Raw genomic sequence first — 56,524 nt, forward strand, 5'->3', positions numbered from 1 at the left:
CGCCGTGCTCGGCTTCCTCGGCCTGGTGCTCGCCCTGCGGCTGGTGATCAGGCTGTTCATCCCGGACCGTCGCGACTCCTGAACCGGCCGCCAGGCCTTTCACCCGGCCCGGTACGCTGCCGTCCATGTCTTGCCCGGTCATCATCGACACCGACACTGCCCAGGACGACTGCGTCACCATTCTGTGGGGCCTGCTCGATCCGGCAGCCGACCTGCGGGCCATCACCATGGTGGCCGGCAATGTCAGCTTCGAGCAGCAGGTCGCCAACGCCCATCTCACCCTCAACGTTGCCGGACGGCTCGGCGAGGTGCCGATCCACGCCGGCTGCCGGCAGCCCATGCTGCGGGAGTGGGCCTCGGCCGAGGACGTCCACGGGGACGGCTCCGGCGGACTGCGGATGGACCTCTCGCAGACCGCGCTCGACCCCGAGCACGGCGTCGACGCCCTGCTGCGGATCACCGCCGAGGCTCCCGGACAGGTGCACATCGTCGCGATCGGCCCGCTGACCAACATCGCCACCGCCTGCGTGCTCGACCGCGGCTTTGCCAAGCGGGTGAGAAGCCTGTCGATCATGGGCGGCTCGATCAACGGCCACGGGAACATCACCGCCGCCGCCGAGTACAACATCTACGTCGATCCGGAGGCCGCCCAGATCGTGCTGACGGCGGGGTTCGAGGATCTGCGGCTGCTCACCTGGGATCCGGTCACCCTGCGCGACGCCACCATCAACCGTGCCGGGTACGACCGGCTGGCAGCGATCGGCACCCCGCTGGCGAGGTTCTTCAAGGCGGTCTGCGACACCACCTTGGACTTCAACGAGGAGGTGGGGGTGGATGGCTCCACCCATCCCGACTCGATGACCCTGGCCACCCTGCTGCATCCCGAACTGGTGCAGCGCCAGGCGGCGTACCGGGTGGACGTGGAGACCGCCTCCCCCCTTACCCGCGGGGCGACGGTGATGGCCTGGCCCAAGTTCGGACTGGAGCCCAACGCGACCGTCTACCAGGCGGTCGACGGGCCGGGCTTCTTCGCCCTGCTGGAGGACTTCCTGCGGGTGGAGACCGCGCCGAACCTGCCGATTGCCGGTCTGTAGGTCAGGACGCGAGGTCTGCCTGCCAGGCCTCAGCGTGCCAGCTGCGCAGTGTCTCCAGGGCGTGCTCGCAGATCCGGCGGGCCGAACTGATCGAGGTGTCGAGCTCGGCGGCAAGGTCGCGATAGCTGTGGCACCTGCCGTCCGCGAACCCGAACCTCAGCCGCAGTGCCTCACGCTCCTGCCCGGGCAGCCGGGCCAGATCAGCGGCAATCCGGTCGGCGTCGACCCCGGTGTCGAAGTCCTGGCTGCTCCCCTCGTCCGCCCACCGGGCCACGGCTGCCTGGTCGAGCGAGGCCTGGACACGGTGGCCGAGCAGCCGGCGGGTCCGTTCCACCGAGGTTCCCAGAGCATCGGCGACCTCGGCGAGGGACACCTCCCGTCCCCGCTCCTGGCCGAGGGTGTCGGCCAGCAACTGCGCCCGGCGCAGTTCGACCGCGCGACGGGACGGGATGCCCAGCCGGCCGTCCCGGGAGCTGGTGACCTCCACCAGGTGTTGCCACACCACCGATGTGGCGTAGGTGCTGAACCGGCCACGGGTGTGGTCGTAGCCCTGCACGGCGCGAGCCAGCGCGAGGAAGCCCTCCTGGAAGAGTTCGTCGGCCTCCACCCCGCCGTGCCCTTCCGCCCGGCGGACCAGGTTCCCGACCAGCCGCAGGTTGACGAGCAGGAAATGTTGCCAGGCCTGCTGGCCCTCGGCGACCAGCGCCTGCAGCTCGGCCAGGCTCGCCCCGACCGGACCGGTGTTGTCGGCGAGCGCGGCGCCGGCCAGGACGCCGGCCTCGATGGTGCGGGCGAGCCGGGACTCCTCCTGCGCGGTGAACAACGGTGGCAGATCGGGAAAGCGGTGCATCGCCACAGACTGGTCGGGAGTGTTGCCACCAGGCCAGAGGTCACCGGTCGATTGACAACACTTCGACAGCACCCGGCTCCGACAGCGCCCGGTTACAGCGCCGGCCCGGTTGCCAGGCCCAGCAACTGCTTGCGCCGGGACTCGAGCTCGATCAGGGTCTGGAACATTTTCTGGTGGGCGGCCGGGTCGTCCACCGGGTTGGTGCGCTGCAGCCGCGACTTCAAGGCGGCGATCCGTCGTGCGGTGGCCTGCAGCCGCACTCCGGCGGCGTACTCGGCGGCATAACCGGCAGTCGGTTCCCGCAGCACCGGCTCGACCGCCAGGGTGACGACCAGCTGGGCCAGGACGGGATCGAGTTCGCCGGCCAGCTGCTGGGCCCAGTCGCCGGTGCGGTCGGTGACCGCCCCGATCCGTTCGAACAACGCCCGGTAGGCGGGGTGCGCGAAATCGTCGGCGACCAGGTCGTTGAGCGTGGCGGTGAAGATCTCCGGCGCGCGGAGCAGCAACCGCAGCGTGCCGCGCTCGGCCTCAAGCCCCCGGTCGCGCGGGTCGGGGATCGGCAGCGCGGTCGGTGCCACCGGCTCCGGTCTGGGCTCGACCGGACGGGACGGCCGGGCTCCGGCATGCACCCGCTTCACCTCGGCACGCACCTCGTCCGGGTTCATCCCCAGCATCCCGGCCAGTTCGCGGACGTAGCCAGAGACCAGGGAGGCGTCCCGGATGCTGCTGACCAGCGGAGCGGCGGCACGCAGCGCGGCGACCCGTCCTTCCACGCGGTCGAGGTCGAAGCCGGCAATGGTGTTGCGCATCACGAACTGGTACAGCGGCACCCGGCGGGCCACCAGTTCGCGCACCGCCGCGTCGCCGTGCTGGATCCGCAGGTCGCAGGGGTCGAGCCCGGTCGGTTCGACGGCAACATAGGTCTGGGAGCTGAAATGCTGGTCGCCCTTGAACACCTTCAGCGCGGCGGCCTGTCCGGCCGCGTCGCCGTCGAAGGTGAAGATCACCTCGCCGGACTGCACTCCCTGGGTGTCGATCAACCGGGCGAGCATCCGGGCGTGGTCGTCGCCGAAGGCGGTACCGCAGGAAGCCACCGCGGTGTCCACCCCGGCCAGGTGGGCGGCCATCACATCGGTGTAGCCCTCCACCACCACCGCCTGGCCCTTCTTGGCGATCGAGCCGCGCGCCAGATCCAGCCCGTACAGCACCGAGGACTTCTTGTAGACCGGCGTCTCGGGGGTGTTGAGATATTTGGCCGGCATCCGGTCGTCGTCGAACAACCGCCGAGCGCCGAACCCCAGCACAGAGCGGCCGGCGTCCCGGATCGGCCACAGCACCCGGCCCTGGAAGAAGTCCCAGCCGCTGTCGCGGACCAGCCCGGCCCGTACCAGTTCGGCGTCGGAGAAGCCCTTCGCCTTCAGATGGCTGCCCAGGGATTTGCCACCGCGGGGTGCGAAGCCGATGCCGAAGTGAGTGGCCGCGTCCTCGTCGAACCCCCGTCCGGCCAGGAACTGCCGACCCGGGAGACCCTCGGGTGCCCGCAGTTGTTCGGCGAAGAACTCCGCGGCGATCCGGTTCGCCTCCAGGATGCGCAGTCGCAGCCCCGGTTCGGGACGGTTCGGACCGCCCTCGGCGTAGCGCAACTGCACGCCGGCCCGGTCGGCGAGCCACTCCACCGCCTCGACGAAGGTGACGTTCTGGATCTTCTGGACGAAGCTGATCACGTCCCCGCCCTCCCCACAGCCGAAGCAGTGGAAGAAGCCCCTGGCCGGGGTGACCCGAAAACTCGGGGTCTTCTCCTCGTGGAAGGGGCACAACCCGGTCAGCGAACCGCCACCGGCCGGACGCAGGGTCACGTAGGCGCCGACGACCTCGTCGATCCGGGAACGCTCCCGGACGGTCGTCAGGTCCTCCTCGTTGATCAGCCCGGCCACGGCCATGAGTCTATGCGCCCGCGCCCCCCGTTCCGGGGCGGTGGCCGGATGCCGGGGTGGCAGCCAGCCGATTCGCGCTCAGGCGTCCCGGCCGATCCCCTTCGGCAGCTTGTCCGGATCCCAGTCGAGCAGGGTGATCGCCTGTTCGAAGGCAAACCGGTCGGTCATCCCCCCGACGTAGGTCACGGCGGCGTGCACCCGGCCCTGGTCGTCCAGGTCGGGCGCGCCGAGATCGGACGGCAGCCCGTCCGGATGGCTGATGTAGTGGTCGACCAGCGCATGCAGCACCGCAATCACCGCCCGGGACTGCGCGACCGCGTCCGGCCGGGTGTAGATCCGTTCGTAGTTGAAGGCCCGCAGTGCGGCCAGCGCCCCGGCCTGGACGGGCGGCATGCCCACCCGTCCGGTGGCGGCGGTGGCCCGGATCACCGAACGGACGAAGCAGCTGAGCTGTTCGCGGCGGCTGCGCCCGGCCACCTCGACCACCTCGGACGGCAGGTCGTCGGGGTCGATGATCTGGGCACTGGCGGCGTCCTCGACGTCGTGGGCGCAGTAGGCGATCCGGTCGGCCCAGCTCACGATCTCGCCCTCGACGGTGGCGGGGGCAGGCCTGGACCAGGAATGGTTGCGCACCCCGTCCAGGGTCTCGGCGCACAGGTTCAGCGAGGTGAGCACCACGTCCGCACCCCAGGGGCCGTGGTCATAGCCACCCGGCAGGAAGGCGTCGAAGGCGTCCTCGCTGGCGTGGCCACCGGGGCCGTGGCCGCAGTCATGGCCCAGCGCAATCGCCTCGGCCAGGGTGACGTTCGCGCCGATCCCGCGGGCGATCGAGGTGGCAACCTGGGCCACCTCAAGGGCGTGGGTGAGCCGGGTGCGCTGGTGGTCGGACGGGAACACCACCACCTGAGTCTTGCCGGCAAGCCGGCGGAAGGCCGTGGAATGGACGATCCGGTCGCGGTCGCGCTCGAAACAGGTGCGTTCGGCGTCCGGCTCCTCGGGGATCGCCCGGTTGCCGGCACCGCGTGCCCGGGCAGCACCGGGACGCAGCCGCTCGGCCTCGATCGCCTCCCGCTGCTCGCGTCCGATCGGTGGCGCGGGCTCGATCGCCGTGGTGGAGTCGGCGTGTGCGCGCACCAGTCCGGCATCGGCGTGCCCGGCCATGGTTCCGGCCCAGGCGGCGGCCCTCGGGGTCAATTCGGCCATGACCCCCATCTTGGCATCCGCCGCGAGTGGTGCACGCCGTCCCAACGCCACGGGCGACGATAGGCTGGGGTGCATGTCGAACGACTATCCGGGTAAGTACACCCCGCCCACCAGCCCGACGCCTCAGCAGCCCTCGGACGGTGGGACCGGGCAGTACCCGACCACGCCGTCCTACCCGCAGTCGAGTCCCTACCCCCAGGGCCAGCAGAACCCGCAGGGCGCGCAGTACCCGCAAGGCCAGCAGAACCCGCAGTACCCCCAAGGCGCGCAGTACCCCCAGAGCCAGCAGTACCTCCAGGGCGCGCAGTACCCGCCGGCCAATCCCTACCAGCAACCCGGTCAGTACCGGCAGCAGCAGCCGCAGGGTCACCAGCCCTGGGGCGCGGCGCCCACGCCGTACCCGACCACGCCGTACTCCCAGTCCTCGGTGTACGCCCCCGCCCCGGCCACGCCGAGGCCACCCATGCTCGGCATCGTCGGCCTCGGCCTGGTTGCCCTCGGGCTGATCGCCGGTATTGCCCTGTCGATCGCGATGGGGCCGACCTTCGGATCGATCATGACCTTCGTGCCGCCGGGCGCCAGCCAGGCCGAGATCGAGCAGATCCTCCAGACGCTCCCCGAGGAACAACTCCAGGCCATCGGGATGGCGGTCTCCGGTCCGCTGACCGGGATCGTGCTGGCCAGCCTTGCCGGCACCGTCGGCTGGATCATCTCCATCGTCGCCGCCGCCACCAAGCGCGGACGCGGCTGGGGCATCGCCGGCATCGTGCTGGGCGTGCTGGCGCCAGTGGTGATCATCCTCGCGATCGGCTTCGCCGCCGCAGCAGCGATCTCCTGAAAGAGCCGGGTACAGCTAGCCGCCGGAGGCGTCCGACTCCGCCGAGCTGAGGTCCTCGTCGCCCAGTTCGACCGAATCCAGCCAGCCGTAGGGCAACACCACCTTGTCGCGTGGGGTTCCCTGGCGTCCCCGCGGGCTGGCCAGCTCGGTGACCGGGAAGGGCTGGGCCGGGTCGAGACGATCCAGCAGCTCGGACAGGTCAGCCAGGGACGAGACCATCGCCAGGCTGCGTCGCAGGTCGCCGCCGACGCCGAAGCCCTTGAAGTACCAGGCCATGTGCTTGCGCAGGTCGGTCAGGCCGTGCCGCTCACCGTACAGCTCGGCCAGCAGTTCGGCGTGCCGGCGAACCATGGCCGTCACCTCGCCGAGGGTGGGCAGCGTCTGCGTGTCACGTCCGGCGAAGGCGTCGGCCAGGTCGCGGAACAGCCAGGGACGCCCCAGGCAGCCTCGTCCGATCACCACCCCGGCGCACCCGGTCTGCCGCACCATGGCCAGCGCGTCCGAGGCCTCCCAGATGTCGCCGTTGCCGAGGACGGGTATGTCGACCGCGTCGACCAGGGCGGCGATCGTCTCCCAGGCGGCCTGGCCGGAGTAGGCCTGCTTGACGGTGCGGGCGTGCAGGGAGATCGCGGCACAGCCGGCGTCGGAGGCGATCCGTCCGGCGTCCAGATAGGTCAGGTGATCGTCGTCGATGCCCAGCCGGGTCTTGATCGTGACCGGGACACCGTAGGGTTCCGCAGCCCGCACCGTCGCCGTGAGGATCGCCGCCAGCCGGTCGCGTTTCCAGGGCAGTGCTCCCCCACCACCCCGGCGGGTGACCTTGGGCACCGGGCAGCCGAAGTTGAGGTCGATGTGGTTGACCCCGAACTCCTCGCACAGGACGGTCGCCGCCTTCGCCATCACCTGCGGGTCGACCCCATACAACTGGACGGAACGCACCGTCTCTCCAGGGTCGAACCGCAGCATGGCGAAGGTCTTCGGGTTCCGCTCCACGATCCCGCGAGAGGTGATCATCTCGCAGACGAAGAGGCCGGGAGAGCCGTGACTCTCGCCGAGCAGGCCTGCGCGCGGGGAGGACGCCGACCCGCGCGTGGCCTGCTCACGGCAGAGTTGCCGGTAGGCAGCGTTGGTGATGCCGGCCATCGGGGCCAGCACCACCGCAGTGGCGATGTCCAGAGTCCCCAGCCGCAGCGGCGTTGGCACCGCTGTCGTCGCGGCGGGCGTTCCGGTCTTCACAGTGCTCCTTGGAGATTGGGCTGACCCAGCGAGGATAGTTGCTCGACCCAGCAGCCTCTCGCGCCTCCCCGACACACCCTGTGACTGAACCCCCGACCACGGCAGCACCGTCACAGCCTGTCGCCGAGACAACACCCCGAAGCCCCTCCACCGAAGCAAGCTGTGGCTGAACCCCCAAGTACGGACGTTCAGCCACAGCTTGTGGGGACGTGGGCGCGGGCGCCAGCGGCGCGTTCTTGACGCAGGGCGCCAGCGGGAGCGTCCTCAGACGCCGATCAGGCGCTGGGCGAGGTAGTCCTTCACCTGGTCAAGGGCCACTCGTTCCTGGCTCATGGAGTCACGGTCACGGATCGTGACGGCCTGGTCGTCCAGGGTGTCGAAGTCGACGGTGATGCAGTACGGGGTGCCGATCTCGTCCTGGCGGCGGTAGCGGCGGCCGATCGCCTGAGCGTCGTCGAACTCGATATTCCAGTACTGCCGCAGTTCGGCGGCCAGATCACGGGCCTTGGGCGAGAGCTGCTCATTGCGCGACAGCGGCAGCACAGCGGCCTTCACCGGGGCCAGCCGCGGATCGAGTCTGAGCACCGTTCGGGTATCCATGCCGCCCTTGGTGTTCGGCGCGGAGTCCTCGGTGTAGGCCTCCACCAGGAAGGCCATCAGCGACCGGGTGAGACCCGCCGCCGGCTCGATCACGTAGGGCAGGTAGCGCTCACCGGTGGCCTGCTCGAAGTAGGACAGGTCCTGTCCGGAGTGCTTGGAGTGGGTCCCGAGATCGAAGTCGGTGCGGTTGGCGATCCCCTCCAGCTCACCCCAGCCGTCACCGCCGGTGAAGCCGAAGTTGTACTCGATGTCGACGGTCCGTTTGGAGTAGTGGGACAGCTTCTCCTTGGGGTGCTCGTAGTGCCGCAGGTTCTCCGGCTTGATGCCCAGCCCGACGTACCAGTCGGTGCGGGTGTCGATCCAGTGCTGGTGCCATTCCTCGTCCGTCCCGGGCTTGACGAAGAACTCCATCTCCATCTGCTCGAACTCCCGGGTCCGGAAGATGAAGTTGCCCGGGGTGATCTCGTTGCGGAAGCTCTTGCCGGTCTGGCCGATCCCGAACGGCACCTTCATCCGCGAGGTGTTCTCGACGTTCTTGAAGTTGATGAAGATACCCTGGGCGGTCTCCGGGCGCAGGTAGTGCAGACCGGACTCGTCCTCGATCACGCCGAGGTAGGTCTTCAGCATCATGTTGAAGTCGCGCGGGGCGGTGAACTGGCCAAGGTTGCCGCACTCGGGACAGTTGATCTCCTCCAGCCCGGTGGGCTTGCGTCCCTTCTTGTACTCGAAGTTCTCCTCGAGTTGGTCGGCGCGGAAGCGCTTGTGACAGTTGAGGCACTCGGTCAGCGGGTCGGAGAAGACACCCACGTGACCGGAGGCCACCCAGGTCTGCCGCGGCAGAATGATGGACGAATCCAGCCCCACCACGTCGTCGCGGCCCTGCACCACCTGACGCCACCACTGGCGCTTGATGTTCTCCTTCAGTTCCACACCGTAGGGGCCGTAGTCCCAGGCGGCACGGGTGCCGCCGTAGATCTCGCCGCACGGATAGACGAACCCGCGGCGTTTGGTGAGGGTGATGACATTGTCCAGGCGGCTGGCCACGTGTGCTCCTTGTCGCACGGCGTTGCCCGGCTGGCAACGCACAAACTCGGCCTAGCGTAGCCGGGATCGCACGACTTCCGCCCGTCGCGCCCGATCAGTCGCGGAACCTCGGCAGGTTCTCCCCCACCTCGTCGGCGGTGGCGTACGCGCTGGGCTCGTCGATCGCCTCGCTGAGCAGCGGGACGAGCACCAGCTTGGCCTCATAGCCGTTGAAGCTGCGCCGGTAGGAGCCGACATCGACCCAGCGGGAGGTGATGGTCCACAGCTCCGGATCGTCCAGGTTCCGCAGCAGGTCGACCTGTTCACATCCCGGACAGGACGCGAAGTACGCTACCGCTGTCCGGGCGCGCTCAGCGAACCCGGCGGTGGCTTCCTCCTGGACCCGGAATCTACTGATGGCGAGCACGCGTTTACCCTACCGGGACGGGTCGGCCCACAGGGGCACCGCATCGGACGCCCGGTACCCACATCGCACCCGGGGAGGAGCCGGATGACCGATTCGACCACCACCTCCACGACGCAGGGCCCGCCACGCCGCGACCTGGCCGACCTGTTGTCGTCTTCACCGGTGATGAGGTTCATGCGGACGGAGTCCGGCAGCGCCGGGCTGTTGGTCGCAGCCACCCTGATCGCCCTGATCTGGGCGAACTCGCCGTGGTCGGGGATCTACCACGACCTGCTGGAGACCCCGGTCAGCCTGCTGGCCGGCGACATCGGCGTGAGTATGAGCCTGCACCACTGGATCAACGACGGGCTGATGGTGGTCTTCTTCTTCGTCATCGGCATGGAGGTGCGGCACGAGTTCTCCGTCGGTGAACTCACCGAGCGCCGCCAGATCGTGGTGCCGCTGATCGCCGGTGTCGGCGGCATGATCGTCCCGGCGGCCATCTACCTCGCCCTGAACCACACCGGCGAAGCCGCGCATGGCTGGGGTGCGGTGATCGGCACCGACACCGCCTTCCTGCTCGGCGTCCTGGCGCTGGTCGGGCCGACCGTCTCCACACAGCTGCGGGTGTTCCTGCTCACCCTCACGGTGATCGACGACATCGTCGCCGTGAGCGTGATCGGCATCGCCTACACCGACCACCTCAACCTGGCACCCCTGATCGTGGCGGCGGTCGCCCTCGCCGGACTGGTCGTCCTCGACCGGCTGGATGTCTGGCGGGCCTCGCCCTACCTGGCGCTGGTGGCGTTGGCGTGGTTGTCCACCCTCGACTCGGGCGTGCACGCCTCCATCGCCGGGATGCTCGCCGGGCTGCTGATCCCCGCCTCCGAGCCCAGCCGCGCCCGGGTGGAGGCCGCAGCAACCGGGTTCCGGGCCTTCCGGCAGTCCCCGCTGCCCAGCGTCCAACGGGCCACCCGTGACCTGCTGAACCGCACGATCAGCGTGAACGAGCGGCTGCAGGAGGCCCTCCACGGCTGCACGAGCTACGTCGTGGTGCCAGTCTTCGCCCTCGCCAACGCGGGGGTCGATCTGCGTGGCGGCGTGCTGGGGGAGGCCTTGGGGTCACCGGTCACCTGGGGTGTCGCCGGCGGCCTGGTCCTCGGCAAGCTGATCGGCATCGGGACGGGGGCGCTGAGCGCGGTGCGCCTCGGGCTGGGCAAGCTCCCGCAAGGGGTCGGCAGCGGGCATGTGCTGGCCGGTGGAGCCTTGTCGGGGATCGGCTTCACCGTGGCACTGCTGATCATCGAACTCGCCTTCGATGACCCGGCCCTGCGCGACCAGGCGACCGTCGGTGTTCTGCTCTCGGTGGTGCTGGCCACCGGTCTGGGCTGGGCGCTGTTCGCCATCGCGGCGAGGTTCTTCGGGCAACGGGACGCCGAACGCCCGCGGTTCCTCAGCGAACCCGTGGACCCGGGCCGGGACCACATCTACGGCCACTCCTCCGCCGAGTTCACTCTCGTGGAGTACCTCGACTTCGAGTGCCCCTTCTGTGCCCAAACCACCGGTGTGACCAGGGATGTCTGCGACCACTTCGGGGACCGTATCCGCTATGTCCCGCGGCACTTCCCACTGACCGACATCCATCCCCACGCCGACCTCGCCGCGATCGCCGCCGAGGCAGCCGCAAAGCAGGGCACGTACTGGGAGATGCACAACCTGCTGTTCGCCCACCAGGACGAACTCGAACTCGAAGACCTGGTCGGCTACGCCGGGCAACTCGGCCTGGACACCGAGCGCTTCCTCCGCGACCTGCAGGACGATCGGGTCGCCCGCCGGGTGCGCCGGGATGTCGCCAGCGGCATCGCCAGCGGGGTTCGCAGCACTCCGACCTTCTTCATCGGCAACCAGCGCCATGTCGGCCCCTATGACGCCCAGAGCCTGATCGCCGCGCTCGAATACAACGCCAGCCACCCCGACGCCGTGAACACCTACGAGGACGAGGACTGATCCCGGCTACCGCTCGACATGGCTCAGCGAGCGCAGCCCGCGGTCCAGGTGCCAGGCGACGAAGGCCGCCACCAGCCCGCTGCCCTGCCGCACCGTGGACTCGTCGGCAGCCCGGGTGGCCGGCCAGTCGCCGGTGAGCAGGGCACTGAGATAGCCGACGGTGCCCGGCGCCGGGCGGGTCGAACCCGGCGGACGGCAGGCCCGGCAGACCATCCCGCCCATCGCCGGGCTGAACGCCCCGTGCGGTCCGGGCGCCCCGCAGCGCGCGCAGGCGTCCAGGCTGGGCGCGTAGCCGGCCAGCGCCACCGACCGCAGCAGGTAGGAGTCCATCACCATCACGCCCGGACGGGGGCCGTCCGCTGTGCCGCTGGTCAGCGCGTGCAGCGCCCCGACCAGCAGTTGGTACTGCTGCAGTGCCGGCTCGCCCTCCTCGGTGACCAGCCGGTCAGCGGTCTCGATCATCACCTGCCCGGTGGTGTAACGCTCGTAGTCGTGCGACAGCGGCTCGGAGTAGGGATGCAGGGTGACCGCCTGGGTGATCACGTCCAGCGACCGGCCGGTGGCGAACTGCAGGTCGACATGGCTGAACGGTTCGAGCCGGGCCCCGAACTTGGACGAGGTGCGCCGCACCCCGCGCGCCACCGCCCGCACCTTGCCGTGCTGCCGTGAGAGCATGGTGATGATCCGGTCGGCCTCGCCCAGTTTGTGGGTGCGCAGCACGACCGCCTCGTCACGATAGGTAGGCACGCCGCCATTGTCTCCCAGGAGCACTAGGATTCCTCGCAGGCTGCCACCAAGGAAGGATCAACGATGACCACCGGCCCCTCGGACACCACCATCCGCGACGCCATTGAGAGCGGAAACACCGCGCTGGGGATCGAACTGGGCTCGACCCGGATCAAGGCGGTGCTGATCGGACCGGATGCCTCGCCGATCGCCACCGGCAGCCACGACTGGGACAACCAATTCGTCGACCGGGTCTGGACCTACTCCCTGGATGCTGTCTGGGACGGGCTGCGCGCCTGCTACGCCGCGCTGGCCGCCGACGTCCAGGCTCGCCACGGCCTCACCCTGCAGACCGTCGGAGCACTCGGTATCTCGGCGATGATGCACGGCTACCTCGCCTTCGACGCCGACGATCAGTTACTGGTCCCCTTCCGCACCTGGCGCAACACCATCACCGGCCCGGCCGCTGCCGAACTCTCCACGCTGTTCGGGCACAACATCCCGCAACGCTGGAGCGTCGCCCACCTCTACCAGGCGATCCTGAACGGTGAGCCGCATGTGCCGTCCCTGGCACACATCAACACCCTCGCGGGCTACGTCCACTGGCAACTCACCGGCGAGAAGGTGCTGGGGGTCGGCGACGCCTCGGGCATGTTCCCGATCGACATCGCCACCGGCAGCTGGAACGCGACCATGCTCGACCAGTTCGGAGACCTGGTCGCCGACCGCAGCCTGCCCTGGACGCTGGCCGGCCTGCTGCCCACCGTCCGGGCTGCCGGCCAGGAGGCTGGCCGGTTGACCGAGGCCGGGGCGAGGCTGCTCGATCCGACCGGCACGCTGCAGCCCGGCATCGCGTTGTGCCCACCCGAGGGCGACGCCGGCACCGGCATGGTGGCGACCAACTCGGTCTCCCCGCGCACCGGCAACGTCTCGGCCGGCACCTCGATCTTCGCGATGGTGGTGCTGGAGGGCGAGCTGAAGAAACAGCACGCCGAGTTGGATCTGGTGACCACCCCGGCCGGAGACCTGGTCGCGATGGTGCACTGCAACAACGGCGCCAGCGAACTCAACGCCTGGGCAGGGCTGTTCGGCGAGTTCGCCACTGCCCTGGGAGCCTCGGCCGATTCCCAGACGGTGTTCGAGACCCTGTTCCGCGCCTCCCTGGCCGGTGACCCGGACGCGGGCGGACTGCTGGCGTACAACTACCTGTCCGGGGAGCACATCACCGGGTTCGAGGAGGGCCGGCCGCTGTTCGTCCGCACCCCGGATTCCCGACTGTCGTTGGCGAACTTCATGCGGGCCCAGCTGTTCGCCTCGCTGGCCACCCTGCGGATCGGGATGGACGTGCTGCTGCAGCAGGAGAAGGTGCAACTCGACACCATGTTCGCCCACGGCGGGCTGTTCAAGACCAAGGGCGTGGCCCAGCGCTACCTGGCCGCAGCGATCGACGCCCCGGTCTCGGTCGGCGATATTGCCGGCGAGGGCGGCGCCTGGGGCATTGCCCTGCTGGCTGGCTTCGCCAAGGACGGACAACCCGGCCAGCGGTTGGGCGACTACCTGGCCAGCGAGGTCTTCGCCACCGCCGGGCTGGAGTCGATCTCCCCCGATCCGGCCGACGTGGCCGGCTTCGAGGCGTTCATGCAGCGCTACACCGCCGGCTCGGCGGTCGAGCGGGCCGCGGTCGACAGCCTCTGACCAGACTGCTCCCAACGAGTCTGCGCCTGACCCGTCTGCGCCCGACGAGACTGGTCAGCGTCCGGTGCCGGCCAGTTCGCGCAGCGCCTCGACCACCAGAGCGTGGTCCTCGGTGCCGGCCAGCCCGGAGACGGCGGCCGTCCCCACCAGGCCAACCCCGCGCACCCGGACCGGCACAGCACCGCCGTGGGCGGCATACTCCTGGAAGGGCAGCTGGGTCTGGGCATTGAAGTCCTGACCCTTGGCGATGAACCGGTAGCCGACCAGCAGGGACGCAGCGTCGTAGCGGCGGACCACCGCCGCCTTGCGCCGCAGCCAGGAGTCGTTGTCGGCCGAACTCCCATCCAGCGCGGCGTGGAAGAGTTGCTGCTCGCCCCGCCAGATGTCAATCGCCACACCCAGCCCGCGTTCGAGGGCGAGATCGCGAATCCGGCTGCCGAGCCGCCAGGCGTCGGCATTGGTGAACGAGTCGAGCAGCAGATTGCGGTTCTCCGCCTCCAGGGCGGCGATCCGGTCACCCAGATCGGGGATGTCAGTGGTCATGGGCGCATCGTGGCACGGACCGGTGCGGTTTGTCGCGGGGCGCGGGTCCGGACGGTCCGCCACCGCACCCCCTATGCTCCTGGGATGGGAACTCTGCGCATCAGCATCGACGACTCCGTGCGGGTCACCGCCGACTCGGCCCGGCTGCACGTCCGGGTGAAGGGCACGTCCGCGGTCTTCGGCAATGCCGCCACCAAACAGGCCCGTGAGGTCCGCGACCTGGTCGAGGCACTGGCCGGCACCGGGCTCAGCGAGGACGCGATCGAGGTCACCGGGGTCAGCCTGACCTCCCGCAGCGGGGCGCTGGGGAAGAACCAGTCCGCGGAATACCTGCTGGCGATCACCACCGCCCCGGAACAGCTCGGGTCGGTGATCGGGGTACTCGCCGACCGCCCCTCACTCGTTCTCAGCGAACTGGAATGGGTGTACTCCTCCTTCGAGGCCAGCATTCCGGCCACCTCCCAGGCGATGGCCAAGGCCCGCCGCAAGGCCGACGCGGTCGCTGCCGCGGCCGGGCTGAGGGTCATCGGCATCGCCGCGATCAGCGACTCCTGGAACCTGCCGAGCCCGCGGTTCTCCTTCGAGGCGGCCGACGGCATGATGATGAGCGCCCGCTCGGCGAAGGCCGCCCCGGTCGAACTGGGGGTGGATTTCTCCGCCACGCAGGAGCTCTTTGTTCATCTGACGGTGGATTTCGAGATCGACACCTAGGCTGGTCGCCATGCAGCGCATCTCAACGTTGAGGGTGTCTCCACTGTGTCTGGGTGGCAACGTCTTCGGATGGACCGCCGACACCGCCATGTCCGAACGCATTCTGGACGCGTTCTGTGACGGCGGTGGCAACTTCGTCGACACCGCCGATTCCTACTCCGCCTGGGTGCCGGGCCATCCTGGTGGTGAGTCGGAGAGCGCCATTGGAGTGTGGCTGCGGCAGGGCGGCAACCGCGACCGGGTGGTGATCGCCACCAAGGCCGGCAAGCATCCCGTCCATCGTGGCCTGCGGCCGGCAAACCTGCGGATCTGCCTGGACGGCTCCCGCCGCCGGCTGGGCGTGGAGACGATCGACCTCTACTACGCCCACAAGGACGACCCTGGCGTACCGGTCGCCGAATGGGTGGGCGCCTTCGACACCATGATCAAGGCCGGGGCGATCCGCCACTACGGACTCTCCAACTTCACCGCCGAACGGGTCGCCGAGGTGATCGAGGTGGCCACCGGAGAAGGGCTGGCGCTGCCGGTAGCCCTGCAACCGCACTACAACCTGGTGCATCGCGCCGAGGTGGAGACCAGCGGCCTGGCCGAGTTGGCCCAGCAGCACCACCTGGCGGTGGTGCCCTACTACGGCCTGGCGGCCGGATTCCTCACCGGGAAGTACGCCCGCGACGAACTCATGCACGGCCCCCGCGCCGGGCAGGCGAAGACCTACGCCACCGAGCAGGGCTTCGCCACGCTGGACGCCTTGTTCGCGGTCGCCGAGGAATCGGGTGCAGACCCGGCCACCGTGGCGCTCGCCTGGCTGCGGCAGCAGCCCGGGGTGGTGGCACCGATCGCCAGCGTCAGCGACGTCGACCAACTGCCTGCGCTGCTGGCGTCGACCACATTCAAGCTGACCAGGGGCCAGGTCAACCGGCTCAGCCGCGCCTCTGCCGGCCTGTAGCGATCCGGACACCGCACAGGCCCGCTCCCCTCGACGGGGAGCGGGCCTGCATGCCGACGTCAGGCCTGGGCCTCGACGGTGCTCTCGATCTCGGTGGGCATACCGGTGTGCGCCACCGTGATCTTGCGTGGTTTGGCTTCCTCGGCGACCGGGATGATCAGGCTGAGGACGCCGTCGGAGTAGTCCGCGGCGATCCGGTCCAGGGCCACCCCGTGCCCCAGGGTCAACTGCCGGGCGAAGGTGCCTGCCGGACGCTCGTGGACCAGCCACTTCTGCTCGCCCTCGCCGGTCGGGGTCTTGCGCTCGGCCCGGATGGTGAGGGTGCGGTCCTCGACGTCGATGTCGATCGAGGACGGGTCCACACCGGGCAGGTCGATCCGGGCGATGAACGCCTCGCCCTCGCGATAGAGGTCCATCGGCATCGCAGCGGATGCGGGCGTCCGGACAACATCACCGAGCCAGCGGTCCATCTCACGGAAGGGATCGAAGGTACGTGCCATCTTTGTCACTCCTCTGGGTAGTTCTCTTAGCACTCTGCCTACATGAGTGCTAACACCTTCCAGTGTGCGTCGATTCCCGACGTTGTTCAAGAAGTTGAGTGGATCAGGCTCAGGTTGAATTCTCGGCCTCTGCTGTCGGCGGGGAAGGCGCTGGTGGGTAGGCTGCGTGGCCGTGAAGAAGGTTCCCCGCCCGCCGATCCCGCACCCGTCCGGAGCCCGGCCGCCCGTCCTCGATCCCCGGCTGCTACCCCGCCATGTCGCACTGGTGATGGACGGGAACGGCCGCTGGGCGAAAGCCCGCGGGCTGGCCCGCACCGAGGGACACGCCCGGGGCGAGGACTCCCTCTTCGATGTGATCGAGGGAGCCATCGAACTGGGCATCCCCTATCTGTCGGCCTACGCCTTCTCCACCGAGAACTGGCGGCGCTCCCCCGACGAGGTGCGCTGGCTGATGGGCTTCAACCGCGACGTCATCCACCGCCGCCGTGACCAGTTGGACGCGATGGGCGTCCGGATCCGCTGGGCGGGCCGCGTCCCCCGGCTGTGGAGGTCGGTGATCCGCGAACTGCAGGAGGCCGAGCAGCAGAGCCGGGACAACACCGTCCTCACCCTGCAGTTCTGCGTGAACTACGGTGGCCGGGCCGAGATCACCGACGCCGCCCGGGCGGTCGCCGAGGCAGCCGTGCGGGGTGAACTCGACCCGTCCCGGCTCACCGAGGCGAAGTTCCGCACCTTCCTCGACGAGCCCGAGATCCCCGATGTCGACCTGTTCGTCCGGTCATCGGGCGAACAGCGGACGTCGAACTTCCTGCTGTGGCAGTCGGCCTACGCCGAACTGGTCTTCCTCGACACGCTGTGGCCCGACTTCGACCGCCGCGACCTGTGGCGCGCGGTCGAACTCTACGTCCACCGTGACCGCCGCTACGGCGGCGCGGAACCCAACCCAGTCTGACTCAGGCGCCGGTGGAGTGCAGGCCACCGTCCACGTGGAGCATCTCACCGGTGGTGGCCGGGAACCAGTCGCTCAGCAGCGCCACCACCGCCTTGGCGGTGGGAGTGGTGTCGCGCGGATCCCAGCCGAGCGGGGCGCGCTCGGACCAGATGTCATTGAACGACTCCGCCCCCGGAATGGCCTTCTTGGCGATGGTCTCCAGCGGGCCGGCAGCCACCAGATTGCTCCGGACGCCCTCGGGACCCAGGTAACGGGCCAGGTAGCGCGAGGCGCTCTCCAGCGCGGCCTTGGAGACCCCCATCCAGTCATAGGCGGGCCAGGAGTAGCGGGCATCGAAGGTCAGACCGACCACGGACGCGGTGTCGCCGAACAGCGGCTTGCAGGCCATGGTCAGGCTGACCAGCGAATAGGCCGAGACCTGCAGCGAGGTGCCGACGTCGCCGAAACCGGTGGTGAGGAAGGCGCCGCCCAGGGCGGTCTCCGGGTTGGCGAAGGCGATCGAGTGCACCACCCCGTCAAGGTGGTCGACGTGCTCGCGAAGCCGATCGGCCAGCGTCGCCAGATGCTCGTCGTTGCTGACGTCGAGTTCGATCAGCGGGGGCATCGGGTCGAGCCGTTTGAGCACCCGCGCGGTGAGGCTCATCGCCCGTCCGAAGTTCGACACGATCACCGTCGCGCCCTCGGCCTGGGCCAACTCGGCCACCCGGTAGCCGATCGAGGTGTTCATCGTCACCCCGGCAACCAGGATGTTCTTGCCTTCCAGAATGCCCATCGTCTCTCCTTCGTTCTTCCTGTCCCTGCCCTGACCGCCGCGTGACGCCGGGCCGGGCTCCGATCGCCACCTGCTGGTCGAGCCCGCGCGGCCCCGCCCAGCCGGTGGCGGACCCTAGTGGCCCATTCCCAGCCCGCCGTCCACCGGCAGCACGGCGCCGGTGATGAACCCGGCCGCGTCCGAGGCCAGGAAGGCGACAGCAGCAGCCACCTCGTCCGGCCTGCCCAGCCGTCCGGCCGGGGTGGAGGCGGTGTACCGGGCGACCAGGTCGTCGCCGAGCACCGCTGTCATGTCGGTCTCGATGAAGCCGGGCGCCACCACGTTGGCCGTCACCCCGCGGCTACCAAGTTCCCGGCTCAGCGAGCGCGCCATGCCCACCAACCCGGCCTTGGACGCGGCGTAGTTCACCTGCCCGGGCGAGCCGTACAGCCCGACCACCGAGCCGGTGAAGATGATCCGTCCCCACCGGGCGCGAATCATCGACTTCGCCGCCCGCTTGGCGATCCGGAAGGAGCCGGTCAGGTTGACGTCGAGGACGCCGGCGAAATCCTGCTCGCTCATCCGCAGCACCAGGGTGTCCTTGGTGACGCCGGCGTTGGCGACCACCACCTCGGCCGGGCCGTTCGCCTCCTCGGCGGCCTTGAAGCCGGCCTCCACCTGCTCGGTGTCGGTGACATCGACGGCGATCCCGAGGGCACCACCGGGCGCCTCGCCGGCCCGGGAGAAGGCGGCCACCCGGTGGCCGTCGGCGACGAATCGTTCGACGATCGCACGTCCGATGCCGCGGTTGCCGCCGGTGACGATGACACTGCGTGGTTGACTCACGGGCGCCACGCTAGCGGGTGGCGGCCGGGTTGGTCGTGACCGCTCAACCCTCGACGCCGCGCCAAATCCGGTTGCAGACCGCAGCTGGAGGGAAGATCCCCCTCGATCGGCAGTCTCGAACCGGATTCGGCATCTGCCTGCGCCGGGGCTGAGCGGATCCCGGCAATGGCCAGGTGCCTAGACTGGCACTGTGAGGAGCACTGACAGGCACCACGACGCACCGGTGATCACCACCGCGCGGGTCAGCAGGTCGCTCGACACCAATGCCCGCCGCACCCGCTACCTGTGGACGATGGCCGCCCGGGTCGCCTGCTTCCTCGCGGCCTGTTTCACCCCACTGCCGTGGAACCTGCTACTGCTGGTCGCCGCAGCCGTCCTGCCGGCCATTGCCGTGATGCTGGCCAACGCGATCGACCTGCGCGCGAACCCGCCGCAGCCGCCCGCCGCGACCGGCGACCGGCCGGCACTGACCAGTCCCGGCACCCTGCCGGGTTCGGTGGTGGACGACGAGTGAGGAACCCGCTGTCCCAACCGATCGGGAGCCGGCCGACCGGCAGGGTCTGGCTGCGCTGGTTGGTCCTCGCCCTGGCCGTCGCGGGGTTGATCACGGCGTTCGTCAACCTCGGGTTCTGGCAACTCGACCGGCTCGACCAGCGCCGGGGACGCAACCAGACCGTGCTGTCCCACGAGGATGCCCCCGTCCGTGACTACACCGAGGTCTTCGGGCCGGTGATCACCGAGGCCGACCAGTGGCAGCGGGTACGAGTCAGCGGCACGTTCGACGCCGCCTTCTCCTGGATCGTGCGCTACCGGTCCAACGCAGGTCAGCAGGGCTACGAGGTCGTCACCCCGCTGCACACCACCGACGGCCAGCAGGTGCTGGTCGACCGCGGGTTCGTCGCCCGTCCTGCCGGGGAGGACTTCCCGGACGCGGCTCCGCAGCCTCCGCTAGGCGAGGTGACCGTCGTGGGCTACGTCCGGCGGAACGACGACGGCCCGCAGAACGCCATCGTGCCCAGCGAGGGCACCGTCCGGCTGGTGAGTTCGGTGGGGATCGGCCAGGTGGTGCCCTACCCGCTGCTCGACGGTTACGTCACTGTGCTCGAACTGGCCCCGGCCGCCGAGACCGGGCTGGAACCGATCCAGCCCCCGGAGCTGACCGAGGGCAACCACTTCTCCTACGCCATCCAGTGGTTCACCTTCAGCGGGATTGCCGCGATCGGCCTGGTGATCCTGATCCGCTCGGACCTGAAGGGCAAACGGCCGAAGAAGCAGGCGGCATGACGCTCCAGGCGGCCGACGGCCTGCTCGCCTGCCCGCACTGCGGCGGCAGGCTGACGGTCGGCGACCGCGTGGCCTGTCCGCGCGGGCACAATTTCGACATCGCCCGGCAGGGCTATCTCAACCTGCTCGGCGGGCCGCAGCCGAAGCATGCCGATACTCCAGCGATGGTCGCTGCCCGTCGCCGGGTGCTGTCCTCGGGAGCTTTCGACCGGATCCTGAACCTGGTCGCCGAACACAGCCGGCGGGCGCCTCGCGTCCTCGAGGTGGGATCGGGTACGGCGCAGTACCTGCGTGGTGCGCTCGGCGAGGACCCGTCCCGCTGCGGGGTGGCGTTGGACATCTCGACGGCAGCCGCGAAGGTTGCGGCCAAGGCTGATCAGCGGATTGCCGCAGTGGTCGCCGATGTCTGGGGACGGCTGCCGCTGCTCGACCACTGCGTGGACGAGGTGCTGTGCGTGTTCGCGCCGCGGAATCTGGCCGAGTTCGCCCGCATCCTCGCCCCCGGCGGACGGCTGGTGGTGCTGGCGCCGAACCCCGGCCACCTGGCGGGGCTGCGGGCCCGCTACGGCCTGCTGGGAATCGAGGCCGACAAGCAGGAACGGTTGCTCGCCTCGACCTCCGAGTTCTTCGAGCGGACGGTGACCTCCCGGCTGCTGCACTCCGTCGAACTGCCGGCCGAGCTGGCCGGCGATGTGGTGGCGATGGGACCCAACGCCTTCCATCATCCGCCCGTGCCCGAGGGTGTCATCGCCGACCAACTCGACGTCACGCTCTACGTCTTCGAACCGCTGCCACCGGCCGGCGACCTGCGCTGACCGGGCGGACGCATCCCGGCCCGGCGGCGGGGTTGGGTGAAGAATGGGCCGCATGACCTGGCCAAGCCCTGAGGCCGCGGTGTTGCTGGCGAAGCTCACCGCAGGCATCGACGAGGTGCTGCCGCAGGCGCTTCTGCTGCGCCGCGCGTTGCATCAGCATCCTGATCTCGGCGGGGCCGAGCAGCCCACCGCCGACCGGCTCCGGCGGGCGATGCCCGAGCTGGAGCCCACCCGGATCGCCGGTACCGGCTTCCTGGTCAGGACGGGGCCGGACGGGGGCCCGTCCGTGGGGCTGCGGGCCGAACTCGACGCCCTGCCGGTGGTCGAGCAGACCGGGGTGGACTGGGCTGCCAGCAATGGCGCCATGCATGCCTGCGGCCACGATGTCCACCTGGCGGCGGCCTGGGCGCTGCAGCGCGCAGCGAGTCGGCTCGACCTCCCGGCCGGCCTGGTGTCGATCTTCCAGCCCCGGGAGGAGATCCAGCCCTCCGGCGGCGAGGACGTGGTGGCCTCCGGCGTCCTGGCCGACCACGACGTCCGCGCAATGATCGGCGTGCATGTCCAGCCGCGGGTGCCCGCCGGGGTGGTCAGCACCGGCACCGGCGGGGTGAACGCGGCCGCCGACGAGTTCGACATCACCGTCCACGGCCAGCCCGGGCACGGCGCCTACCCCCACATCACCATCGACCCGATCCCGGTGCTGGCGGCGATCATCCTCGGCCTGCAGGAACTGATCGGGCGGACCATCGACCCGATCCGGCCCGCCCTGATCACCGTGGGCGAGGTGCAGGCCGGCGCCACCCACAACATCATCCCGGCCAGCGGCTCGCTGCACGGCATCATTCGCACCATGCATGACGACGACCAGCAGCACCTGCACGCGGCGATCAAGCGGCTCGCCGACCACACCGCCCGGGCCCGCGGCGCCCGCGCGGAGGTCCGGATCATCACCGGCGACCCGGTGCTCGCCAACGACGCCCGGCTCGTGCAACTCGTCGATCCGCTGCTGGCCGGCAGCGGCATGCTGCTGGCCCACGAACCCTTCCGGTCGCTCGGCGCGGACGACTTCTCGCACTACGCGAAGGTGGCGCCCAGCCTGATGACCTTCGTCGGCACCGGGCCGGGCACCACTCCCGACAGCCGCTACGAGGTGGGTCTGCACCATCCCCGCTACCTGCCCGGCGAGGACGCCGTGCGGCGCTCGGCGCTGGCCTTCGCGGCAGGTTATGTCGGCGGGGCACAACTTGCGGGTGCGCTGTAGCGCGCAGCATCACGTCGCCCATGGTCAGGCGAGGGAATATTCCCCTCCGCGGGGATTCCGGAACCGGTTTCGGCGGCCGACACGAGACGGGATCAGGCCCGCGACGACGGTGACCACTCAGGCCAGCGACACCAGATCGGCGTAGTCGGGGTTCCAGAGGTCCTCCACCCCGTCCGGCAGCAGCAGCACCCGGTCGGGGGTGAGGGCTTCGACAGCCCCCTCGTCGTGGGTGACCAGGATGACCGCGCCGGCGTAGTCGTGGATTGCCTGCAGCACCTCGCGCCGGGAGGCCGGGTCAAGGTTGTTGGTCGGCTCGTCCAGCAACAGGACATTGGCCGCCGACACCACCAGCATGGCCAGCGCCAGCCGGGTCTTCTCCCCGCCGGAGAGCACCCGGGCGGGCTTGTCGACGTCGTCGCCGGTGAACAGGAAGGAGCCCAGGATCTTGCGCACCTCGGTCTCGTTGAGCTCCGGCGAAGCGGTCACCATGTTCTCCAGCACCGTCCGCGACACGTCCAGGGTCTCGTGTTCCTGGGCGTAGTAGCCGAGCTTGAGCCCGTGGCCCGGGGCGACCTTGCCGGTGTCGGGCGGCTCCAGGCCGGCGAGGATCCGCAACAGGGTGGTCTTGCCGGCGCCGTTCAGCCCCAGCACGACCACCTTCGAGCCGCGGTCGATCGCCAGGTCGACGTCGGTGAAGACCTCCAGCGAGCCGTAGGTCTTCGACAACTCGGACGCGGTCAGCGGGGTCTTGCCGCTGGGCGCCGGCTTGGGTAGCCGGATCTTCGCCACCTTGTCGGCCACCCGCTGCTCCTCCAGCCCGGCGAGCAGCTTCTCCGCCCGCTTGGCCATGTTCTGGGCGGCGACCGCTTTGGTGGCCTTGGCGCGCATCTTGTCGGCCTGGGCGAGCAGCGCCTCAGCCTTGCGCTCGGCGTTGGCGCGCTCCCGCTTGCGGCGCTTCTCGTCGGTCTCGCGCTGCAACAGGTAGCGCTTCCAGTCCATCGCGTAGATGTCGAGTTCGGCGCGGTTGGCGTCCAGGTGGAAGACCTTGGTGACCGTCGCCTCCAGCAGCCCGACATCGTGGGAGATCACGATCAGCCCGCCGGAGTAGGTGGACAGGAAGCCCCGCAGCCAGACGATCGAATCGGCGTCCAAGTGGTTGGTGGGCTCGTCCAACAGCATGGTGTCGGCCCCGGAGAACAGGATGCGGGCCAACTCGACCCGGCGGCGCTGGCCGCCGGACAGCGTCCGCAACTGCTGGCCGAGCACCCGGTCGGGCAGACCCAGGTTCGCGGCGATCCGGGCAGCCTCCGACTCGGCAGCGTAGCCACCGGCAGCGGCGAGTTCGGCCTCGGCGCGGGCATAGGACGCCATCGCGGCCTCCTGCTCCTCACCGGCGGTCTCCGCCATCGCGATCGTGTAGCGCTGCAGCCGCCGCAGGATCTGGTCCAGCCCCCGGGCGGACAGGATTCGGTCCTTCGCCAACTGGTCGAGGTCACCGGTGCGCGGGTCCTGCGGCAGGTAGCCGAGCTGTCCCGAGCGGGTGACCTGACCGGCGGCAGGCAGCGACTCGCCCGCCAGAATGCGGGTCAGCGTGGTCTTTCCGGCACCATTGCGTCCGACCAGACCGATCTTGTCCCCTGCCGCCACCTGGAAGCTCACTGGGGACAGCAACAGCCGGGCCCCTGCCCGTACCTCGACCTCTCGCGCGACCAGCACGATCAACCATCTTCCCAGCCGGGCGGGCACCGACCAAACCGGGAGCGGGCAACGCGGGTTACTCGCCGGGTCCTGCGGCTTCCCCGGTCACCACTGCGACGTCGTCGGCCTCAGTCCCGGCACCGGGTTCGTCGCTCCCCTCCGCTTTCCGGGTCCAGTCGAAGCCGCTGTCCCGGGGAGCTTCCGTTCTCGCGTTCTGCTGCGGGATCACGAACCGCTGCAGCACCAGCAGGACGGCGGCTGCCACCGGCACTGCCACCAGGGCGCCCAGCAGGCCCAGCAGGGCAGCACCGACCATGGCGGCGATGATCGAGAGCGAACCGGGCACCGACACCTGCCGGTTCATCAGCCGGGGACTCATGATGTAGGCCTCGATCTGCATGTAGCCGAAGTAGGCAACCACGAAGATCAGGCCGGTCACCGGTGAGCCGAGCAGCGCCACCACGCCGGCGATGATCAGGAACAGCACCGAGCCGATCATCGGGATCATCGTGATGAACAGCGCCAGCACGGCCAACAGGACGGCGAAGTCGACACCGAGGACGGTCAGCAGGATGAAGGCGAACACGGCATTGCAGGCCGCCAGGATCAGCATGCCCATCACATAGCTGCCGACCGAGACGACGATCTGGTCGGCGACCTCGCCGAGCACCGGACGGGAGTAGGCCGGCAGCAGCCGTCCCAGACCGGAGCGGATCGAGCGCAGCGTGGCCAGGAAGTACAGCGTGAGGATGAACGTCATTCCCACGCCAGTCAGGCCGGACGCCACCCCGCTGCCGACCGCCAGTGCCCCACCGCCCAAGGCCAGCAGGTTGTCCGGGTTGGAGATATAGGAGCGCACCTCGTCGATCACCCGGCTGACCGCGTCCTCGGTCCCCATCAACGCCAACAGGTTGTTGAACCAGTCGGACTGCTGGATGCCCTCGATCCAGCCCGGCACCGCCTGGGCGAACCCCACCACCTGGTCGATCGCCGTCGGCAGGACGATGGCGATCAGCCCGCCGAAGACCACCGCGAACCCGGCGAAGACGATGCCGATCGCCAGCCCACGCGACAGCCCCCGGCGTTCCAGCCAGCGCACCAGCGGATCGAGCGCAAGCGCCAGGAACACTGCCACGCCGAGCGAGACCAGGACGGTGGTGAGCGACCCCAGCACCATCGCGAGGGCGTAGGCGACCAGCGCCCCGGCAGCGGCCATGAAACCCCATCGGAACGGGTGGCCCAGGTTAACCAGGAGGCGGTGCCGAGGCGCTCGCTGCGGGGTTGCCGAAAGGTTGTTCACGGCACGAGCGTAGCGGTGCGGGACAGCCCCGCCACGACCGATCCGACTGACGGCGCGGGACGTGTGCGGGGCTGTGGGCCGCCACCGCTGATCGCGGCTCGGGGCGGGTTAGGCCTTGGCCAGCGCCGCGGCCTTCAGCGCCGCGAACTCCTCGGCGGTGATCGCGCCCCCGTCCAGCAGCTGCTTGGCCTGGGCGATCTCGGACGCAGGGCCGGTCCCGGCGACCGAGCGGACGTAGTCGTCGGTCGCCGCCTTGGTCGCGGCCGCCTGCGCAGACTGCCGCTCCCCCATCCCCTTGCCGCGGACGATCAGGTAGACCAGCGCTGTCAGGAAGGGCAGGAAGATCAGGAAGAGCAGCCAGACAGCTTTCGCAATGCCGTTCAGCTCGCGGTCACGGACGAGGTCGCCGATGATCGAGAACAGTGCCATCAGGTAGGCGATGAACACGAACGCGGTCAGGAACCACCACAGGATGTTCCAGATGTTGGAGAGGAAATCGAGCATGATTGCTCCTTTCCGCGCCCGCACGGGCGCAGTCGGGCCGGCGCTGCCGGCTTGATGGTTGTCAGGCGGACCGTGCTGTGTCTCTCGCCAGGTACTTCAGAAGCAGCCATCCGGCGAGCGCGGTGATCAACCACACGATGAGGGTCGCGAGCACCCAGCTGCCGATTCCGCCGGAAATGGCGATGCCGCCGGGGAGCAGGGTAGCGACCAGCAGCGCGAGGAAGGTCGAGACCAGACCGACCAGGCTGATCCAGGACGGCGCCCACTTCTTGGCAACCGCTGCGACGATCGCCCCGAACAGCAGTTGCAGCAGGGCGAACACAACGATCCCGACAATGAAGCCCGAAGCCGAGATCACGAACCCGGGCAGGACGAGCCAGGCGGCGAGGACGCCGATAGCCGCTGTCGCAAGGAAGACGGCAGCCCGGGTGAGGAGCTTGATCATGGTGACCGCCTTTCGACGGCTGAAGAGAGAGCCAATACGGCTCAGCTGAGCCTAGGGGTGAGGCCGCGCCAGCGCAATGTAAATCTCACGCCGATCGACAGCAGAAACGGCACCGGTGCGCGGCGAGCATCCCGGCAGGCCGCCGCAGCCCCACCCCCGGTCACTCTGCGGCGGTCGGCCCTTTCGCCGGGCGGCCCCGCTTTGGTGACGGACCGGCGTCGGTGGGGTTGCGGCCGGCGGCCTTGAGTGCCTGGCGCAGCAGCATGTCGATGTGCGCGTTCAACGAGCGCAGGTCGTCGGCCGCCCAGCGTGCCAGGGCGGCGTGGACGGCCGGGTCGAGTCGAAGCAGCACCGGCTTGCGTCCAACCCGGTCGGCTGCCACCTCGTCCGCGTTCTCCGCCATGGCCTCAGGCGTACAGCGTCCCGGTGTTCACCACAGGTGTCGCCTGGGACGAACCGCACAGCACGACCAACAGGTTTGACACCATAGCGGCCTTGCGCTCCTCGTCCAGAGCGACCACATCGTCCGCCTCAAGTTGGCGCAGCGCCCCCTCGACCATGCTCACCGCACCTTCGACGATCTTCTCGCGAGCCGCGATGACTGCCGACGCCTGCTGCCGCTGCAGCATGGCGTGGGCGATCTCCGGCGCGTAGGCGAGACTCGAGATCCGGGTCTCGACGACTTCCAGGCCGGCGATCGTGATCCGTTCGGCAACTTCCTTTGCCAACTCGGCAGCAACCACGTCGGTCGAGCCGCGCAGCGACTCCTCACCCGGGCCGGCATTGTCGTAGGGATGAGACGATGCGACGTGGCGGAGCGCAGCCTCGGACTGGGTCTCGACGAACTCGGTGTAGTTCTCGACCGCGAACACGGCCTTGGCGGTGTCGGCGACCTGCCAGACGATGATCGCGGCGATGTTGATCGGGTTGCCGTCCGCATCATTGACCTTCAGCTCGTTGGTCTCGAAATTGCGAACCTTCACCGAGACCCGTTTCCCGAGCGTGAACGGTCTGATCATCGACAGGCCGGGCGTGCGTACGGTGCCGGTGTAGCGCCCGAAGAACTGCAGGACGCGGGTATCGCCCGGGCTCACGACGGTGATCGCCGTCGCCGCGACGATGCCCACCAGCAGCACCACCACGCCGCTGACGCCGAAGGCGGTTGCGTCCCGGCCGGCGGCGTCGGCGTTCCCGGCCAGCACGAACAGCCAGACCGCGGCGGCGAACAGCAGGAAGCACAGCAGCACGGAATACAGCCCGTTGGCCGTCCAGGCCTTGCTCTCCTCGATGTCGACTCTCGCACCGGCGTGCCCCACCGGGACACCGGCGGGCGCTGCGCCGACAGCGTCGTCTGTCAGTCTTCCCTCAACGTTCTCGCTGGACATCTGCGTCACCTCTCACGGAGAAATTTGATATCTAAGTGATATCACATTATCTCGTCTGGGGTTCCCCGTCCACGCCCTGCCAGCCAGGCACCGACCGCGACCAGCAACGCGAGCACGCCGATCCAGGTCACCGGCACCACCACCTGCCGGATGGCTGCGCCGTAGAAGGCATCAAGCGCTTCGCCGCCGGCCACCCCGGTGGCCTGCAGTGCCGACCGCCCGACCGCGAGGACCGCTCCGAGCAACGCCATCAGGACGGCGAGCGCGGCGCCCGTCCACACCAGCCAGCGCAACCGCTGCCCGGCGACGGCGATGCCCGCGACCAGCAGCACCGCGGACGCGACCGGTAGCCACACCCCCAGGATGTCGACGGCGCGGTAGAGAGCAGGCAGCCGGCCCAGGCCCTGCACCTCGGCGAGCGGCACAAAGACCTGGGCATCGGCAGGGATCAGGTGGGCGAAGGGAACGCCCTGGCCGACCAGCCGGCTACGAACCTGCTGCAGGACGGGACCGAGTTCGAGCGCGACGGCGTCATCGTTCAGGCTCACCACCGCTGCCGGGTCACCCCGCAGCGTGGCGTTGAGGGTGGCGTGGCTGGCCCGCAGGCTGGCCCGCCAGACGTCGGCGAAGCTGGACGAGGTCACCACCTGGTCGACGGCCGAGGTCACCACCCCGCGCAGGGCCTGCAGCGCGGTGAGCTTCAGCAGCCGCAGCGCAGCCGTGGTCGGGCGCGAGGCGCCCTGCGAGACCAGATCGTCGATCAGCGAGTCGGCGACGGCGGCGAGGTCGACCCGGGTGGCCACCGCCTCGACCACCCCCCGGGTCACGGCGTCCTGGACGCCCGGGTCGTCGGCCAGCGGGGCGAAGGCGGCGACGAAGCTGTCGGTGTCGGTCAGGATCGTGCGGGCGTACTGCGAGCCGACTGCCACCGGAGCGAGCAGCAGCCCCAGCACGACCAGGACTGCGGCAACGGGGGCACGCCACCGCGCGATCGGGGTCGTGGGCCGGGTCACATCGTCACGGCTGTTCTGCCAGGGTGATCGTGGCGTCCTGCCGATTCCCGTCCCGGACGTAGCTGACCGGGACCTCGGCACCGACATCGGCTGTGACCAGCACCCACGCGAGCGAGACGCTGGTCGCCGCCTCGCCGCGGATGGTGGTGATGATGTCCCCGGCTACCAGGCCGGCCTGCGCGGCCGGGCCGTCAGCCGTGACCGCCTGCACGAACAGCCCGGCTGAGGTGCCGAAGGCAGCTGCCGCCTGCGGCGAGACCTCGGCCGTGTCCGCGCCGATCCACGGGTGGGTTGCCCGCCCGTTGGCGACCAACTGGTCGACGATGTGCCGGGTAGTCGACGCCGGGACCGCCCAGCCGATACCCACGCTGCCACCACCACCCACACCGTCCGCGTTCGGAACGGTGGAGATCGCGGTGTTGACCCCGATCTGCAGGCCCGTGCAGGTGACCAGCGGCCCGCCGGAGTTACCCGGGTTGATGGCGGCGTCGGTCTGCACCGCACCGGTGAGGACGGTGGTGCCACCGCTCGCCTTGGGCACCGGGATGCTGCGGTTCAGGGCGCTGACGATGCCGGCCGTCACCGTCCCCGACAGCCCCAGCGGCGCACCGAGCGCGACGATCGGCTGGCCGACCTGGAGCGGCTCCTCCGGGGCGATGGTCAGCGTGGGCAGGGTGCCGTGATCGATCTTCAGCACGGCAAGGTCGGTCATCTCGTCGGTCCCGACCAGTGTGGCGGGCACCTGTTCGCCGTTGTTGAGCAGCACCTGGATGCTGCCGGAGGGGACGGCGTCGGCGATCACGTGGTCGTTGGTGACGATCAGGCCGTCCGGGGTGATGATCGAGCCGCTGCCCGAACCGCCGCCGGAGGGACCGTCCACGAAGACGGTGACCACCGCCGGGAGTGCTCGTGCTGCCAGGGCCTGGGTATCGCAGGAACCAGACGCAGGAGCGAGCCTGAGCCCGGCGAGTGCGCCCAGGCCGCCGGCGACCAGCGCGATCGCCACGGCGATGCCGATCAGGGCCGGCCAGGCCGGCCTGGGTCCGAGCGCTCCCGCAGTAGCGGCAGGGGGCTCAGGCACTGCTGGAACAGCATCATCGGGGCCGGGCGTACTCGCCCTGGTGGGGTCGGTCACAGGCTCAGCGTAGGGCGAGCGCCGCCGGCACGACAGCCTAGAGGTTGTATCCGATGGAGCGGAGCTGCTCGCGTCCCTCGTCGGTGATCCGGTCGAGAGTCCACGGCGGCAGCCACACCCAGTTGATCGCCACCCCGCTGACCAGCCCTTCCAGCGCGAGCTGGGTGTCGTACTCCAGCCGGTCGGTCAGCGGACAGGTCGGCGAGGTGAGGGTCATGTCGATGGTGGCGACGTTCTTGTCGTCGACGGTCACCCCGTAGACCAGGCCGAGGTCGACAACGTTGACCATCAACTCGGGGTCGACCACGTCCAGCATCGCCTCGAGAATCTCGTCCTCGCTGGCCCGCTTGGTGGTCACCTCGTCGGGGAAGGTGTCCTGAACCAGATCGGACGGACGAACGGTGTCACTCATGACTGCTCCTTGAGATCCACGCCGGCGGCGGCCTGCGCCACGGCGTCCTTGAAGGCCGACCAGCCCAGCAGGGCGCACTTCACCCGGGCTGGGAACTTGGCGACGCCGGCGAACGCGATCGCGTCCTCCAGGGTCTCCTCGTCAGGTTCGATCTCACCGCGGCTGTGCATCAGCTCGGTGAACTCCTCATGCAGGGCAAGGGCGTCGGTGACGCTGCGGCCGATCACCAGGTCGGACATCACCGAGGTGGACGCCTGCGAGATCGAGCAGCCCACGCCCTCGTACGACACGTCTGTCACCAGATCTCCGTCGAGGGTGACCCGGAGGGTGACCTCGTCGCCACAGGTCGGGTTCACGTGGTGGACCTGGGCACCGAAAGGCTCCCGCAGGCCGCTGTGGTGCTTCTCCCGGTAGTGCTCCAGGATGATCTCCTGGTACATCGCTTCGACGCTCATCGGTGCCCCTCGAAGAAAGTGCGGACGTAGATCAGCCCGTCGGCCAGCGCATCGATCTCGGACGGCAGGGTGTACAGGTACACCGACGCCCGGGTGGACGCCTGGATGCCGAGCCGCTCGTGCAGCGGACGGGCGCAGTGGTGGCCGCCGCGGACGGCGACCCCCCGGCTGTCCAGCAATTGCATGACGTCATGCGGGTGGATGTCCAGCCCGTCCCGGGTGGCCAGGGTGAAGGCCAGCGCTCCGCCGCGGTCCAGCGCCTCGGTCGGCCCGAGAATCCGCAACCCCTCGATCGCCAGCAGCCGCTCCAGCGCGTAGCCGGTGAGCTCGCGCTCGTGGGCGGCCACCGCGTCCATCCCGAGGCCAGCGAGGTAGTCGACCGCTGCCCCCAGGCCCACCGCCTGGGCGATCGGCGGCGTCCCGGCCTCGAACCGGCGCGGCGGCGGGGCGTAGGTCGAGCCGGTCATGGTGACCACCTCGATCATCTCGCCGCCTCCCAGGAAGGGCGGCAGCGAGGCCAGCAGCTCGTAGCGTCCCCAGAGCACGCCGATGCCAGTCGGGCCGAGCATCTTGTGACCGGTGAAGGCCAGCAGGTCGGCTCCCAGGCCGGTGACCGAGGTGGGCAGTTGCGGCACCCCCTGGGAGCCGTCGACCACCATCGTCGCGCCGACCGCGTGGGCCAGCGCCGCCACCTCGCCGACCGGGTTCACCGTGCCGAGCACATTGGAGACCCAGGCGAGCGAGACGATCCGCGTCCGCTCGTTGATCAGGCCCTCGGCCCGCGCCCGGTCGAGGTCGAGCCGACCGTCGTCGGTGATGTCAAACCAGCGCAGCGTTGCCCCGGTGCGTTGCGCGAGCAGTTGCCAGGGGACGAGGTTCGAGTGGTGCTCCATCACCGAGACGACGATCTCGTCGTCCGGCCCCAGCCCGGCGCCCAGCGTGTGGGCGGCCAGGTTCAGGGCCTCGGAGGCATTCTTGGTGAACACCACCTCGTCGGGGCTCGCCGCGCCGATGAACCCTGCCAGCTTCGCCCGGGCGTCCTCGAAGGCCTCGGTGGCCTCCGCTCCCAGGACGTGCATCGCCCGGGCCACGTTGGCGTTGTGTGCCAGGTAGTGCGTTGCCACCGCATCGACCACCTGGCGAGGCTTCTGCGAGGTGTTCGCGGAGTCGAGGTAGGCCAGCGGATACTCCCCCACCCTGCGGGCGAGGATGGGGAAGTCGTCGCGCAGGGTGGCGACGTCGAGTGCCACTGCCTCAGGCATCAGCCTTCACGGCCTTGACGAACCTGTCGTAGCCCTCGATCTCCAGGCTGTCGGCCAGCTCGGGGCCGCCCTCCTCGGCCACGCGGCCGTCCACGAAGACGTGGACGAAGTCGGGCTTGATGTAGTTCAGGATGCGGGTGTAGTGGGTGATCAGCAGCACACCCCGGTCGCCGTTCGCGGTGTACCGGTTGACGCCCTCGGAGACGATCCGCAGCGCGTCGATGTCCAGGCCGGAGTCGGTCTCGTCCAGCACCGCAAACTTCGGGTTCAGCAGTTCGAGTTGCACGATCTCGTTGCGCTTCTTCTCGCCACCGGAGAAGCCCTCGTTCAGCGAGCGGGAGGCGAAGCTGGAGTCCAGGCCGAGCTGGTCCATCGCATCGTTGACCTCCTTCACCCAGGTGCGCACCTTCGGCGCTTCGCCGGACAGCGCGGTGCGGGCGGTGCGCAGGAAGTTGGCGACCGACACCCCGGGCACCTCGACCGGGTACTGCATGGCCAGGAAGAGCCCGGCCTTGGCGCGCTGGTCCACGGTCAGCGCGGTGAGTTCGACGCCGTCGAGGGTGACCGAGCCCGAGGTGATGTGGTACTTCGGGTGGCCGGCCAGGGAGTAGGCCAGCGTGGACTTACCCGAACCGTTCGGTCCCATGATCGCGTGCACTTCGCCGGACTTCACGGTCAGGTTGACCCCCTTGAGGATCTCCTTGGGACCGTTCTCGGTCTCGACCTCGGCGTGCAGGTCGGTGATGGTCAGTGAGGACATGGGCGTTACTGCTCCTGGGTCTGGATCGGGTTGTCAGGGTCAATGAGGATGTCGCCGGCGTCCACCCGCACCGGGTAGACAGGGACGGGAACCACCGCCGGCAGTTCCAGCGGGTTTCCGGTGCGCAGGTCGAACCGGGAGCCGTGCATGTAGCACTCGATCGTGCTGCCCTCGACCTCGCCCTCGCTGAGCGGGACCTCGCCGTGCGAGCAGCAGTCGAGGATCGCGTAGACGCCGCCGTCAGTGTTCACCACAGCGATCTCGGTGTCACCCAGGACGACGGGCGCCGCCGTCCCGACCGGCACCTCGGCGAGTGCGCAGGCACGCACAAAGGTCATGCGGGCACCTTCTCGGCGTGCTCGGGAGCACCGATGGTGAGTTCGAGTTCGCGCTCGATGGTGCGCAGCAGCCCGGACTCCACCTCGGGGACACCGATCCGCCGGATGATGTCAGCGAAGAAGCCGTGCACCACCAGCCGGCGGGCCTCCTCCTCGGGGATGCCGCGGCTGCGCAGGTAGAACAACTGCTCGTCGTCGAACCGGCCGGTCGTGGACGAGTGTCCGGCGCCCTGGATCTCGCCGGTCTCGATCTCCAGGTTCGGCACCGAGTCGGCCCGGCAGCCGTCGGTGAGCACCAGGTTCTTGTTCGACTCGTAGGTCTTGATGCCCTCGGCGACCGGGCGGATCAGCACGTCGCCCACCCACACCGAGTGGGCGCCAACGCCCTGCAGGGCGCCACGGTAGTCGACGTTGGAGACGGTGTTGGGGGCATTGTGGTCGACGAACAGCCGGTGCTCGATGTGCTGGCCAGCGTCGACGAAGTAGAGGCCGAACTGCTCCAACTCGCCGCCGGGGCCGTCGTACTCGGCGGTCTCCACCAGTCGGATCAGGTCGCCGCCGAGGCTGGCCGAGACGGTGCGGACGTGGGCGTCACGGCCGATCTTCAGCCCGACGTGACCGGCGTGCACGGCGTCGTCGTCCCAGTCCTGGATGGAGACGAAGTTCACCGTGGCGCCCTCGCCCACCAGGACGGAGACGCTGGCCGCGTAGCGCGCGGAACCGGTGTGCCGCAGCACGATCGTGACCGAGGCGTGCGCACCGACGGCGAAGACCAGCTGGCCGTAGACCAACGCGTCGCGGTCTTCCCCGTGCAGCCGCACCACCACCGGGCCGTCGGCCTCCAGACCGGCCGGAACCTCGACCTTCACTGCGCCTCCGGCGAGGTTCGCCGCCAGCGCACTGGGGCGGTCGACCGGGGCCAGCACGTCGAGGTCACGGACCTGGTCGGCGGTGAGTTCGCCGACGGTCACGCCCTGGGGAAGCTCGGTCTCCCAGCCCAGGTGGCGCTGGCTCGGCTTGCCCTCCAGCAGGCCGCGCAGTCGCTTCAGCGGGGTGAACCGCCACACCTCCTCCCGGCCGGTGGGGACCGGATGGTCCGCCAGGTCGAAGGAGGCCACCGGATGAAGGTGGGAGGCCACGGTTTCGATCGCCCCTGCCACATTGGGCACAGCAGTCACAGTCATTCCTCTTGTCTTGTCAGCCTTCGTAGCCTGCCGGGGCGTCAGCCCACGGCCCCTTCCATCTGCAACTCGATTAACCGGTTGAGCTCCAGGGCGTACTCCATCGGGAGCTCCCGGGCGATCGGCTCGATGAAGCCGCGGACGATCATGGCCATTGCCTCGTCCTCGCCCATGCCGCGACTCATCAGGTAGAAGAGCTGGTCGTCGCTCACCTTCGAGACGGTCGCCTCGTGAGCCATCGCGACATCGTCCTCACGGACGTCGACGTAAGGGTAGGTGTCCGAGCGCGACACGGTGTCGACCAGCAGGGCGTCACACTTCACCGAACTGGCGGAGTGATGGGCGCCCTCCTGCACCTGAACCAGGCCCCGGTAGGAGGCCCGTCCGCCGCCGCGGGCGACCGACTTGGAGATGATGGAGGACGAGGTGTGCGGCGCGGCGTGCACCATCTTGGAGCCGGTGTCCTGGTGCTGGCCCTCGCCGGCGAAGGCGATCGACAGGGTCTCGCCACGGGCGTGCTCGCCCAGCAGGTAGACGGCCGGGTACTTCATGGAGACCTTGGAGCCGATGTTGCCGTCGATCCACTCCATGGTGGCGCCCTCCTCACAGGTGGCGCGCTTGGTGACCAGGTTGTACACATTGGTCGACCAGTTCTGGATCGTGGTGTACCGGACGCGGGCGTTCTTCTTCACGATGATCTCCACCACCGCCGCGTGGAGGGAATCGGTGGAGTAGATCGGTGCCGTGCAGCCCTCGACGTAGTGGACGTAGGAGTCCTCGTCGGCGATGATCAGCGTGCGCTCGAACTGGCCCATGTTCTCGGTGTTGATCCGGAAGTAGGCCTGTAGCGGGATCGAGACGTGCACGCCCTTGGGGACGTAGATGAACGAGCCCCCGGACCACACCGCGCTGTTCAGCGCGGCCAGCTTGTTGTCGCCGACCGGGATCACCGAGGCGAAGTACTCCTCGAAGATCTCCGGATACTCCCGCAGACCCGAGTCGGTGTCCAGGAAGATCACGCCCTGGCGCTCCAGTTCCTCGTTAATCTTGTGGTAGACGACTTCGGACTCGTACTGGGCGGCGACGCCGGCCACCAGCCGCATCTTCTCCGCCTCGGGGATGCCCAGGCGGTCGTAGGTGCGCTTGATGTCGTCGGGCAGGTCGTCCCAGGAGTTGGCCTGCTTCTCGGTGGCCTTCACGTAGTACTTGATGGTGTCGAAGTCGATATCGGACAGGTCGGCACCCCACACCGGCATCGGCTTGCGGTCGAACAGCCGCAGCGCCTTCAGCCTGGTCTGCAGCATCCACTCCGGTTCGTTCTTCATCGCCGAGATGTTGCGCACGACGTCCTCGGTCAGGCCGCGCCGGGCGTTGGCGCCTGCGGCGTCGTTGTCATGCCAGCCGTACTGGTAGTGACCCAGCGCCTGCAGGTGCTCTTCCTGGGTGGCACCCAGGCCGGGTGCGGTCGGGGCTGTCGATGTCATCGAACTGCCTTTCCTTCGTCTGTCGATTGCGTGGGCGGATGCACCGGCTTGGGGACGTGGGTGGTGCACACCCCGTCCCCGTGAGCGATGGTGGCGAGCCGCTGCACGTGGGAATCCAGCATCTGTGAGAAGGCACGGGTCTCGGCCTCACACAGCTCCGGGAACTCGGCCGCCACATGGGCCACCGGGCAATGGTACTGACACAGTTGAACACCGCTGGCAACGGGTTGCAGGGACGCAACGAAGCCCTTGGCGGTCAACGCCTCTACCAACGCTTCGGTGCGCGAGGAGTATTCCCCCCGGATGGCATCGAACCGGTGCTCGACACCGGCCACCACCTGGCGGGCGAACTCCTGCACGGCCTCCTCGCCGGCGACCTGCTGCAGGTAGCTCAGTGCATGGATGGCGAGTTCGTCGTAGGCCTGGAAGAACTCCGCGCGACCTGCGTCGGTGAGGGCAAAGACCCGCGCCGGCCGTCCCCGGCCGCGATGGCCGTAGACCCGCTGCTCGCGGGAGGTGAGGTGGCCCAAGTCGATCAGCACCGTGAGGTGCCGGCGGATCGCCGCCGGCGTCAGGTTGAGCCGCTTGGCCAACTCGTTGGCGGTGGACGGGCCGTACTGAAGGATCGATCGCGACACTCGCTCACGGGTAGAGGCGTCGGATTCTGTCTGGCCTGGATCCACCGGTTCCCCGAGCGGGGTCTCGATCACACCAGGAGCATTTTTCACAACACCATTCTGTCCATATTCTGGCTGCCACTCAAGCCGACTGCCCACCCATCGAGCGATTTCGGCTCATCTTTTGAAGATGGTGTGAAAAGTACGACGCTGCGTCGTAGGCTGCCATGGGCGAAAGTGGCCTTGTCAAAGCTCAACCGACTTGGTCGCCCCGTCCGCCAAAACAGAAGCCGTTGTCCTAAGGAACGCTTGTGACTACCGCCGCATCGCCTGATGCACACTCCTCACCTCACCGCGCCCATCGTCGGGTCCGGTCCGCACTGCTGGGCACCCTTGGCCTGGCCGCTCTCACCCTGACCGGCTGCGCCGGCGGGACGGGAGAACCCTCGCACACCGGGCACACCAGCGAGTTCGACCTGCCCCTGCCCGATATCTGGGGCTCCACCGTCGGTGGGGTCAACGGCGGCTGGCTGCTCGTCATCGGCCTGCTGATCTGCCTGGCAGGTTTTGCCTTCGGCCTGATCAGCTACATGAAGCTGAAGAACCTGCCGGTGCACACCGCGATGCGCGAGGTCTCCGAGCTGATCTACGAGACCTGCAAGGCCTACCTGCTGCAGCAGGGCAGGTTCCTGCTGATGCTGTTCGCCTTCATCGGCGCGGTGATCTTCGTCTACTTCGGCTTCCTGAACACCACGGGCGGCTGGGGACGGGTGGTCATCGTCCTGCTGTTCGCGATCATCGGCATGGCCGGCTCCTACGCCATCGCCTGGTACGGCATCCGGCTGAACACCTTCGCGAACTCCCGCACCTCCCACGCCGCGCTGCGGGGCAAGCCCTTCGACGTCTACAACATCCCGATGCGCTCGGGCATGAGCGTCGGCATGGTGCTGATCTCCACCGAGCTCATCATGATGCTCGCGATCATGCTGTTCCTGCCGGCCGACATCGCCACCGCCTGCTTCCTGGGCTTCGCGATCGGCGAGTCGCTGGGCGCCTCCGCACTGCGGATCGCCGGTGGCATCTTCACCAAGATCGCCGACATCGGCTCCGACCTGATGAAGATCGTCTTCAAGATCGGCGAGGACGACCCGCGCAACCCGGGCACCATCGCCGACTGCACCGGTGACAATGCCGGCGACTCTGTCGGCCCGTCCGCCGACGGTTTCGAGACCTACGGCGTCACCGGCGTCGCGCTGATCACCTTCATCCTGCTCGGTGTGCAGGACGGTCTGCAGGCCCACTTCCTGGTGTGGATCTTCTTCATCCGCGCCATCATGTTGGTCGCCTCGGCGCTGTCCTATTTCGGCAACAGCCTGTGGGCCAAGTCGAAGTTCGGTGATGCCGACGAGATGGAGTTCGAGACCCCGCTGACCTCGCTGGTCTGGCTCACCTCGATCGTCTCGATCGCACTCACCTTCGGCATCTCCGCCTGGTTGATGTCCGACATCCCCGGTCAGCCGAACCTGTGGTGGCAGCTCGCGCTGATCATCTCCTTCGGAACCCTGGCCGGCGCGATCATCCCCGAGTTGGTCAAGGTGTTCACCGGTGTCAAGGCCAAGCACACCCAGGAGGTCGTGAAGTCGGCCAAGGAGGGTGGGGCCTCGCTCGACATCCTCTCCGGCCTGGTGGCGGGGAACTTCTCCGCCTACTGGCTGGGCATCGCGATCGTCGCCCTGATGGCCGGCGCCTACGGCGTCTCCACCCTGATCCCGGGCGACATCATGCTGGCCCCGGGTGTCTTCGCCCTCGGCCTGGTCGCCTTCGGCTTCCTCGGCATGGGCCCGGTCACGATCGCGGTCGACTCCTACGGCCCGGTCACCGACAACGCCCAGAGCGTCTACGAGCTGTCGCAGATCGAGCAGATTCCGGACATCGAGGAAGAACTGCAGAAGGACTTCGGCATCACCGCGAACTTCGAACGGGCCAAGTACCTGCTCGAAGCCAACGACGGTGCCGGCAACACCTTCAAGGCGACCGCCAAGCCGGTGCTGATCGGTACCGCCGCGGTGGGTGCCACCACGATGATCTTCTCCATCATCATGGGCCTGACCAGCGAGCTCACCACCGGCATCGAGAACCTCTCGCTGCTGCACGTGCCGTTCCTGCTGGGCCTGATCACCGGTGGCGCGATCATCTACTGGTTCACCGGTGCCTCCACCCAGGCCGTCACCACCGGCTCCTTCAGGGCGGTGGAGTTCATCAAGCAGAACATCAACCTGGAGTCCTCCGAGAAGGCTTCTGTCAAGGACTCTCGCCGGGTCGTGGAGATCTGCACCCAGTACGCCCAGAAGGGGATGTTCAACATCTTCCTGGGCATCTTCTTCGCCACCTTGGCGTTCGCCTTCGTGGAGCCGTACTTCTTCATCGGCTACCTGATCTCGATCGCCATCTTCGGGCTCTACCAGGCCATCTTCATGGCCAACGCCGGTGGCGCCTGGGACAACGCGAAGAAGATCGTCGAGGTCGACCTGCAGGCCAAGGGCACCGACCTGCACGACGCCTCGATCGTGGGCGACACCGTGGGCGACCCGTTCAAGGACACCAGCTCGGTGGCCCTGAACCCGGTCATCAAGTTCACCACCCTGTTCGGCATGCTGGCGATCGAGCTCTCGCTCATCATCGGCAACCCGGCGATCAACGCGGTCCTCGCGGTGGTCTTCGGGCTGGCCAGCATCTACATGGTGTGGCGTTCCTTCTACCAGATGCGGATCGATGCCCCGATGCTGACCAAGGACGACTTCAAGGCTCTGGACACCAAGTCCGGGCCTGAGCTCGCCCCGACCACCGAAGACGCCATCGCGTCCCCGGCCAGCAACGCCTGAGCCGCAGGTTCTGACCAACGCCGGTGCCCGGTTCCCGCAAGGGAGCCGGGCACCGGCGTTGTGCCCCGATCGGCGGATGGTGTGACAACGGGAGCCGCCGGTCTGAATAGACTGACCGGCGTGACCGACCCGACAGCACTCATCCTCCAGGGGGTATCGCTTCGGTTCGGCGATCACGTGGCACTGGACGGGCTGAGCCTGACCGCGGCAACGGGTGAGGTGACAGCCGTGCTGGGCCCCAACGGTGCTGGCAAGACCACCCTGGTGCGCTGCTGCACCGGGCTGCTGGTCCCCGCCGCCGGCTCGATCTCGGTACTGGGGGTCCCGGCAGGCTCTCCCGGCGCCAACGACCGGGTGGGCCTGATGCCGCAGGCCACCGGGGCCTGGTCAGGGGTGCGTCCCGGCGAGTTGCTGCGGTACCTCGCCAGCCTCTACTCCGATCCGCTGCCACCCGAGAGGCTGATCGAGTCGCTGGGCATTGCCCCGTTCGCCGCCACGCCCTACCGACGACTGTCCGGCGGCCAGCAGCAGCTGGTCAACCTCGCCGGCGCGATCATCGGTCGCCCCGCCCTGGTCTTCCTGGACGAGCCCACCGCCGGCCTCGACCCGCACGCCCGCCGGGCGGTGTGGGCGCTGATCGCACAACTGCGCGAGGCTGGCGTCGCCGTCGTCCTGACCACCCACGCCATGGACGAAGCCGAGCAGCTCGCCGACCAGGTGGTGCTGCTGGACGCCGGACGGGTGGTGGCGGCCGGGACGGTGCCAGAGCTGACCGTCCAGGGCAGCCTGGAAGAGCTGTTCCTGCGCCTGACCAGCCCGGCGCAGACCCTGGCGCCGGCCACCCCGACCGGGGCGTCGGCCCGGCAGCGGAGCTCCGGTAGCGCGGTACCCCCCGAGCCGACCGGCGGCCGCAGCGAGCCGACAGCACGAAACGGCGGGGACGCCCGGTGACCGCCCTCGACCTCGCCCCCGCCGGAACCACAGCACCCCGCCGGCTGCGGGTGTGGCGGCATGCCCTGATGGAGGCGAAGCTGATCGTCCGCAATGGCGAACAGCTGCTGCTGGCCCTGGTGATCCCACTCGGGCTGCTGATCGCCCGGGCCGCTGCCGGCGATCGGCTGGGGATTCCGCGCGAGGCCTTCGCCGCGTCGGTGATCGCCCTCGGCCTGTGGTCCACCGGCTTCACCACGCTGGCGGTGGCAACCGGTTTCGAACGCCGCTACGGCGTCCTGGAGCGCCTGGTCGCCACCCCGCTGCGGCGGGTCGACCTGCTGCTCGGCAAAGCGGTGTCGGTGACCCTGCTGGCGCTCGGCCAGGCGGCGGTCCTGGCCGTGACCGCCCTGGTGACCGGCTGGGCGCCACGGCCCAGCGTCGGTCAGACCCTGGTCGTGGTGGTGGCGGTCCCGCTGGCCCTGCTGAGCTTCGCTGCCCTCGCGCTCGCCCTGGCCGGCAGCCTGAGCGCCGAACTCACCCTGGCGCTGTCCAACCTGGTCTACCTGGCCGGTGCGGCGCTCGGCGTCCTGGTCCCGTCGGCCCAGTTCCCCGCGTGGCTGCGACCCGTGGTCGACCTGCTGCCGACCACGGCCCTCGCCAACGCCCTGCGGACCTGGGCTGACGGCGGTCTCGACCCGTTGCCGCTGGCCGTCCTCGCAGTCTGGGCGGTCGTCGGCCTGGCACTAGCCCGTAAGGTGTTCCGATGGACCTCGTGAAGTCGCCCACGTCGCTGCGCCGCTGGACGGTGGCCTCCCTGGTCGCCAACCTGGTGCTGGTGTTCACCGGCGGGCTGGTGCGGGTCACCGCCTCAGGGCTCGGCTGTGACACCTGGCCCCAGTGCGAGGCCGGCTCCTACGTCCCGCACTCCGAGGCCGGGGCCCACCAGTTCATCGAGTTCGGCAACCGGACGCTGACCTTCGTCCTGATCGCCATCGCCATCGCCACCTTCGTCGCAGCCTGGAAGGCGCGTGACGCCGCGGGAAAGCCACGCCGCGACCTGCGGATCCTGGCCTTCGTGGCGGGCATCGGCATTCCCGCCCAGGCGGTGATCGGCGGGCTGTCGGTGCTGTCCCGGCTCAATCCGTGGGTGGTCTCGCTGCACCTGCTGGACTCGCTGGCGATCATCGTCGTCTGCGTGGCCCTGGTGAGTCGGGCCTACGATCGCGAACCGCTCGCGGTGACCCCGGTTGTCGGCTGGCTGGTCCGGTTGGTGTTCACCCTCGGCGTGCTGGTCGTGGTGCTCGGCACCGTGGTCACCGGGGCCGGCCCGAACAGCGGGGACGGTGGCGCCGAACGCAACGGGCTGGCCCTGGAAACGGTCGCAAAAGTGCACGCCGGCAGCGTCTGGGTCACCCTCGCCGGCCTGGTGCTGCTGCTGGTCCTGACCCGCGGCGGGCGAGCCCCGGCGGTCTACCGCGCCAGTCACATCGTCTTCGGCATCTCACTGTTGCAGGGGGCGATCGGCTACGCCCAGTACTTCCTTGGCAACCCTCCTGCCCTGGTCGCCTGCCACATGGTCGGAGTGGCACTGTTCACCGCCGCAGTGGCCAACCTGCTGTTCTGCTGCCGTCTGGCCCCGGCTCCCGCCGGCTGACGCACCCGGCTGTGCCCGCTGCACCTGCCTGCCAGTACCGTTGGCCGGGTGCTCAAGGATTTCTTCGCCGGGATCACCGACCTTCTCGCCGGTCTCGGGCTGTGGCGCTCGCACCGTCGGCTGATGACCACGGCGCTGCTGCCCGCGCTGGGTGTGCTACTGGTCTGGGGCGGCCTGCTGTTCTGGCTGGGTAGCTGGCTGATCTCGCTGGTGCCGGGGTGGACCGGGTTCGCCGAGGATTGGCCGGGCTGGCTGTCTGGGATCCTGCGGTTCGCGATCGACGCCGGCCTGGTGGCGGCGCTGGTGGTCACCTTCGCCGTCACCTACACCGCGATCACGCTCGCCGTGGGTGATCCGTTCTACGGCAAGATCTCGCTGGCCACCGACGAATTGCTGGGTGGCCCAGTGCCGGACCACTCCCCCGGCGGCCCGACCTGGCTGGTGGACACGCTGTCCATGGCCGGCCTCGGGCTGATCATCGGCATCGGCGCCGCGGCTGTGAGCCTGCTGCCGGGCGTGGGGGGCGGGCTCGCGACCCTGGTGGGCTTCGTCGGTTCCAGCTGGGCGCTGGCCGCCGGCCTGACCGTGAACTCGCTGGAGCGCCGCGGCTACGACCGACACGCCCGGCTGCGGCTGTGGCTGGCCCGCCCGGGGCGGCTGCTCGGCTTCGGCCTGATCGTCCAACTGCTGTTCCTGATCCCGCTCGGCGCCGTGCTGGTGATGCCGGCGGCCGCCTCGGCGGGTACCCGGGCCGGACGGGCGCTCGCCGCCGGCAGGCAGGGTTCCGGCAACAGCCCGAGCGGCACGTTCTAGGATCGAGACGCGGGCAGGCATCGTCCCGCGGCCCGAGGAGGACGCCATGTCGTTGTTCGACCAGCAACCGATGGGACCGGTACCTGCCAGGAAGCCGATCCTGGTGCCGCCCGATCCGGAACTCGAGGCTGAAGTTCCCGATCCCGCGGCGGCCGAGGTCGAACTCGTCGGGCCGCTTCCGGACGAGCTGTCCTACCCCGTCCAGCCCGTCGCAGCGGTGCGGCCCGTCCGGCACTGGTCGACGGTGGCGCTGGCGGTCATCCTGCTGGTGCTGCTGGTCGGCGGGCTGCCGTTCGCCCTGATCGCGTTGGCCCAGGCCGCCTTCGCCGGCAGCGTGCCAGAGGCTGTGGCGCTGGTGATCCTGGCGGTGATGGGCGCGGGGACGGTGCTGGTCTGGCTGTACCGGCGGAACCTGCGCTGAGGATCACCGACCATGGGTGGACCCGGGTTCAGAAGATCAGCGGGTCGATGGCGGCCGCGATGAACACCAGGGCCAGGTAGCTGTTCGAGAGGTGGAACAGTCGCATCGGTTTGAGGGCGGCGTCGGTGAGACCCTGCTTTGCGCGGCGCAGCAGCGCGATCGACTCCCCGAGCATCACCGCGCCCAGCACGGCGGCGGCGACCGGGTAGAGCCAACCGGTGCCGGCGACCGGCCACAGCAGCAGGCTCGTGGCGACGGTCAGCGCCGTGTAGCCGAGGATCCGCCAGGCCACCGCCACCGGCGGCTTCACCACCGGCAGCATCGGGACGTGCCCCTGGGCGTAGTCCTCGCGGTAGCGCAGGGCGAGGGCCCAGGTATGCGGTGGAGTCCAGGCGAAGACGATCGCGAACAGCACCAGCGGCGGCCAGGCCACCGAACCGGTGACCGCCGTCCAGCCGATCAGCGGCGGGAAGCAGCCGGCGACCCCACCCCAGACCACGTTCTGGGCGGTGCGCCGCTTGAGCGCCATGGTGTAGACGAAGACGTAGTAGAGGTTGGCCAGCACTGCCAATCCGGCCGACAGCCAGTTGGCGCCGAACCCCAGGATCAACACCGAGGCGATCCCGAGGGCGACTCCGAATCCGTAGGCCTTCGGCGTGCTGATCAGCCCCCGAACCATCGGACGCCGCCGGGTGCGGCGCATCTCGGCGTCGATGTCGGCGTCGAAGACCGAGTTGAACACGTTTGCGCTGGCGGCGGCCAAGGTGCCGCCGATCAGGGTCGCGGCCACCAGGCCGATCGGTGGGAAGCCCCCTGCGGCCAGGAACATGGCCGGCACGGTGGTGACCAGCAGCAACTCGATGATCCGCGGCTTGGCGAGCGCCACGTAGGCAGCAAGAACATCGCGAGCCCGGCTCAGGCCGGGCTCCGCCGTCACGACAGCCGTACGGCTGGCCGGGTCATGGTGGTGAATCGCGCGCGTCCCTTCTGGCTGATTCGAGCAGTCTAGCCACGCTCCACGCCCCCAAGCGACGGCTGTCCGGGCTGATGGGCAGAGTTCCTCCCGCCGTTCAGGCTTCCGGCGAGCCGACCAACTGGGCGGCAAAGCGGTCGGCAGTGGCCCGCACCTGGTCCCAGTCGGTGTACTCGATGCTGAGACCGGGATCAGTGGGGCCGTCGGTGATCTTCATGATCAACTGGATCGCGAGCCTGTCCCACAGCTTGTAGCGCGGGTACTCCAGCGCGCCGGCGACCACCTGGACGCCACCCGTCCAGCCGCTCTTCTCCAGGAACGTGGCGGTGTAGCTGTGGGTCTGCGGGTCGCGTTTCTCCGGCTTGCGGGCGGTCAGCGAGACCGTCACCAGTTGGGTGGGTGCGGTCGCCAGCCAACTCCGGTGGCGTTCGACCAACCGGTAGGCGTTGCGGTCGAAATAGCCGTAGCGCACCGAGGTGACCAGCAGCAGTCCCGAGTGCCGGGACGGGTCGATCGCCGTGGCCGACGTGAGTTCGACCATCTCTGTCGCCAGGCCCGCGTCCCGCAGCACCTCGTCCATCGCCAGGGCAATCTTCCTGCTCTGGCCGAACCGCCCGCCGTGGACCACCAGTACCGCCGCGCTCACCGGATCGCCTCCTTCTCCGAGCCGAAATCCTACGCCTGGTGACACCCCGGCCCGGACCCGTGGTCGGGCGCGGGCGCGGTTGGCGAGCCCGCAGAGACGCCGCTAGGCTCCGCAGTGCGATCGTCCGCGGCACAGCCAGGAGGCACACCGGTGAAAAAACTCACCACTCGCGATCTGATCAACATCGGCATCTTCACCGTCCTCTACTTCGCAGCCGTCGCCGTCTTCGGCCAGTTGGGCGCGCTGGTGCCGATCCTGCAGGTGCTCGGGCCGCTCTACATCCCGATCATTGCCGGCATCCCGTTCATGCTCTTCCTCACCCGGGTCGACACGTTCGGGATGGTCACCATCCTCGGGATTCTGGTCGGGCTGCTCGTCCTGGCGACCGGGCAGGCCTTCTGGGTACCGCTGCTGGCGCTCGTCCTGGCACCTGCCGCTGATCTCATCTTCCGCGCCGGCGGCTACCGGCGCTGGACGACGACCGTCGCCGGATACGTGGTCTTCTCGCTGATGCTGATCGGCACCGTGGTTCCGCTGTTCTTCGCGCGAGAGGCCTTCCTGGCCCGGATCGGGCAGCGCCACGACGCCGCCTGGGTGCAGTCCATGGTCGACCTCACCCCGAACTGGATGTTCGTCGTGATGATCGGAATGCTCGCCGTCGGCGCCGTCATCGGTGCCTACCTGGGACGGGCACTGCTGCGCAAGCACTTCGAGCGCGCAGGCATCGCCTGAGGTGACCTGCCCCGAGCTGTTCCGGCTGGATCCGCGCACCACTCTCGCGGTGGTCGGGACGCTCAATGTGGTGATGTTCTCGGCCGGCTTCACTGGCGGGGACGCCGCGGCCCGGCTGATCTTCCTGCTGATTCCCGCCGTCCTGGCGGTCGGGGTGGGACGGATCGCCGCCGCCCTGGCCTACCTGGCGGTGAGCCTGTCCGCGCTCGCCGTCGAACGATGGCTGCTGGCCGGTGACCTGGCCGGCGCCGGCGCCCTGCTGACGGGCCTGGCGGGGCTGGTGTCCCGGCTCGCCCCCGGCCTGTTCATGGGCTACGTGGCGGTGGTCAGCATCCGGGTGAGCGAGTTCATGGCGTCGCTGGAGGAGCTGCGGATCCCGCGGCAGTTGGTGATTCCGGCGGCGGTGGTACTCCGCTTCCTGCCGACGGTGGGCGAGGAGTCGGCCGCCGTGGCCACCGCGATGAGTGCCCGCGGGGTGTCGCTGCTGCGCGTCGGTCCGCTGCCCTGGCTGGAGTACCGGTTGATCCCGTTGCTGATCTCCACCGTCAAGTCCGGCGAGGAACTCAGCCAGGCGGCGCTCACCCGTGGCCTGGGGCGGCCCGGTCGTGCCGAGCGGATCTGCCGGATCGGCCTGCGTCCGCCCGATGTGGTGACGCTGCTGACCTGCCTGGCCGGATTGGGGGTGTGGATTGTCGGTTGATCTCACCGAGGTCGGCTTTCGCTACCAGGCCGTCCAGCAGCCCGCCCTGGACGGCATCGACCTCACTATCGCGCCCGGCGAGTTCGTGGTGGTGAGCGGTCCCTCGGGCTGCGGCAAGACCACCGTGACACGACTGCTCAATGGCCTGGTTCCGCACTTCCATCCCGGCGAGCTCAGCGGGCAGGTGCTGGTCAACGGCCGCGAACCTGCCGGCCAGCGGGTCTGGGAGACCGCTGCCGAGGTGGGTTCGGTGTTCCAGAACCCCCGCACCCAGTTCTTCACCACCGACACCGCCGCCGAGATCGCCTTCGGTTGCGAGAACCTCGGCCTGCCCCGGGCCGAGACCCGCAACCGGGTGGCGGCAGCGATCGACGCCTTCGACCTGGCCTCCCTGCGCGACCGTTCGGTGTTCGCACTCTCCGGCGGCGAGAAACAGCGCCTGGCCTGCGCCTCGGTGGCGGCCACCCGACCCGGCCTCTACGTCCTCGACGAGCCTTCGGCCAACCTGGACGCGGCAGCCACCCGCCGGCTGCAGCGGATCATGGCCGCCTGGAAGGCCGCTGGCGCCACTGTCATCGTGGCCGAGCACCGGCTCGGCTACCTCCGGCAGCTGGCTGATCGGCTCGTCCTGCTGGACCACGGACGGATCGTCGCCGAGCACAGCGGTGACGCGTTCCGGGCGATGGACGGCGCCGCGCTGCGCGCTCTCGGCCTGCGGGCGGCCGATGCCCGGTACTCCCCCGGACCGGCGTCGCCGCTGGCGGGCCAGCCGGTTCTGGAGCTCCGCGACCTGCACTACCGGCACCGCGGACGGAAGGTACCCGGTGTCGGCGCCACCAGCTGGTCCCACGACCTGCGGATCGACCGGCTCGACCTGCCCACCGGCCGGGTCACCGCGCTGACCGGACCCAACGGGGCCGGGAAGACGACGCTCCTCCGCTGGCTTGCCGGGATCGCCCCGGCCCGCACCGGCACGCTGCGCCAGGCCGGACACGTCCTCGGCCGCCGGGAACGCCGCCGCCGGGTCTTCGCTGTGGACCAGGACGTCAACCACCAACTGTTCACCGAGTCGGCACTGGAGGAGGTGGCGCTCACCCTGCGGCTGGCAGGTCTGCGGGCAGGCGTCGAGGAGGAGGCTGCCCGCATCCTCGGCCAGGTCGACCTGGCCGAGCTGGCCGAGCGGCACCCGATGGCGCTGTCGGCCGGACAGAAGCAGCGGCTGGCGATCGCGGCTGCGCTGGCCTCCGGCCGGGAGACCGTGGTGCTGGACGAGCCCACCAGCGGGCTGGACCTGGCCCACATGGAACAAGTCGCCGACGCGCTGCGGCACCTCGCCGGCGCGGGCCGCACGGTGGTCGTCGCCACCCACGACGCCGAGTTGATCGAGGCCTGCGCCGACCACACCGTCGCGCTGGCCCGGGGGCGGCTGGTCGGTGGGCAGTAACTCCGGCCCGCGACTGCTCGCCCTGGGAGCACTGGCTGCCGGCTACCGGTGATGTCGTAGAGTCGAGCCTGGCCGGAGCGCCGTTGAGGAGGACGATGGGCGAACAGGAGTACCGCAATCCGCTGCGGGACGCAGGAGACCGCCGGTTGCCCCGGATGGCCGGCCCCTGCGCGCTGGTGATGTTCGGTGTGACCGGCGACCTGTCGCGCAAGAAGTTGTTGCCGGCGATCTACGACCTGGCCAATCGCGGCCTGCTCCCACCTGGCTTCGGGCTGGTCGGCTTCGCCCGGCGGGACTGGCGGGCCGAGCACTTCGCCGAGGTGGTGCAGCAGGCCGTGCGGGAGAATGCCCGCACCCCCTTCCGCGATGACGTCTGGCAGCAGTTGCTGGAAGGCATCCGGTTCGTCCCCGGCGACCTGGACAGTGACGAGGCGTTCGAGAACCTCGCCGCCACCCTGCGCGAACTGGACGAGGCCCAGGGCACCGGCGGTAACCACGCCTTCTACCTCTCGGTGCCGCCGAAGGCCTTCGACATCACCCTCGATCAGCTCAGCCGGCACGGCCTGGCCGGAAAGACCCCGGAGGGCCCGGACGGCGCCTGGTCGCGGGTGGTGATCGAGAAGCCGTTCGGCCACGACCTGGCCAGCGCCCAGGAGTTGCAGCGGAAGGTGTCGGCAGCGTTCGACCCTCAGTCGGTCTTCCGGATCGACCATTACCTGGGCAAGGAAACGGTCCAGAACATGCTGGCCTTCCGGTTCGCCAACCAGTTGTTCGAGCCGATCTGGAACCGCTCCTACATCGACCACGTCCAGATCACGATGGCCGAGGACATCGGAATCGGCGGCCGGGCCGGGTACTACGACGGCATCGGCGCCGCCCGGGACGTGATCCAGAACCACCTGCTGCAACTCCTTGCGCTCACCGCCATGGAGGAGCCCACCTCCTTCTCCGCCGACCAGTTGCGCGCGGAGAAGCTCAAGGTGCTGCAGGCCACCCGTCCCGCCGCCGACCTGGCACGGGGTACTGCCCGCGGGCAGTACCAGGCCGCCTGGGCGGGCGGCGAACTGGTCAAGGGCTACCTGGAGGAGGACGGCATCCCGTCCGACTCCCGCACCGAGACCTACGCGGCGATCCGGGTGGACATCGACAACCGCCGCTGGGCGGGCGTCCCGTTCTACCTGCGCACGGCCAAGCGAATGCCGCGCCGGGTCACCGAGGTGGCGCTCATCCTGAAGCCGGCACCGCATCTGCCGTTCACCAACTCCGACGTCACCGGCCTCGGCTCGAATGCCCTGGTGATGCGGATCCAGCCGGACGAGGGCGTGATGCTCCGGCTCGGCGCCAAGGTGCCGGCCACCCAGATGGAGATCCGTGACGTCACCATGGACTTCGCCTACGGCACCTCCTTCGCCGAGTCCTCCCCGGAGGCCTACGAACGGCTGATCCTGGACGTCCTGCTGGGCGACCCGCCGCTGTTCCCGCAGCACGAGGAGGTCGAGGCCGCCTGGCGGATCCTCGACCCGGTGCTGGACTACTGGCAGAGTCTGGCGGAGCCGCCCGAGGGCTACCCGGCCGGCTCGTGGGGTACCCGTTCAGGCCGGGAGATGCTCGCCCGGGACGGCCGAAGCTGGCGGCGACCGTGAGGAGCAGGCTGTGATCATCGACCTTCCCGACACCAGCGCCTCCCGGATCGGACGCGAGATCCTCACCGCCCGCTCGCGGGTCGGAGTGCCCACCGGCCTGGTGTTCACCATGATCGCGGTGGCCCGGGGCTGCGACGACGACGAGGTGTTCGCCGCGGTCATCGATGCCGGCCGGGAGCACCCGTCCCGGATCATCCTGGTCAGCGACGGCGACGACGGCCCCACCCGGCTGGACGCCGTCCTGCGACTCGCGGAGGAGGTACCGGGCGAGATCATCCAGCTGGTCTTCCACGGCGAACTCACCGAGCACCACGCCTCGGTGCTGCTGCCGCTGCTGCTGCCGGACTCGCCGGTGGTGGTGTGGTGGCCGGGTGGCTCGCCCGAAACCCCCGGCGACGACCCGATCGGCCGACTGGCCCTGCGCCGGATCACCGACTCCCACGCTGCCGAGTTCCCGATCGCCGCCCTGGTCGAGCGGGCCCAGCACCTCTCCCCCGGCGACACCGACCTCACCTGGACCCGGCTCACCCGCTGGCGTGCCCTGCTGGCAGCGGCCGTCGAACAGCATCCGGCGCCGATCCGGCGGGCGATCGTCCGTGCCACCCCCGGCAATGCTGCCGGCGTGCTGCTCGCCGCCTGGCTGGATGACCGGCTGGGCGTCGAGGTGCGGCTGGAGGACGAGGCCGGCGAGTACGGCATCATGGGTGTCGAGCTGCAGACCGACGCCGGCGACATCCGGCTGACCCGGACGGACGGCACCATGGCCGCCTTCTCCGCGCCCGGTGTGCCGCGGCGGATCGTCGCCCTGCCCCGTCGCGACCTCAACGCGCTGATCACCGAGGAACTGCGGCGGCTGGACGAGGATGCGGCCTACCACGCGGCCATGGCAGCATTGGGAGCGCGCTGGGACGCAGGCGTCACGAAGGAGTCTCTCTGATGGGTTCTCACCAGCCGCAGGTGGTGCGCTATCTCGACTCCGACGATCTCGTCGACCGGGTCGCCCGGCGGCTGCTGGACGCGCTGATCGGCTACCAGCCCGACGACCGGGTGGCCCAGATCTGCCTCACCGGTGGACGGATCGCGCTGCGGCTCTACACCCGACTCGGCGAACTCGTCGAGGACTCCTCGCTTGACCCCTCCCGGCTCGAGCTGTGGTGGGGGGATGAGCGCTTCCTGCCCACCGACGACCCCGACCGCAACGCCGGTCCGACCCTGGCGGCGCTGGCCGGCCACTTCGCACTCGACCCGTCCCGTACCCATCCGATGCCCGCCGCGGACGGCGTGATCGACGCCGGTGCCTCGGCGGCCACCTACGCCAAGGAGCTCGGCCAGACCCGGTTCGACATCTGTCTGCTGGGCATGGGGCCAGACGGCCATGTGGCGTCCATCTTCCCCGGCCACCCTTCGGAGGAGCCGACCTCCCAGACGGTGATCGGTGTCAGCGACTCTCCGAAACCGCCGCCGGAGCGGATCAGCCTCACCCTGCCGACGCTCAGCAGATCCGACCAGGTGTGGTTCGTGGTCAGCGGGCCGGACAAGGCCGACGCGGTGGCCCGGGCGGTCGTGGGCGACGAGACGTTACCCGCCGGCCGGGTCCACGGCGAGCAGGCGACCGTCTGGTTGATCGACCAGGATGCCGCCGCGCAGCTGCCCTACTTCGTGTGCTCGCTGTAGCGGGCCGACAGCCCGGCCGGTGAGCGGGCCAGTGTCGGGAACAGTCAGTAGATGACCTCGCCAGCGGCGCGGCGGGCGCGCAGCGACTCCAGCGCCTCCGACAGGATGGCCACCGCCTCGGCATCGGTGCGGCGTTCCTTCACATAGGCCAGATGGGTCTTGTAGGGCTGGATCTTCGGCGGCGGCGGTGGGTTCTCGGAGTCGAGGTTGGCCGGCAGTCCGCACCGGGGGCAGTCCCAGGTGTCCGGCGGGACGGCGTCGGCCGCGAAGGCCGGACGGGTGACGTGACCATTGGCGCAGAAATACGAGACGTACAGTCGCGGGGCAGATTCACCTCGTTCCGCTTCACCCATCGGGCCCGCGCCGACGCGGCTGCCACGGATCGCACTGCCACCAACCACGGGTGTCTCCTCCTAGCGGTGTTCGTCTGTCAGGCCGCGCGTCAGAACGCGCCGACCTCGGGGAAGAAGCGATAGAGGGTGAGCAGCCCCAGGATGCTGACCAGCCAGATCCCACCGACCACGATGGTGAGCCGGTCGAGGTTGCGCTCGGCGACCGAGGTGCCGCCCATGGACGTGGTCATACCGCCACCGAAGAGATCCGACATTCCGCCGCCACGGCCCTTGTGCAGCAGGACGAACAGGGCCAGCACGATACTGGTGAGGATCAGGATGATCGACAGGGTCAGAATCGGCCAGGTCATCAGCGGAGCAGTCACCGGGAAATCCTAACTCACCAGCGCGAGATTCCCGCATTCGCCGGCAACCGCGTGGATCCCCCGTCGTCCCGGACCAGGAACGCCAGTGGCGTCCGGCTTCAACCGGACGCCACCAGGCGGATTCGGGATCTCGTTGTCCCGCGGGCCTTCAGTTGGCCGAGGACGAGAACAGCACGATTCTGGCGAACTCCTCGGGGTTGAGGCTGGCACCGCCGACCAGGGCGCCGTCCACATCGGGCTGCGCCATGATCTCGACCACGTTGCTCGCCTTCACCGAGCCGCCGTACTGGATTCGGACCGCCTCGGCTGCTGCCGCACCGAAGATGTCGGCGACGTAGCCGCGGATCGCGCCGCAGACCTCCTGCGCGTCCTCGGGGGTGGCCACCTCACCGGTACCGATCGCCCAGACCGGCTCGTAGGCAATCACCAGCGCACCGACCTGTTCGGGGCTCAGACCGTCCAGGACCCCCTTGGTCTGGCCCAGGACGTGTTCGACGTGGGTGCCCTGCTTGCGGATCTCCAGCACCTCACCGACGCAGATGATCGGGGTCATTCCGGCGGCGATCACCTTCTTGGCCTTGGCGTTGATCAGGGCGTCGGTCTCGCCGTGGTACTCGCGGCGTTCGGAGTGCCCGACCACGACGTACTTCACGTTCAGCTTGGCCAGCATGTCGGCCGAGACCTCACCGGTGTAGGCGCCGGCGTCGTGCTCGGAGACGTCCTGCGCACCGAAGGCCAGCGGCAGCTTGTCGCCCTCGATCAGCGTCTGGACAGTCCGGATGTCGGTGAACGGGACGATCACCGCCGCCTCGGACTTCGCCGGCTCGTAGCGGGCGTCCGCCAGCGTCCAGGCCAGCTTCTGCACCACCCCGGTCGCCTCGACGTGGTTCAGGTTCATCTTCCAGTTGCCCGCCATCAGCGGTGTGCGTGCCATGTCAGTTCTCCTCAAGGACTGCCAGCCCGGGGAGCTCTTTGCCCTCCAGGTATTCCAGGGATGCTCCGCCGCCGGTCGAGATGTGCCCGAACGCGGTGTCGGGGTAGCCGAGGTTGCGGACGGCGGCTGCGGAGTCCCCGCCACCGATGACGCTGAACGCGTCGGATTCGGCCAGCGCCTTCGCCACGGCGTTGGTGCCGCTGGCCAGCGACTCGATCTCGGAGACACCCATCGGGCCGTTCCAGAACACCGTCTTGGCGCCCCGGATGGCCTCGGCGAACAGCTTCTCGGTCTCCGGTCCGATGTCGGCACCCTCCTGGTCGGCCGGGATCTCGCTGGCCGCCACGATCGTGACCGCGCTGGCGGTTCGGCTGGCGAAGTCGAGTTCGGCCACCACCCGGGTGTCCACCGGCAGCAGGATCTGCTTGCCGGCAGCCTTGGCCTGCTCCAGGTAGTCGGCGCAGGTGTCGACCTTCTCTGCGTCCAGCAGCGAGATGCCCACCTCGTAGCCGAGTGCCTTGAGGAAGGTGTAGGCCATGCCGCCCCCGATGATCAGGGTGTCGGCGACCTTGAGCAGGTTGTCGATGACGCCCAGCTTGTCGGCCACCTTCGCGCCACCCAGCACGACCACATAAGGCCGCTCGGGGGTCTCGGTGAGCTTCTTCAGGACGTCAACCTCCTTGGCCACCAGGTAGCCGGCGGCGTTCGGCAGCAGCTTGGCGACGTCGTAGACCGAGGCCTGCTTGCGGTGGACGACGCCGAAGCCGTCGGAGACGAAGACGTCACCCAGGGCGGCGTACTTCGCCGCGAGTTCTGCACGTTCGGCGTCGACCTTCGACTCCTCGGCCGGCTCGTAGCGGACGTTCTCCAGCAGCGCGACCTCGCCGTCGGACAGTGCGGCGACGGTCGCCGTGGCGGACGGGCCGACCACGTCGGCGGCGAGCTTGACCTCGGTGCCGAGCAGTTCGCCGAGCCGTTTGGCGGCCGGGGACAACGAGTACTTCGGGTTGACCTCGCCCTTGGGCCGTCCGAGGTGGGCCATGATCACCGTCTTCGCCCCGGCGGAACGCAGGTAGGTCAGGGTGGGCAGGGCCGCCTTGATGCGGCCATCATCGGTGATGACATCGCCGTCCAGCGGTACGTTGAAATCGCAGCGGATCAGGACCCGCTTGCCCCGGAGGTCACCGAGGTCTTCAAGGGACTTCACTGGTTGCCTTTCTTCTTTGGTGGATTCGCACAGTGGGCCGACCCGCGAAGAGCGAGTCGGCCCACTTCTCAGCGGTACAGGATCAGGGAGCGATCAGAGCTTCGAGCCCACCAGCACGGTCAGGTCGACCAGCCGGTTGGAGTAGCCCCACTCGTTGTCGTACCAGGAGACGACCTTCACCTGGTTGCCGATCACCTTGGTCAGCGGCGCGTCGAAGATGCTGGACAGCGGGTAGGTCTCGATGTCCTTGGAGACGATCGGATCCTCGGAGTACTCCAGGATGCCCTTCAGCGGACCCTCGGCAGCAGCCTTGACGATCGCGTTGATCTCCTCGACGGTGGTCTCGCGGCTGGCCTCGAAGGTGAGGTCGGTCACCGAGCCCGTGGGCACCGGGACGCGCAGCGCGTAGCCGTCCAGCTTGCCCTTCAGTTCCGGCAGCACCAGGGCGACGGCCTTGGCCGCACCGGTGGTGGTCGGGACGATGTTCAGGGCGGCGGCGCGGGCGCGACGCAGGTCCTTGTGCGGAGCGTCCTGCAGGTTCTGGTCCTGGGTGTAGGCGTGGATGGTGGTCATCAGGCCCTTGACGATGCCAATGCCGTCGTTCAGCGCCTTGGCCAGCGGGGCCAGGCAGTTGGTGGTGCAGGAGGCGTTCGAGATGATGTTGTGCGCGGCCGGGTCGTACAGCCCGTCGTTCACACCCATCACGATGGTGATGTCCTCGTTCTTCGCCGGAGCGGAGATGAGCACCTTCTTGGCACCGGCGTCCAGGTGGGCCTTGGCCTTGGTGGCGTCGGTGAAGAAGCCGGTGGACTCGATCACGATGTCGACGCCCAGCTCGCCCCACGGCAGATTGGCCGGATCGCGCTCCTCGAAGGCCTTGATCTGCTTGCCGTCGACGTACAGCGCCTGCTCGTCGTAGCTGACCTCACCCGGGAACCGGCCCAGAATGGAGTCGTACTTGAGCAGCTGCGCGAGCGTCTTGTTGTCGGTGAGGTCGTTGACTGCCACCACGTCCAGATCGGCGCCCGAGGCGACCAGAGCACGGAAGTAGTTACGGCCGATCCGGCCAAACCCGTTGATACCAACCTTGACGGTCATGTGTATGGAACTCCTTACTGCAAGCGGCTGCCGCGAACCAGCTGGACCGGGGCAGGTTGAACACCTCCACCCTATCGAAAAAGGGCTTGTCCGACGACTTGTAGGACGCGCTCATCCGACCCGTTGCGGGTGGGCCTCCAGCACACCCTCCCAGGGGCTGGGTGTCAATCGTTGTCGTCGAGCAGTTCGACGCTCAGGCCCGCCTCTGTGTTGGGAATTCCCAGCTCCGCAGCCCGTTTGTCGGCGGTCGCCAGCAGGCGGCGGATCCGGCCGGCGACCGCGTCCTTGGTCAGGGGCGGGGTGTGCAGCTGGCCGAGTTCCTCCAGGCTGGCCTGCTTGTGTTCCAGCCGGAGCTTGCCGGCCTCCAGCAGGTGTTCGGGGATATCCTCGCCGAGGATCTCCAGCGCCCGCCGGACCCGGGCACCGGCGGTGACCGCGGCCCGCGCCGAGCGCCGCAGGTTGGCATCGTCGAAGTTCGCCAGCCGGTTCGCCGAGGCGCGCACCTCGCGCCGCATCCGGCGGTCCTCCCACGCCAGCACGGACTCGTGTGCACCGAGCCGGGTGAGCATCGCGGAGATCGCGTCGCCGTCCCGGATCACCACGCGGTCGACGCCGCGCACCTCGCGGGCCTTGGCGCTGATCTGCAGCCGGCGGGCGGCACCCACCAGGGCGAGCGCCGCCTCCGAACCGGGGCAGGTGACCTCCAGGGCCATCGAGCGGCCGGGCTCGGTGAGCGAGCCGTGGGCGAGAAAGGCGCCGCGCCAGGCGGCCACCGAGACGTCCACTCCGCCGCTGACGATCTGGACCGGCAGGCCGCGCACCGGACGGCCGCGGGAGTCGATCAGACCGGTCTGCCGGGCCAGCGACTCGCCGTCCCGGATCAGCCGGACGAGATAGCGGGTGCCGCGTCGCACCCCGCTGCCGGTGATGACCACGAACTCGGAGGTGAAACCGAACAATTCGGCGATCGCCGTCCGCAACCGGCGGGCAGCGGCGCCGGTGTCGAGTTCGGCCTCCACCACGATCCGGCCACCGGCAATGTGGAGGCTGTTGGTGAACCTCAGCAGAGCGGCCACCTCGGCCTTGCGCAGTTCGGGCTTGCTGACCTCCAGGGTGGCGAGTTCAGCTTTCACCTGCTGCGTCATGGCCATGAGGGCTGACACCTTCCGTTCGGTCACGTTCCTGGGGGGCGAGGCAAGCCTAGCGTCCGGGGAGGCGGGCCCCGGACGGTTCGGCAGCAATCCGGCGCCCCGCCCAGCCGCCGGTCGATTCCTGGATGAGCCTGCGGACCAGGGCAGTCACAATTCCATCACCTCGGCGTAGGCGGCCGCCAGCTTCAGTGGATCGTGGCGGGCGGAGCCGTCCCGCATCCGGACGTCGGCGACCACCAGCCGGGCACCGAGCGACCGGGTGAAGCTCTCCAGATGCGGATCCCCGGCCACGAAACTCGGATCTACCAGGACGGCATCCAGCCGCAGCCGTGGCTCGTGCTCGGCGAGCACCTCCAGGTGACGCGAGGCGGTGTAGCCGGCGGTTTCGTCCTCGGTGGGCACCAGGTTCATGGTCAGGATCCGCTGGGCGGAGGTGCTGACCACGGCGTCGGCGAGTTCGGGAACCAGCAGGTGCGGCAGCACCGAGGAGTACCACGAACCGGGGCCGAGGACCACGTGGTCGGCACGGATGATCGCCTCGACGGCTTCCGGGACGGCCGGCGGATTGGCCGGGGTCAGCCGGACATCGCCGATCACCCCGGTGGCCAGCGCCACCGCCTCCTGGCCGACCACCACGGTGGCCTCGTCGGGGAAGGCCGGATCAGCACCGGTGACATCGGCCTCGATCACC

The 56,524-nt window shown here is 69.2% G+C and carries 58 protein-coding genes and 1 pseudogene (1 of these 59 cut by a window edge); 23 read left to right on the forward strand and 36 right to left on the reverse strand.

Annotated features, from left to right (window positions below; translation table 11 throughout):
* The first annotated feature begins 125 nt into the window (after positions 1–125).
* Positions 126–1,094: a nucleoside hydrolase gene (locus VB080_RS00650; protein WP_323416481.1), complete on the forward strand. Its 969-nt coding sequence runs from the start codon at positions 126–128 to the stop codon at positions 1,092–1,094.
* 1 nt (position 1,095) lies between these two features.
* Here VB080_RS00650 and VB080_RS00655 read toward each other — a convergent pair whose 3' ends face one another.
* From VB080_RS00655 to VB080_RS00665, 3 genes are all read right to left on the reverse strand, one after another.
* Complete coding sequence (locus tag VB080_RS00655) at positions 1,096–1,944, reverse strand: sigma-70 family RNA polymerase sigma factor (protein WP_323416482.1); 849 nt, start codon at positions 1,942–1,944, stop codon at positions 1,096–1,098.
* A gap of 92 nt (positions 1,945–2,036) precedes the next feature.
* Positions 2,037–3,884, reverse strand: a complete 1,848-nt coding sequence (gene dnaG / locus VB080_RS00660; RefSeq protein ID WP_323416483.1) for a DNA primase — start codon at positions 3,882–3,884, stop codon at positions 2,037–2,039.
* Positions 3,885–3,956: 72 nt separating this feature from the next.
* Positions 3,957–5,081 carry an HD domain-containing protein gene (locus VB080_RS00665; RefSeq protein WP_323416484.1) on the reverse strand — a complete coding sequence of 375 codons (1,125 nt, stop codon included), beginning with the start codon at positions 5,079–5,081 and terminating at the stop codon, positions 3,957–3,959.
* Positions 5,082–5,154: 73 nt separating this feature from the next.
* On the opposite strand from VB080_RS00665, the gene VB080_RS00670 reads away from it, so the two are divergent.
* Positions 5,155–5,919, forward strand: coding sequence for a hypothetical protein (locus VB080_RS00670; RefSeq protein WP_323416485.1), 765 nt, complete (start codon positions 5,155–5,157; stop codon positions 5,917–5,919).
* A 15-nt stretch (positions 5,920–5,934) separates the two neighbouring features.
* On the opposite strand, the gene dusB is transcribed toward VB080_RS00670, so the two are convergent.
* The 3 genes from dusB to VB080_RS00685 form a co-directional block, all read right to left on the reverse strand.
* Positions 5,935–7,155 carry a tRNA dihydrouridine synthase DusB gene (gene dusB, locus VB080_RS00675; RefSeq protein ID WP_323416486.1) on the reverse strand — a complete coding sequence of 407 codons (1,221 nt, stop codon included), beginning with the start codon at positions 7,153–7,155 and terminating at the stop codon, positions 5,935–5,937.
* Between the two features lie 264 nt (positions 7,156–7,419).
* Positions 7,420–8,817, reverse strand: a complete 1,398-nt coding sequence (locus tag VB080_RS00680) for a glycine--tRNA ligase (protein ID WP_416339571.1) — start codon at positions 8,815–8,817, stop codon at positions 7,420–7,422.
* 76 nt (positions 8,818–8,893) lie between these two features.
* Positions 8,894–9,205 (reverse strand): antibiotic biosynthesis monooxygenase family protein, encoded by a 312-nt coding sequence (locus VB080_RS00685; RefSeq protein WP_323416488.1) that lies wholly within the window; start codon positions 9,203–9,205, stop codon positions 8,894–8,896.
* 84 nt (positions 9,206–9,289) lie between these two features.
* Here VB080_RS00685 and nhaA point away from each other — a divergent pair, with 84 nt between their 5' ends.
* Positions 9,290–11,191, forward strand: coding sequence for a Na+/H+ antiporter NhaA (gene nhaA / locus VB080_RS00690; RefSeq protein ID WP_323416489.1), 1,902 nt, complete (start codon positions 9,290–9,292; stop codon positions 11,189–11,191).
* A 6-nt stretch (positions 11,192–11,197) separates the two neighbouring features.
* Here nhaA and recO read toward each other — a convergent pair whose 3' ends face one another.
* Positions 11,198–11,938 carry a DNA repair protein RecO gene (gene recO, locus VB080_RS00695; RefSeq protein ID WP_323416490.1) on the reverse strand — a complete coding sequence of 247 codons (741 nt, stop codon included), beginning with the start codon at positions 11,936–11,938 and terminating at the stop codon, positions 11,198–11,200.
* 63 nt (positions 11,939–12,001) lie between these two features.
* Here recO and VB080_RS00700 point away from each other — a divergent pair, with 63 nt between their 5' ends.
* A complete protein-coding gene (locus VB080_RS00700; protein WP_323416491.1) occupies positions 12,002–13,612 on the forward strand; it encodes an FGGY-family carbohydrate kinase in 1,611 nt (536 codons plus the stop codon).
* 54 nt (positions 13,613–13,666) lie between these two features.
* Here VB080_RS00700 and VB080_RS00705 read toward each other — a convergent pair whose 3' ends face one another.
* Positions 13,667–14,155 carry a heme-degrading domain-containing protein gene (locus tag VB080_RS00705; protein ID WP_323416492.1) on the reverse strand — a complete coding sequence of 163 codons (489 nt, stop codon included), beginning with the start codon at positions 14,153–14,155 and terminating at the stop codon, positions 13,667–13,669.
* 84 nt (positions 14,156–14,239) lie between these two features.
* Between VB080_RS00705 and VB080_RS00710 the strand changes: the two genes are divergently transcribed.
* Positions 14,240–14,866 (forward strand): SIMPL domain-containing protein, encoded by a 627-nt coding sequence (locus tag VB080_RS00710; RefSeq protein ID WP_323416493.1) that lies wholly within the window; start codon positions 14,240–14,242, stop codon positions 14,864–14,866.
* A 10-nt stretch (positions 14,867–14,876) separates the two neighbouring features.
* Positions 14,877–15,812 carry an aldo/keto reductase gene (locus VB080_RS00715; RefSeq protein WP_323416494.1) on the forward strand — a complete coding sequence of 312 codons (936 nt, stop codon included), beginning with the start codon at positions 14,877–14,879 and terminating at the stop codon, positions 15,810–15,812.
* Between the two features lie 59 nt (positions 15,813–15,871).
* Here the strand turns inward: VB080_RS00715 and VB080_RS00720 are convergent, their stop codons facing one another.
* On the reverse strand, positions 15,872–16,312 hold the full coding sequence (locus VB080_RS00720) for an Hsp20/alpha crystallin family protein (RefSeq protein WP_323416495.1): 441 nt from the start codon (positions 16,310–16,312) through the stop codon (positions 15,872–15,874).
* Between the two features lie 172 nt (positions 16,313–16,484).
* Between VB080_RS00720 and VB080_RS00725 the strand changes: the two genes are divergently transcribed.
* A complete protein-coding gene (locus VB080_RS00725) occupies positions 16,485–17,264 on the forward strand; it encodes an isoprenyl transferase (RefSeq protein ID WP_323416496.1) in 780 nt (259 codons plus the stop codon).
* Between the two features lies 1 nt (position 17,265).
* On the opposite strand, the gene fabI is transcribed toward VB080_RS00725, so the two are convergent.
* Entirely contained in the window at positions 17,266–18,036 is a 771-nt protein-coding gene (gene fabI / locus VB080_RS00730) for an enoyl-ACP reductase FabI (RefSeq protein ID WP_323416497.1), read from the reverse strand.
* Positions 18,037–18,150: 114 nt separating this feature from the next.
* Positions 18,151–18,870, reverse strand: coding sequence for a 3-oxoacyl-ACP reductase FabG (gene fabG / locus VB080_RS00735; RefSeq protein ID WP_323416498.1), 720 nt, complete (start codon positions 18,868–18,870; stop codon positions 18,151–18,153).
* A gap of 181 nt (positions 18,871–19,051) precedes the next feature.
* On the opposite strand from fabG, the gene VB080_RS00740 reads away from it, so the two are divergent.
* Genes VB080_RS00740 through VB080_RS00755 form a run of 4 tightly spaced genes read left to right on the forward strand, consistent with a single transcriptional unit; the run spans position 19,052 to position 22,221 of the window.
* On the forward strand, positions 19,052–19,375 hold the full coding sequence (locus VB080_RS00740) for a DUF3099 domain-containing protein (protein ID WP_323416499.1): 324 nt from the start codon (positions 19,052–19,054) through the stop codon (positions 19,373–19,375).
* On the forward strand, positions 19,372–20,145 hold the full coding sequence (locus VB080_RS00745; RefSeq protein WP_323416500.1) for an SURF1 family protein: 774 nt from the start codon (positions 19,372–19,374) through the stop codon (positions 20,143–20,145). The genes VB080_RS00740 and VB080_RS00745 overlap by 4 nt, the downstream gene beginning before the upstream one ends.
* Positions 20,142–20,960: a putative RNA methyltransferase gene (locus VB080_RS00750; protein ID WP_323416501.1), complete on the forward strand. Its 819-nt coding sequence runs from the start codon at positions 20,142–20,144 to the stop codon at positions 20,958–20,960. The genes VB080_RS00745 and VB080_RS00750 overlap by 4 nt, the downstream gene beginning before the upstream one ends.
* A 52-nt stretch (positions 20,961–21,012) precedes the next feature.
* Positions 21,013–22,221 carry a M20 family metallopeptidase gene (locus tag VB080_RS00755; RefSeq protein ID WP_323416502.1) on the forward strand — a complete coding sequence of 403 codons (1,209 nt, stop codon included), beginning with the start codon at positions 21,013–21,015 and terminating at the stop codon, positions 22,219–22,221.
* A 117-nt stretch (positions 22,222–22,338) separates the two neighbouring features.
* On the opposite strand, the gene VB080_RS00760 is transcribed toward VB080_RS00755, so the two are convergent.
* The 16 genes from VB080_RS00760 to VB080_RS00835 all read right to left on the reverse strand — a co-directional run bounded on the left by VB080_RS00760 (position 22,339) and on the right by VB080_RS00835 (position 36,231).
* Positions 22,339–23,937, reverse strand: coding sequence for an ABC-F family ATP-binding cassette domain-containing protein (locus tag VB080_RS00760; RefSeq protein WP_323416503.1), 1,599 nt, complete (start codon positions 23,935–23,937; stop codon positions 22,339–22,341).
* A gap of 58 nt (positions 23,938–23,995) precedes the next feature.
* Complete coding sequence (locus tag VB080_RS00765; protein WP_323416504.1) at positions 23,996–25,135, reverse strand: AI-2E family transporter; 1,140 nt, start codon at positions 25,133–25,135, stop codon at positions 23,996–23,998.
* Between the two features lie 192 nt (positions 25,136–25,327).
* Complete coding sequence (locus VB080_RS00770; protein ID WP_323416505.1) at positions 25,328–25,723, reverse strand: PLDc N-terminal domain-containing protein; 396 nt, start codon at positions 25,721–25,723, stop codon at positions 25,328–25,330.
* A gap of 61 nt (positions 25,724–25,784) precedes the next feature.
* The gene (locus VB080_RS00775) at positions 25,785–26,168 is read right to left on the reverse strand and encodes a hypothetical protein (RefSeq protein ID WP_323416506.1); all 384 of its coding nucleotides are present in this window, start codon (positions 26,166–26,168) and stop codon (positions 25,785–25,787) included.
* Between the two features lie 160 nt (positions 26,169–26,328).
* A complete protein-coding gene (locus VB080_RS00780) occupies positions 26,329–26,571 on the reverse strand; it encodes a hypothetical protein (RefSeq protein WP_323416507.1) in 243 nt (80 codons plus the stop codon).
* A 4-nt stretch (positions 26,572–26,575) separates the two neighbouring features.
* Positions 26,576–27,553, reverse strand: a complete 978-nt coding sequence (locus VB080_RS00785; RefSeq protein WP_323416508.1) for an SPFH domain-containing protein — start codon at positions 27,551–27,553, stop codon at positions 26,576–26,578.
* 41 nt (positions 27,554–27,594) lie between these two features.
* Positions 27,595–28,566 carry a hypothetical protein gene (locus tag VB080_RS00790; protein WP_323416509.1) on the reverse strand — a complete coding sequence of 324 codons (972 nt, stop codon included), beginning with the start codon at positions 28,564–28,566 and terminating at the stop codon, positions 27,595–27,597.
* Positions 28,567–28,570: 4 nt separating this feature from the next.
* Positions 28,571–29,647 carry a S1C family serine protease gene (locus VB080_RS00795; RefSeq protein WP_323416510.1) on the reverse strand — a complete coding sequence of 359 codons (1,077 nt, stop codon included), beginning with the start codon at positions 29,645–29,647 and terminating at the stop codon, positions 28,571–28,573.
* 91 nt (positions 29,648–29,738) lie between these two features.
* The gene (locus VB080_RS00800) at positions 29,739–30,113 is read right to left on the reverse strand and encodes a metal-sulfur cluster assembly factor (RefSeq protein WP_323416511.1); all 375 of its coding nucleotides are present in this window, start codon (positions 30,111–30,113) and stop codon (positions 29,739–29,741) included.
* Entirely contained in the window at positions 30,110–30,568 is a 459-nt protein-coding gene (gene sufU / locus VB080_RS00805) for a Fe-S cluster assembly sulfur transfer protein SufU (RefSeq protein WP_323416512.1), read from the reverse strand. Before sufU ends, VB080_RS00800 begins: the two co-directional genes overlap by 4 nt.
* Positions 30,565–31,818, reverse strand: a complete 1,254-nt coding sequence (locus VB080_RS00810) for a cysteine desulfurase (protein ID WP_323416607.1) — start codon at positions 31,816–31,818, stop codon at positions 30,565–30,567. The genes sufU and VB080_RS00810 overlap by 4 nt, the downstream gene beginning before the upstream one ends.
* Before the next feature lie 4 nt (positions 31,819–31,822).
* Complete coding sequence (gene sufC, locus VB080_RS00815; protein WP_323416513.1) at positions 31,823–32,590, reverse strand: Fe-S cluster assembly ATPase SufC; 768 nt, start codon at positions 32,588–32,590, stop codon at positions 31,823–31,825.
* Between the two features lie 5 nt (positions 32,591–32,595).
* The gene (locus VB080_RS00820) at positions 32,596–32,928 is read right to left on the reverse strand and encodes a non-heme iron oxygenase ferredoxin subunit (protein ID WP_323416514.1); all 333 of its coding nucleotides are present in this window, start codon (positions 32,926–32,928) and stop codon (positions 32,596–32,598) included.
* Positions 32,925–34,112, reverse strand: a complete 1,188-nt coding sequence (gene sufD / locus VB080_RS00825) for a Fe-S cluster assembly protein SufD (RefSeq protein WP_323416515.1) — start codon at positions 34,110–34,112, stop codon at positions 32,925–32,927. Before sufD ends, VB080_RS00820 begins: the two co-directional genes overlap by 4 nt.
* A gap of 38 nt (positions 34,113–34,150) precedes the next feature.
* Positions 34,151–35,593 carry a Fe-S cluster assembly protein SufB gene (gene sufB, locus VB080_RS00830; RefSeq protein WP_323416516.1) on the reverse strand — a complete coding sequence of 481 codons (1,443 nt, stop codon included), beginning with the start codon at positions 35,591–35,593 and terminating at the stop codon, positions 34,151–34,153.
* Entirely contained in the window at positions 35,590–36,231 is a 642-nt protein-coding gene (locus VB080_RS00835) for a helix-turn-helix transcriptional regulator (protein WP_323416517.1), read from the reverse strand. The genes sufB and VB080_RS00835 overlap by 4 nt, the downstream gene beginning before the upstream one ends.
* 290 nt (positions 36,232–36,521) lie before the next feature.
* Here VB080_RS00835 and VB080_RS00840 point away from each other — a divergent pair, with 290 nt between their 5' ends.
* The 6 genes and pseudogenes from VB080_RS00840 to VB080_RS00865 all read left to right on the forward strand — a co-directional run bounded on the left by VB080_RS00840 (position 36,522) and on the right by VB080_RS00865 (position 42,913).
* Positions 36,522–39,092, forward strand: coding sequence for a sodium-translocating pyrophosphatase (locus VB080_RS00840; protein WP_323416518.1), 2,571 nt, complete (start codon positions 36,522–36,524; stop codon positions 39,090–39,092).
* 111 nt (positions 39,093–39,203) lie between these two features.
* Positions 39,204–39,908: pseudogene (locus VB080_RS00845) on the forward strand (ABC transporter ATP-binding protein); the annotation flags it as partial.
* A gap of 131 nt (positions 39,909–40,039) precedes the next feature.
* Positions 40,040–40,801: an ABC transporter permease gene (locus tag VB080_RS00850; RefSeq protein ID WP_323416519.1), complete on the forward strand. Its 762-nt coding sequence runs from the start codon at positions 40,040–40,042 to the stop codon at positions 40,799–40,801.
* Complete coding sequence (locus VB080_RS00855) at positions 40,789–41,679, forward strand: COX15/CtaA family protein (protein WP_323416520.1); 891 nt, start codon at positions 40,789–40,791, stop codon at positions 41,677–41,679. Before VB080_RS00850 ends, VB080_RS00855 begins: the two co-directional genes overlap by 13 nt.
* A gap of 48 nt (positions 41,680–41,727) precedes the next feature.
* On the forward strand, positions 41,728–42,492 hold the full coding sequence (locus VB080_RS00860) for an EI24 domain-containing protein (RefSeq protein ID WP_323416521.1): 765 nt from the start codon (positions 41,728–41,730) through the stop codon (positions 42,490–42,492).
* A 46-nt stretch (positions 42,493–42,538) separates the two neighbouring features.
* Positions 42,539–42,913 (forward strand): hypothetical protein, encoded by a 375-nt coding sequence (locus tag VB080_RS00865; protein ID WP_323416522.1) that lies wholly within the window; start codon positions 42,539–42,541, stop codon positions 42,911–42,913.
* Between the two features lie 28 nt (positions 42,914–42,941).
* Here VB080_RS00865 and VB080_RS00870 read toward each other — a convergent pair whose 3' ends face one another.
* Together VB080_RS00870 and hemG are read right to left on the reverse strand one after the other, a co-directional pair.
* Entirely contained in the window at positions 42,942–43,850 is a 909-nt protein-coding gene (locus VB080_RS00870; RefSeq protein WP_323416523.1) for a heme o synthase, read from the reverse strand.
* Positions 43,851–43,983: 133 nt separating this feature from the next.
* Positions 43,984–44,532 (reverse strand): menaquinone-dependent protoporphyrinogen IX dehydrogenase, encoded by a 549-nt coding sequence (hemG, locus tag VB080_RS00875; protein ID WP_323416524.1) that lies wholly within the window; start codon positions 44,530–44,532, stop codon positions 43,984–43,986.
* Positions 44,533–44,682: 150 nt separating this feature from the next.
* Between hemG and VB080_RS00880 the strand changes: the two genes are divergently transcribed.
* From VB080_RS00880 to pgl, 6 genes are all read left to right on the forward strand, one after another.
* A complete protein-coding gene (locus VB080_RS00880; protein WP_323416525.1) occupies positions 44,683–45,264 on the forward strand; it encodes an MptD family putative ECF transporter S component in 582 nt (193 codons plus the stop codon).
* A 1-nt stretch (position 45,265) separates the two neighbouring features.
* Positions 45,266–45,964 (forward strand): energy-coupling factor transporter transmembrane component T, encoded by a 699-nt coding sequence (locus VB080_RS00885; protein WP_323416526.1) that lies wholly within the window; start codon positions 45,266–45,268, stop codon positions 45,962–45,964.
* The gene (locus tag VB080_RS00890) at positions 45,954–47,408 is read left to right on the forward strand and encodes an ABC transporter ATP-binding protein (RefSeq protein ID WP_323416527.1); all 1,455 of its coding nucleotides are present in this window, start codon (positions 45,954–45,956) and stop codon (positions 47,406–47,408) included. Before VB080_RS00885 ends, VB080_RS00890 begins: the two co-directional genes overlap by 11 nt.
* Positions 47,409–47,587: 179 nt before the next feature.
* A complete protein-coding gene (gene zwf, locus VB080_RS00895; protein WP_416339573.1) occupies positions 47,588–49,051 on the forward strand; it encodes a glucose-6-phosphate dehydrogenase in 1,464 nt (487 codons plus the stop codon).
* Positions 49,052–49,061: 10 nt separating this feature from the next.
* Complete coding sequence (locus VB080_RS00900; RefSeq protein WP_323416528.1) at positions 49,062–49,988, forward strand: glucose-6-phosphate dehydrogenase assembly protein OpcA; 927 nt, start codon at positions 49,062–49,064, stop codon at positions 49,986–49,988.
* Positions 49,988–50,725 (forward strand): 6-phosphogluconolactonase, encoded by a 738-nt coding sequence (gene pgl / locus VB080_RS00905; protein WP_323416529.1) that lies wholly within the window; start codon positions 49,988–49,990, stop codon positions 50,723–50,725. Before VB080_RS00900 ends, pgl begins: the two co-directional genes overlap by 1 nt.
* A 44-nt stretch (positions 50,726–50,769) precedes the next feature.
* On the opposite strand, the gene VB080_RS00910 is transcribed toward pgl, so the two are convergent.
* The 7 genes from VB080_RS00910 to VB080_RS00940 form a co-directional block, all read right to left on the reverse strand.
* Positions 50,770–51,126: an RNA polymerase-binding protein RbpA gene (locus VB080_RS00910; protein ID WP_323416530.1), complete on the reverse strand. Its 357-nt coding sequence runs from the start codon at positions 51,124–51,126 to the stop codon at positions 50,770–50,772.
* A 41-nt stretch (positions 51,127–51,167) separates the two neighbouring features.
* Positions 51,168–51,428, reverse strand: coding sequence for a preprotein translocase subunit SecG (gene secG, locus VB080_RS00915; protein ID WP_323416609.1), 261 nt, complete (start codon positions 51,426–51,428; stop codon positions 51,168–51,170).
* A gap of 163 nt (positions 51,429–51,591) precedes the next feature.
* Positions 51,592–52,377, reverse strand: coding sequence for a triose-phosphate isomerase (gene tpiA, locus VB080_RS00920; protein ID WP_323416531.1), 786 nt, complete (start codon positions 52,375–52,377; stop codon positions 51,592–51,594).
* Position 52,378: 1 nt separating this feature from the next.
* Positions 52,379–53,584 (reverse strand): phosphoglycerate kinase, encoded by a 1,206-nt coding sequence (locus tag VB080_RS00925; protein WP_323416532.1) that lies wholly within the window; start codon positions 53,582–53,584, stop codon positions 52,379–52,381.
* Positions 53,585–53,677: 93 nt separating this feature from the next.
* A complete protein-coding gene (gene gap, locus VB080_RS00930) occupies positions 53,678–54,682 on the reverse strand; it encodes a type I glyceraldehyde-3-phosphate dehydrogenase (RefSeq protein WP_323416533.1) in 1,005 nt (334 codons plus the stop codon).
* Between the two features lie 164 nt (positions 54,683–54,846).
* Complete coding sequence (gene whiA, locus VB080_RS00935; RefSeq protein ID WP_323416534.1) at positions 54,847–55,833, reverse strand: DNA-binding protein WhiA; 987 nt, start codon at positions 55,831–55,833, stop codon at positions 54,847–54,849.
* A gap of 147 nt (positions 55,834–55,980) precedes the next feature.
* On the reverse strand, positions 55,981–56,524 hold the 3' portion of the coding sequence (locus VB080_RS00940; RefSeq protein WP_323416535.1) for a uridine diphosphate-N-acetylglucosamine-binding protein YvcK. 413 nt of this gene lie beyond the right edge of the window; the window shows 544 of its 957 coding nt (coding positions 414–957); the start codon falls outside the window, past its right edge — the gene reads right to left on this strand; the stop codon is at positions 55,981–55,983.

It is taken from the genome of Propionicimonas sp., from assembly GCF_034927565.1.
GTDB lineage: Bacteria > Actinomycetota > Actinomycetes > Propionibacteriales > Propionibacteriaceae > Propionicimonas.

What these genes read in the sequence shown, in the direction of transcription:
- VB080_RS00650 (WP_323416481.1), top strand. Translation starts at nt 126, where the DNA reads ATGTCTTGCCCGGTCATCATCGACACCGACACTGCCCAGGACGACTGC.
- VB080_RS00655 (WP_323416482.1), bottom strand. Translation starts at nt 1,944, where the DNA reads ATGCACCGCTTTCCCGATCTGCCACCGTTGTTCACCGCGCAGGAGGAG.
- dnaG (WP_323416483.1), bottom strand. Translation starts at nt 3,884, where the DNA reads ATGGCCGTGGCCGGGCTGATCAACGAGGAGGACCTGACGACCGTCCGG.
- VB080_RS00665 (WP_323416484.1), bottom strand. Translation starts at nt 5,081, where the DNA reads ATGGCCGAATTGACCCCGAGGGCCGCCGCCTGGGCCGGAACCATGGCC.
- VB080_RS00670 (WP_323416485.1), top strand. Translation starts at nt 5,155, where the DNA reads ATGTCGAACGACTATCCGGGTAAGTACACCCCGCCCACCAGCCCGACG.
- nhaA (WP_323416489.1), top strand. Translation starts at nt 9,290, where the DNA reads ATGACCGATTCGACCACCACCTCCACGACGCAGGGCCCGCCACGCCGC.
- VB080_RS00700 (WP_323416491.1), top strand. Translation starts at nt 12,002, where the DNA reads ATGACCACCGGCCCCTCGGACACCACCATCCGCGACGCCATTGAGAGC.
- VB080_RS00705 (WP_323416492.1), bottom strand. Translation starts at nt 14,155, where the DNA reads ATGACCACTGACATCCCCGATCTGGGTGACCGGATCGCCGCCCTGGAG.
- VB080_RS00710 (WP_323416493.1), top strand. Translation starts at nt 14,240, where the DNA reads ATGGGAACTCTGCGCATCAGCATCGACGACTCCGTGCGGGTCACCGCC.
- VB080_RS00715 (WP_323416494.1), top strand. Translation starts at nt 14,877, where the DNA reads ATGCAGCGCATCTCAACGTTGAGGGTGTCTCCACTGTGTCTGGGTGGC.
- VB080_RS00720 (WP_323416495.1), bottom strand. Translation starts at nt 16,312, where the DNA reads ATGGCACGTACCTTCGATCCCTTCCGTGAGATGGACCGCTGGCTCGGT.
- fabI (WP_323416497.1), bottom strand. Translation starts at nt 18,036, where the DNA reads ATGGGCATTCTGGAAGGCAAGAACATCCTGGTTGCCGGGGTGACGATG.
- VB080_RS00750 (WP_323416501.1), top strand. Translation starts at nt 20,142, where the DNA reads ATGACGCTCCAGGCGGCCGACGGCCTGCTCGCCTGCCCGCACTGCGGC.
- VB080_RS00755 (WP_323416502.1), top strand. Translation starts at nt 21,013, where the DNA reads ATGACCTGGCCAAGCCCTGAGGCCGCGGTGTTGCTGGCGAAGCTCACC.
- VB080_RS00765 (WP_323416504.1), bottom strand. Translation starts at nt 25,135, where the DNA reads ATGGCCGCTGCCGGGGCGCTGGTCGCCTACGCCCTCGCGATGGTGCTG.
- VB080_RS00770 (WP_323416505.1), bottom strand. Translation starts at nt 25,723, where the DNA reads ATGCTCGATTTCCTCTCCAACATCTGGAACATCCTGTGGTGGTTCCTG.
- VB080_RS00775 (WP_323416506.1), bottom strand. Translation starts at nt 26,168, where the DNA reads ATGATCAAGCTCCTCACCCGGGCTGCCGTCTTCCTTGCGACAGCGGCT.
- VB080_RS00780 (WP_323416507.1), bottom strand. Translation starts at nt 26,571, where the DNA reads ATGGCGGAGAACGCGGACGAGGTGGCAGCCGACCGGGTTGGACGCAAG.
- VB080_RS00785 (WP_323416508.1), bottom strand. Translation starts at nt 27,553, where the DNA reads ATGTCCAGCGAGAACGTTGAGGGAAGACTGACAGACGACGCTGTCGGC.
- VB080_RS00800 (WP_323416511.1), bottom strand. Translation starts at nt 30,113, where the DNA reads ATGAGTGACACCGTTCGTCCGTCCGATCTGGTTCAGGACACCTTCCCC.
- sufU (WP_323416512.1), bottom strand. Translation starts at nt 30,568, where the DNA reads ATGAGCGTCGAAGCGATGTACCAGGAGATCATCCTGGAGCACTACCGG.
- sufC (WP_323416513.1), bottom strand. Translation starts at nt 32,590, where the DNA reads ATGTCCTCACTGACCATCACCGACCTGCACGCCGAGGTCGAGACCGAG.
- VB080_RS00820 (WP_323416514.1), bottom strand. Translation starts at nt 32,928, where the DNA reads ATGACCTTTGTGCGTGCCTGCGCACTCGCCGAGGTGCCGGTCGGGACG.
- sufD (WP_323416515.1), bottom strand. Translation starts at nt 34,112, where the DNA reads ATGACTGTGACTGCTGTGCCCAATGTGGCAGGGGCGATCGAAACCGTG.
- sufB (WP_323416516.1), bottom strand. Translation starts at nt 35,593, where the DNA reads ATGACATCGACAGCCCCGACCGCACCCGGCCTGGGTGCCACCCAGGAA.
- VB080_RS00855 (WP_323416520.1), top strand. Translation starts at nt 40,789, where the DNA reads ATGGACCTCGTGAAGTCGCCCACGTCGCTGCGCCGCTGGACGGTGGCC.
- VB080_RS00865 (WP_323416522.1), top strand. Translation starts at nt 42,539, where the DNA reads ATGTCGTTGTTCGACCAGCAACCGATGGGACCGGTACCTGCCAGGAAG.
- zwf (WP_416339573.1), top strand. Translation starts at nt 47,588, where the DNA reads ATGTTCGGTGTGACCGGCGACCTGTCGCGCAAGAAGTTGTTGCCGGCG.
- pgl (WP_323416529.1), top strand. Translation starts at nt 49,988, where the DNA reads ATGGGTTCTCACCAGCCGCAGGTGGTGCGCTATCTCGACTCCGACGAT.
- secG (WP_323416609.1), bottom strand. Translation starts at nt 51,428, where the DNA reads ATGACCTGGCCGATTCTGACCCTGTCGATCATCCTGATCCTCACCAGT.
- tpiA (WP_323416531.1), bottom strand. Translation starts at nt 52,377, where the DNA reads ATGGCACGCACACCGCTGATGGCGGGCAACTGGAAGATGAACCTGAAC.
- gap (WP_323416533.1), bottom strand. Translation starts at nt 54,682, where the DNA reads ATGACCGTCAAGGTTGGTATCAACGGGTTTGGCCGGATCGGCCGTAAC.
- whiA (WP_323416534.1), bottom strand. Translation starts at nt 55,833, where the DNA reads ATGGCCATGACGCAGCAGGTGAAAGCTGAACTCGCCACCCTGGAGGTC.